The sequence below is a fragment of the Clostridium estertheticum genome, assembly GCF_018861295.1.
Lineage (GTDB): Bacteria > Bacillota > Clostridia > Clostridiales > Clostridiaceae > Clostridium_AD > Clostridium_AD estertheticum_D.
In genome coordinates, this window is record NZ_JAHLDM010000009.1 from 57,672 (window position 1) to 115,342 (window position 57,671).

The following is a 57,671-nucleotide window of genomic DNA, read 5'->3' on the forward strand; positions in this document are numbered from 1 at the left end:
TATAATTTCCTTTCCAAACTCTACTTCACCTTTTTGCACACTGCTTTTGGCAATATCAAGTTCTTCTTTTCGTAGACTAAGCTTTATGGCATCATCTTTAGTTTCTTTAGTTTCTTTTTTGATATCATCGTCGTGTTTTTCAAAAACCCCTTCAAGTACGCTCATATATATACCTCCATAAATTAATATTTTTATCCTTATTAAATTGCCCTACATGAGATATAATATCCTGTTTGAAAATCGGAAATATAAGAGAAAGTTATGGAAATAAATTAAAAGAATAATTTAATAAAGAGCAAATTTTAAATAAATATTTTTTTAATTATAATATAAACTTAACTTTATGGTGAATATATAAATATTCAAGAGCATTTTATTTTACGTAACAATTATAAAGAAAAATGAATTTTGCAAATATTTAAGTTCACTGGTGGAGGTATTAAAATGAAAAAGAAAAAAATATTGTTGATTTTTCCTGTTGTTGTCTTGATTGTTATAATCTACAGTTTTATTTTAATTAAAAATTTTACTACAACAAGTTATGGTAAGCTTGATACATTATTTGGAGTAATGTCAAAAATAGAAGAACATTTTAATCCTATTTCACTTAAAGGAAAATCAATATATGAAATGCGTGCAGCATTACATAAGTCAACAACAATATGGAAATCTAAACCTATACCCTTTTCGAACATAAAAAATATGGATATAAAAACAGCTTCAAATCAAGTGCCAGTGCGAATATACACGCCTGATGTCAATGGAAATAAATTACCTATCATAATTTATTCCCACGGCGGTAGTTGGATTAGTGGTAGTATTGATGACTATGACAATGTTTGCAGGAAGCTTTCAAAAAATTCAAAGGCTATAGTCGTATCTGTAAATTATCGTCTTGCGCCAGAAGATCCATTCCCAGCTGGTGTTAATGACATATATAATGTGCTCCAATGGGTTTATAAATATGCTAAAAGCATTAATGGGGACTCTAGCCGAATATGTATTGTAGGGGACAGTGCAGGTGCCAACCTTTCTGCTGTAGTTTCACAAATGGCACGTGATAAAGGTGGACCCCACATAATCTCTCAGGTACTAATATATCCATCAACAAATATTTATCAACTAAATACTAAATCTTGGTCGTATTTTGGTATGGATTATAATCTTACAAGGGAAAACTCTGAAAAATTTATATCCTTATACACTCCAAGTTTAGAAGAAAGAAAAAGTGGATATGCCTCGCCTTTATTATCTAAAAATTTTAAAGATTTACCTGACACACTCATAATCACAGCCGAATTTGATCCATTAAGGGATGAAGGTGAAGCTTACGGTAATAAATTAAAGCAAGCAGGTGTGGATGTGATTTCTACCAGATATAAAGGTGTTACACATGGCTTTATATCAATGGATAAGATTACGAATAAAGCAGATGATGCTTTAATTGAAATTTCAACATATCTAAAAGAGAAATTTAATAGAAAGCAAATTTAAAGCTTTTAAAGCCACTAATAATAAAATAAGTATTAGTGGCTTTAATAATTAAAGATCATTTTTTCTTAAATTCCTTATTATCTAAAATAATAACCCCTGACTTATCTTCCTTTGCTGCTTTCTTTGTGTGATTTACAAGTTTTATAACGTCATGGTACGATTGTTTTGCTCCCTTTACAAGCAATGGCACTCCTATAAAATCAATTTTTAGCCACCTAGAAAAGAATCCACCAAAGGTCATTGGTAATGGAACAGTTGGCGAAGTATTGGAAAATATAATTTTCTCGTTTAGTAGATTTTGTTTATGAAGCATAGAAGCTAAATTATATAATCCTGGAATTAAAACCTTTGAACGTCCCCTACCTACAACATAGATTTTATTTTCATCTTCATCACTTCCATAATAAAAAAGTTCTCCACGATTTCCATATACTAACTTATTAAAGTTAGGTAGTTTCAATATTTGATCCTTAGTCGGTTCGTGGTTTTCATCTAGCATTTTTAAGTGATAAGCCATTGCTAAAATAGATGAGTGGGTTCCTCCATAACAATTATATATGTATATCATTTAAATCACCTGATTCCTATTAATAGTAGTTTTTAATAATTGTAGTATATGCGATAAACATTGATATTAAACATTATTTGAACATGATTTCTATAATGAACCTAATCTCTTAATAATTTCATTGATCTATGTGCACTTCCATCAGCATTAACAATATCATCATCTGTAAGGCCTGCATTAACTGCAATATTATAAGCTTTACCAAAATACCCTACATCCTCAGATTTGTGTGCATCACTTCCCAATGAAAATTTAACACCCATCTTCTTTAAATTTTTTATTGTTTCAATATCCATATTCCTATGACTTCTGTTAATTTCCAAAGCAGTATTTCTTTGAGCGGCAACCCTTCCAATTTCGATAATATCTGGATTAACATGCTCTAAAGGATGATTTAATATTGTAATATCATATTTTTTAATAGCATTAATTGCGGCTTCTGTATAGTTCCTAAGTAAAAATGGATTTTGTACTGCTCCAGGATGATAACCCGCGCAAATTATGTCCAGGTAATCAATTATTTCATCTTTAATATCTATATCACCTTTTTTAGTAACAATATTACATTCTACGCCAAGAAGAATCTTAAAGTCATTCTTCTTCAATAATGAACTTCTATTAAGGTCATCAATTAATTTACGTAGTTTTTCGTATTGATTCAGTTTCATCCCGAAGGTAGTATGTTTATAACCATGATCTGTTATGGCAATTTCTTTTAATCCTTTTTTTATTCCAGCTTTAACATTTGATTCAATATTTCCTTTTGCATGTTCTCCGAAAATAATATTAAAGAAGGGAATATGTCCCTTTGCAATATTAGTATGAGTATGATAGTCTGCAATAATCTTAAAACTCATTTTATCCCCTCCATGGCTTAATATTTTTTATTTTGCCCATATTACTGGATAATACTTGCCTACTCTTCATATATTTTTAAAAAAATGAGCGGTTTGCCTTATACCTCATTTACTAATTTCAACCAATTAGCAGTAAAAAACAAAGCCCCAAGGGTATCCCTCGGAGCTTCATTAATTATTCTTGAAATCTCATTTCACCATGTTATCAGTCATTTATCCTAATACCCATGATGGAACATTGGTCTACGTCTTCTTCTACGTCTTCTTCTTCTTCTTCTTTCATGTAAATCTCTGATAAACAGTATTCTAGCTAAATCATGAATCGGAACTCTTCTATCTTGACGAAATGTGCCCCTCATATTCTCATCATCGCCATCTTTATAATATTTTTCGTAATTGTCACTTACTTCTTTACACATATTATCCATTTCATCCTTGCTAGGGCAATGCATTGTGCCATACGTGGATTCCATTATATCGCAATGTTTTTTTACCATAGGATATATTATGCTATAAATCTTGGGATAAATGTTTTTTAAATCTTCATCCTCCTCATCATCTTCATCTTCATCTTCATCATCATCATACATTGGCATCATCATCATGGGCATAATCATCATAGGCATGTTCAGCATAGACATATCCTTCATGGGCATATTCATCATGGACATATCCTTCTTATCCTTAATGGGTATTTCTTTAATGGGCATATCATTCATAGGCATACTTGCCATAGGCATATTCTGCCCAAGATTTTCATTGTCTTTACAGCGGTAGTCGTACATAAGTACCTCCAAAATAATATTCACCATATATAATATTCTGTTTTCGTTGTTTTGTTACAACGGCTGTAGTTTATTTGGCAGAATCTGAAATTGATATAAAAGAATTGCAATACTAGTTGGGCCATAAATCTGTAACAAACACATTATACGGGGGTGGTTTTAATAAAAAATTTAACATAATATTCCTATTTAATTCTGTTATAATAAAGACACAGATATAAAATATTGTGAGTAAATGATTACAATGGAAATTGCAAGTGAAGTTTACAAACTAAAGGAGTGATTAGGATGAGTGTAAAAGAAAGAATTGAACAATTAAGGAATGAGATGAGAGAAAGAGGAATAGATGCCTTCATTGTTCCTAGTTCGGATCCACATCAAAGTGAATATGTAGCAGATCACTATAGTGCTAGAACTTTTATAACAGGATTTACAGGTTCTGCGGGTACTGCAATTGTAACTTTAAAAGAGGCAGGTTTATGGACAGATGGAAGATATTTTATACAAGCAGAAAATCAACTAATAGATACAGGGGTAACACTATTTAGAATGGGCCTAGATGGTGTTCCAACTGTGGAAGAATTTTTGAAAGAAAAACTTAAGAAGGGAGCAAAAATTGCTTTTGATGGTAAGGTTATTTCAATAGAGTATTTTAAAGGACTAAAGAGTACTTTAGAAAGTAGTGGGTTTTCCTATGAAGTTAATGAAGATTTAGTAGATATAATTTGGAAAGATAGACCACAAAAACCTTGTAGTCAGGTAGTTTTGCATGATGTAGCGTATGCTGGAGAGTCAAGAGAATCAAAACTCACTAAGGTTGCACGTGAAATGGAAACTATGGGAGCAAACTACTATGTTATATCGGGACTTGATGACATAGCATGGATGTTAAACATTAGAGCGAGAGATGTAAAATGCAATCCACTAACTATAGCTTACACTGTTGTTTCAGAGAAAAAATATCATTTATTTATAGACGATAAGAAAATAAATTCAGAGGTTAGAGCGGAACTCAAAAAGGCTAATGTAGAAATAAAACCTTACGAAAGCATAGGAGAATTTTTAGGGAAAATCAAAGATGGAGCAATATTACTTGATCCAGCAAGAACTAGTACTTGGATTTATAGTTCCATAAACATTAAGATTTTAGAGGCTATGGATATTACTACAAGATTTAAGGCTATAAAGAATGACATTCAAATTAAAAATGTTAGAAAAGCTATGGTACGCGATGGTGTAGCTATGGTTAAATTTATAACATGGATGAAGAAAACTATAAAATCGCGTAGTATTACAGAAATAGAAGCATCAGATAAAATCGAGGAGTTAAGAAGTGCAGGAGAAAATTTCTATGATTTGAGCTTTGCATCAATTTCAGCTTATAAAGCAAATGCTTCTATGCCTCATTACTGCGCTACGGAGAAAAATCAAGCTACTATAAAGCCGAAGGGTCTTTATCTATTAGACTCTGGTGCTCAATATTTAGATGGAACAACAGATATTACAAGAACACTAGCTGTAGGTCCATTAACAAAGGAAGAAAAAACAGATTATACTTTAGTATTAAGAGGGATGATTAATTTAACATTGCAGAGATTTTTATATGGAACAACAGGTTCAAATTTAGATATCATAGCTAGAATTCCACTTTGGAATGCAGGTATGGATTATAAGCATGGAACAGGACATGGAGTAGGGTTCTTTCTAAATGTTCATGAAGGACCACACAGTATATCTGTGATTCCCAATAATATTGTGCTTAAAAAAGGAATGATAGTCTCCAATGAACCAGGAGTTTATAAAGCAGGAAAGCATGGTATAAGAATAGAAAACTTAGTTGTTGTTCAAGAAGATGAAAAGACTGAGTATGGCGGACAATTTATGAAGTTTGAGACTTTAACACTATGCCCTATAGACTTAGAGGCTATAGATGTGTCCTTATTAACAAATGATGAAAAAGTTTGGCTAAATAATTATCATAAAACTGTATTTGAGAAGCTTTCTACCTATTTACAGGGAGAAGAATTAGCATACTTGAAAGAAGCAACAGTGGCAATATAAATATAAATATTTAATTTTAGAAGGAAATAACTCTCAAATGTAGAATAGATATATGAAAGATTATTTTAAGGAGGTCAAATAATGCCAAAATTTGAAATTCCAAAAGATAAGGACGAAATAAAGCGACAAATCAAAGCCTTACAAAGTCTACTACCTATAGATGATAAGAAAAGTGATAGGAAAAGTAAGCAAGTACATCAAGATGAAATTAAAGCTCTAAAAAAAGCTTTAAGCGGCAAATAATAGATATTAACTATTACAGATACTTGTGAATTGTAAGAAAAGGATTAAGGCGCAAAATGCTTTAATCCTTTTCTTTTTATTCACGTATTCACGTACCCCTGGGGTGTTTTATGTATAATTTGCTAACTTATTAAACAGGAAAAAGGGGTATAATAAACGTGAACATGAAAAGTTTCAGACTTAAAATTTTTTTGACTAGGAGAGGATTGTTATGAAAAAACTGATTTTAGTAACATCACCACCAGCAAGTGGAAAAACTTATATCTCAAAAAAGCTTGCTGAGGCATTACGCCATGTTGTCTATCTTGATAAGGATACACTCATAAAATTATCAAAACAGATTTTTGTTGTAGCAGGTGAAGAATATAATAGAAGCTCAGATTTTTTTAATGAAAATATACGTGATTATGAATACGAAACAATAGTAGAACTCGCAATGGAAGCTCTGAATTATGATGATATTGTGTTAATTAATGCACCATTTACAAAAGAAATACGGGATTTAAACTATATAAAAAAGCTAAAGGTAGCATTAAAAGATAAGAACGCATCTTTAGTAGTTATTTGGGTAGAAAGTTCAATCGAAGTAACGCAGCAAAGAATGATTGAGAGAAATTCTGATAGGGATACATGGAAACTTGCGAATTGGAATGAATATATTGCAGGAATTAATTTTGATGTTCCTATTGCTTTGGATGATCCGTGTATAAAGGATGATTTACTTATCTTCAAGAACTCTTCAGATGAAGAATTCGAAGGGTCCTTAACAAAAACAATAGATATACTGGAAGAATCGTCGAGTAGAAAATAAATATAGTAATAAAGGCGTATGTTATATTGGTAAAAGAAGGGGAGGGTTAAATTGAAAAAAGTTGCAGTTTTTTTAGCAGAAGGATTTGAAGAGGGTGAAGCATTATTTGTAGTTGATGTTTTAAGAAGGGCAGAATTTCAGTGTAATTTGGTAAGTATCAATGAAGAAATGGTAAAAGGTGCTCATGGTATTATGGTACTGGCAGATAAAATTATAAGTGATGAAATAAAAGCGTATGATATGATTGTTTTACCTGGTGGATTACCTGGTGCAACAAATTTAAGAGATGATGAAAGGGTCATTGAATTAGTAAAATATTTTGATAAAGCACCTGAAAAATTTGTTGCTGCTATTTGCGCGGCACCGATTATTCTAGAAAAAGCAGGAATTATCAAGGGACGCAGAGTAACATCATATCCTGGAGAGGAATATACTACTTTGCTTAAAGATGCAAATTATGTTGAAGATATTGTTGTGGTAGATGATCACTTGATCACTAGCAGAGGACCAGCTTCTGTCCTACCATTTGCTTATACATTAGTAGATGTTTTAGGTGGCAATAGCAGTTTGTTAAAGGAAGGAATGCTTTATAATATGGTAAAAGAAAGTCAATTCTAATAGATAAAATGAAATGATTGAGCTTAATTCTAAAAAGAAATGGTCCAAACCATTGCTTTAAAAGTTAATGATTGATGATTTTAATGGGAAGTGATGAAAATTGAGAGAAAAAATATTAATAGTAGATGATGAAGAAGATATAATATCCTTTCTAAAAGATTCTTTAGAGGAAGAGGACTATGAAGTTTTTACTGCATATAGTGGAAAGGAAGCTATACAAAAGATAAAGCTTTATCCAGATTTAATATTACTTGATATTATGATGCCAGATAAAAATGGGTATGAGGTATGTAATGCTATAAGGGATATAGTGAGTTGTCCAATTATTTTTTTAACTGCTAAAGGGGAGGAACGGGATATAGTTAAAGGACTTGCCACTGGTGGAGATGATTATATTCAAAAACCCTTTAGTCTAAAGCAGTTGAAGGCACGAATAAATGCTCATCTAAGAAGAGAAAACAGAAATATAAATAGCCCTAATAAGGCTAATTTGTACTTTAAAAATTTGAGTATAAATTTAAGAAATAGAGAAGTTTATTGTAGTGGTCAAAAAGTTATTTTCACTAAAAAAGAATTTGATATACTTGAATTATTAGCAGTGAACTATGGACAAGTTTTTTCTAAGGAGCAAATATATGAAAAAATATGGGGGTATGATGCTGAAGGAGATTCATCTTCTATTGCAGAGCATGTAAAAAAAATAAGACACAAGCTTCAAAACTTCGATGTACAAGAAGAATATATTGCTACTGTATGGGGAGTTGGCTATAAGTGGGAAAAAGAGAGGTAAAAAGTTAAGTCGAAATTTCGACTTAACTTTTTTTGATGTAGAATTTATGAAGATTTCTTATGCTAAGCTTTCAAGCATCTTTCACAAACAATAAAAGTTGATAAAAAGTTGTTTTTTTTATGTTTAAATTAAAAGAGTGAAAGGCGGGATGAGATAAAAATGAATGAAAGAATAATAAAACTAGACAATGTTGATAAAATATTTGGTAAAAGGAAAGTTATTGAAAATGTTTCTTTTGAAATATTTGAGGGTGATATCTGTGGTTTTATTGGTCCCAATGGTGCAGGTAAAACTACAATTATAAAAATGATTACTGGATTGATAACACCAACAAAAGGTAAAGTCTTTATAAAGAGTATAAATGTTATAAAAGACAGGGAAAAAGCATTGACAAAAGTAGGAGCACTTGTTGAATCTCCAATATTTTTTAATTACATGACAGGAAGGAAAAATCTTCAAAATCTTGCTAGATTAAATTTTGAGATGAATAGAAAAAAGCAGCTTGAAAAGGTTGAAGAAGTATTAGAAATTGTAGGTTTGAAAACAAAAGATGAGGATAGAGGAGCGGATAAGGTAAAAACCTATTCTCTTGGAATGAAGCAGAGACTTGGAATAGCTCAAGCTTTACTTAATAATCCAAAGATTGTTATTCTAGATGAGCCTGCAAATGGACTTGATCCAATTGGAATGAAAGACTTAAGAGAACTGATATTAAAGCTTAAGGAGAAATATGGTATCACTTTTTTTATATCAAGTCATCTGCTTGATGAACTTCAAAAAATTTGCAATCGTTACTTAATTATTAAGGAAGGGAAAATAATTTGGAGCGGTAGTAGTGATATCTTACTTAAAACTTCAGGAAAAACTTTGGAAGAGACTTTTATAGATTTAATGGCTTAATAAATTGTTATGGAGGACTATATGTTTAAATCACTTTTAATTTATGAATTCGAAAAATTTTGGGCAAAGAAAATAAATATAGCTTGTTTTTTAGTGATACCGTTAATAGTTTTTATGGCACTTAAAGGTTGTATTGAATTAAATCCTGGATATGGAATAGCTAGTCCAGCGTTTGGAACCAGTATGAACTTTCATATAATAAGTCTTCAGGAAATGATCGTAAGTGCTTTTAATGGAATTACTATTATATTTTTTGCATTAAGCTTCAATGAAGAATATCAAAGTGGATGCTTGAGGATGGCATTTATAAGACCAATATCTATAAAGAAACTGTATTTAGCAAAAACGGTAATATTAATTGTTAATTTGTTTTTGATAATGCTTCTGCAGTTGTTAATTTCTTTAATTATAGCGCAAATATTTTTACCTACAGCTACGAAAACTCTTCTTTTCTTTAAGTCAGGTGTATATGGTGCAAAGGGAGTTATAATATATTCTTTTAAATTTTATTTATTAAGTTTCATTAATTTGCTTGTATTAGGAGCAGTTACAGAACTGTTTTCCACAAGATGTAAAACAGTTACAGGTGTTATTGGAGGAAGCTTAGGCTTTTTAGTTGGAAGTGCAGTATTTTTCTGTATTGTTATAGGGAGGTTTAAAGGCATTCCAGAAAGTAATTCTCGCTATTTTATGTATGCATCATTATCATTGATTTTTACAGAATTTAAAGGAAATGCATACTTCGCAGCAGGGGTATCCAATATTTGTTTATACTCTTTAATCATAATGCTTATTGTTTTCAAGGTTATTTCATTCTTTAGATTTACAAAAAAAGATTATTTAGAATAATTAACATAGAGATACTAGGATAAAATCTAACTTATAATCTATGGGGACAAGTTAAGTTGCTAGTATGAAAATTTATAAATGAAAGGAGCGATTTTTAATGATAAAATTGATAATTGCAGAATTAGAAAGAAGTGTAGAACGAAAAGGTACTAGGATTTTATTTATGGTAACTGCGGTTCTTCCTATAGTTATATATTATATAGTTCAATATCAAGTAAGATGTGGAGGTAATAATGGTATCGATGCATTGGACTGTTTAAATTATCCAGTATATTTTGTTGATGAATTTAATATTCTCTTGGTAGTTATAATAGGACCTTTATTTTTCAATGAATGTCTTACCTTGGAAGTTGATTCTGGTGCATATAAATTAATTGCAATAAGACCCTTTAAAAAGTGGAAGCTTATTGTATCTAAGTGGATTTCTAGTGCGTTACTATATTTATGTATGCTATTTAGTGTACTCTTAATTAAGACTATACTGGGATTTTTGTTTATGCCAAAAGTATCTTATACAAGCTATTTTAACATAAGTGGGAGATTTGATTTGTTTAATGCACTGCTCTATAATATAAAATATTACTTTATTATTTTTATGATTCATATAACAATCTTAGGAATAACTTCGCTTATAAGTGTAATTGTAAAAAAAACATTAGTAACATTTATGACAACGAGTGGAGTTATAATGGGAGCTTTCTATTTTTCTAAAGCATTTAGCAATATTATATTTAGAATTAGTTCATATATAAGTCATGTTTTAGGTGGTAATTACAATTTTAGCACAATTCTTTATATTATTACAATAGACTTTATACTGTTTGGAACATCTCTTTATATATGGGATAAAAATATTGGTTCAAGTGTTTAAAAGGGGGCGAAAAATGCAAGAGAAAATATTAATTGTAGATGACAATTATGAAATTATATTATTTATAAAGCCCGCTCTTGAAGCAGAGGGATTTTTTGTTGAATATGCAACAAGTGGCATTTCAGCTATGGAGAAAATAAAAGACGATTTAAGTCTTATTTTACTTGATGTTATGTTACCTGAATTCAATGGCTTTGATATATGTAGGAGAAAGAGAGAGAGCATTTCATGTCCTATCATCTTCCTAACAGCTAGGGGCCTTGAAGAAGAAAGAATCAAGGGTTTTTTAGTAGGCGGAGATGACTATATAGTGAAGCCCTTTTCATTAAAGGAATTGGTTTTAAGAATTAAAGCACATATACGACGATATAACAATGGAATAACAGAAAAGAAAAAAAATACATTGGAGTTTACAGATTTGGCAATTAACATTATGAAAAAAGTTGTAGAAGTAAATGGAAAAGAAGTACAATTTACTAAAAAGGAATATGAAATAATTGAACTTTTAGCTACGCATCCCAAACAGGTTTTTTCTAAAGAACAAATATTTGAAATGTTATGGGGATTAGATAGTGAGAGCACTATAAACACTATAACAGAGCATATCAGAAGAATAAGGGGTAAATTTTCATCAAGGCACTTTAAATTTGACTTTATAAAAACTGTGTGGGGGATTGGTTACAAATGGCAATGATTACCTATATAAAGAGAAATATGTCACTTAAAAAACAGTTTTTTATCTTTTGTATATTGAGTATAGTCCTATCATTTATTTTAACACTAGTATTCGTTTCTATTATTGGTATAACACTTGCCCCATTAAGATCTGTAGTTTCAATTGAGGAGTTTGCAGAAACAAATAAAGACAAGCTCCTAAAAAAGAGTTTTAAAGTTCAAATAGATAAAAAATTTAAAGATGAAATGCTCAAAAATGAGATTGGAAATAGTGTTAACTACTGGATTATTTTAAAAGATAAGACTATTTTATATTCTTATATAAATCAAGCTTTACCAAAAAACACAGAAATACAGCCTATACAATATTCAAAAAAATTATTTGATGAGAAAAACAGTGAAACTAATAGATTAATTCTAAAGCCATTAGTATTTAATGGAGAAGTAAAAGGTGCACTTGTATTAAAATGTGAAAATAGGTTTATATTTAATATTAAATTTATTAGTAAATTGATAGAAAGGAGCATGGCTGATTCTTTTGTTAATTTTTTAATATTACTTCCAGCAGTATTATTTTCTCCAATTATAATTATACTAGTTCTTTCATTACTATTTGCAAAAGGTATTAGTGAGCCTCTAAAACAGATTATTATCTGGAGTGAAAAAATAAAGAATAATGACTTGGATTTTAAGGTTGATGTTTCTTATAAGAATGAAATAGGTAGAGTTATGGAAGGTTTTGAAGATATGAGAGCAGCTTTGGAAAATTCTTTAAAAGAGCAATGGGTTATGGCAAAAGCGAGAAAAGATATGATACTTTCTTTGACTCATGATATAAAAACACCTATCACTGTAATATGTGGGCATTTAGAACTTATTACAGGTCCTTATCCTAATATAACTGAAGAATATAAAGAAAAATCTCTTACTATTATCACCAATAATGCAAATAGGGTTAAAACTTTAATTAATGAATTGAATGAAGTGTGGGACTTAGAAAAGCCGGATTTTTTGCTAAGTAGAAAAGATATTAACTTAGTAGAATTTTTAGGCGAAATTGAGGATGAATTCTTCTATATTTGTAATGAAAAAAGTATAAACTTTTCTATTAGACATTCCTTTAATGAAGAAGAGTGTTCTAATTTTGATGCTTTTAGGATTGAAGAGATACTTGAAAATCTTATATCTAATTCTTTGAGATTTACAAATGAGAAAGGATATATAAGCATTAAGTGTTTAAGAAAAGATGAGGGGTTGATTTTTCAAATATCTGACTCAGGTAGAGGCTTTGATGAAAAGTACATTAATACTATTTTTGAAAGGTTTTATAAAGGACAGAGTAGTGAAAATGAAAAAAATAACTGTGGATTGGGACTTTATATTTGTAAGCTTATTGTAGAAAAACATAATGGGTGGATAAAAGCTTATAATAATATAAGTTGTGGAGCTATAGTAGAATTTTTTATAAAGTGATTCCAAGGCTTAGTTTATTTTCCTGCAATGAATAGAAGGAATTATACTTCTAGAGCTACATCATATCTTAAGAAAAAATTAAAAATTCGTCAAACTGGGTAAAAACTTTATAAAAACTTTAAAATTGCCTCTTATAATTAATTAGTGCTAAGAAATCAGTAGCACCAATTAAAATTAGGAGGCATTAATTTATGTTAAATAAAAAAATTGAAGTTAAAAATGTGAGTAAAAAAATAGGCAAAAGAACGATATTAAGCCATGTTTCTTTTGATGTTTATGAAGGGGATATTTGTGGTTTTATTGGACCTAATGGTGCAGGAAAGACCACTATGATTCGGGTTATGACAAATTTAATTTCACCTACAGAAGGCGAAATTAATATAAATGGGGTTAACGTAGTAAAAGAAAGAAAAACTGCATTGTTAAAACTAGGGGCAATAGTGGAAGAGCCCATATTTTTTCCTTATATGTCTGGAAGGGAAAATCTTCGAAACTTAGCTATGTTAAATCCAGGTATGTCAAAGGCCGAGCAGAGAGAAAAGGTTGAAGAGGTTTTAAAGATAGTAGACCTTCAACCTAGAGCTGATGATAAGGTAAAAATTTATTCCTTAGGAATGAAGCAAAGACTGGGCATTGCACAAGCACTCCTAAATAATCCAGAAATAATTATTTTAGATGAACCTGCTAATGGACTTGACCCAATGGGTATGAGAGACCTAAGAGAACTTATATTTAAGCTTCAAAAGGAAAAGAAAATAACCTTTTTAATATCAAGTCACCTGTTAGATGAATTACAGCAACTTTGTAATAGGTTCGTAGTAGTAAATGAAGGAAAGCTTATATGGCAAGGAAGTAAGACTGAATTTGAGTGCATAGGTGAAAGTGGAAGATTGGAAGAGGCATTTATAAAACTAGTAAGTGGATGTTAGGAGGCAATAAATTATGAAACAATTATTTCTTAGTGAATGGCAAAGGTTGTGGAGCAGAAAATCTACCTGGATTTCATTTATGCTAATACCAGTAGTGCTTATAGTTTCAATAAAGCATTATATTAAAGTAGATGCTTTAATTACAGCTAATAATCTTAAATATGTTTCCTCTTTAAATTTTCCCAGTGCAGTGTTAGCAAGCGAGAGTATATGGATTTTTGATGTTATAGTAATTGTACTCATTATCATGGCTGTAACCAGTGAATATAGGGAAGGGCAGTTAAGAATGGTGATGATAAGGAGCTTTTCCTTCAGTGAAATTTTTAAAGCGAAGTATTTAGTTGTATTAAGTACAGTGTTTTTACTTCTATTTACTAATTTTATTTTAGGCACTTTTTTAGGCTATTTAACGTTACCAAAGCAAGCGGTTCAATTTCCTTACTATTCAAGAAAATTTACAGCAAATGAAAGTATATTTTACAATATAAAATATTATATTATTGCATTTGTAATTTTAGCTGCTATTATATCAGTGATTATGTGTATATCAATAATATGTAAAACCACTATAGGTGCATTAACATCTAGTTTGATATTTATAATTCTATCTATACTTATACCAGATTTGTGTTCTGTTTTCACAGGTAATGTTTCACAAATATATAAATTTTTTAATTATTCCTTTCTCATAAGAATTCAGTATGGTGGAATTGACATTTTACTTTCAGAAAGACCTCAAGAAGTAGGTATAATATTAACTTCTATTGTTTTTCATATAATAGTGTTTTATTTAATAGCATTTAATTTATTTAGTGATCAAGATTGTTATATTTAGGAGGTATGGTGAATATGAAAAGATTAATAACTTCAGAATTTCAAAGAATATGGGGAAATAGAAAGACTCAATTATTATTAGTATTTTATGTAGTAGTGATAATATCAAGCTGTGTATTTAGACTTATGAGTCCATATGGTGCTTATGATGGAGTAAAATATAATGTGGATTTGAATAGGCTTAATTTTTCACCTTTTGTGTTTTATGAAATAAGATTTGAACTATTATATATAATTTTGCCTATTTTATTTATGAATTCCATTAACTATGAACAGTCTATAGGAGCTTTTAGAATGTATGTAATAAGACCATACAAAAAGCAGGAATTTATAATAAGTAAGTGGATCGCATTAGCTTTAACAACATTTATATTCATATTTACAGCCTTTATAATAAGTACTGTTTTTGGATATTTGTTTATGCCTAAAGCATCATATGTTACGTTTTATAATATACAGCAGGATTTTTCAATGGCACAGGCTTTTTCATATACTATAAAATTTTTTAGTATACAATTTGTTATATCCTTATGCATTTTAGCTTTAGCAAGTGTTATTGGAATAATAATAAATAATTCTGTAATTTCAATTTTATCTGTTATAGCTATATCAGTAGGGTTAGGCTTTTTTACAAAAGCTTTTGAATTCTTAAATTACACTACTAAATATGGTTTTTATGTTTTAGCTAATACAGCACCTATAAGCTTTTACATGACTTTAATAGCCATTTTAGTTGTAGGACTATTTGTAAGTATGTTTTTATGGCAAAAGAAAGATCATCTTTATTAATAGGAGTTGATTCCGTTGAAGAAAATTATAATTATAGTAGTTTGTGCATTTATGTTTATATTAGCAGGATTTACATTTAATAAGCAGTATAATAAATACAAAGCAAATAAAGCTATTAATGCTTTTAAAAGCAAAGCAATAAATATAAAAACTGTAAAATACAATAGTGGTTTTGAAGATTTAATGGCTTTAAAATCCACATTAAAGGATAAAAGAATTATTGCTATGGGGGAAGCTACTCATGGAACAAAAGAATTTTTTCAAATGAAACATAGAATACTTCAATTCCTTGTGGAAGAAATGGGCTATACTGTTTTTGGTATAGAAGCCTCTATGCCCGATTGTATGGCAATAAATGACTATATTTTATATGGTAATGGAGATGCAAAACAGGTTGTAAAGGGAATGGGATTTTGGACCTGGGACACTAAGGAAGTTTTAGATATGGTAGAGTGGATGAGAGAATATAATGAAACCCATACAAAAAAGATTAAATTTTATGGCTTTGATATGCAGTCTTCACATACAGCGACTAAAAATGTTATAGAATATTTAAAAAGAGTTGATACCCATTATGAAGCTAATGTACATGATGCACTTTCAAAATTTAATGACAATAATATAGACATTCATAAGGTTAAAGAAATAATAAATACCTTTGAGAAAAACAAAGATGAATATATAAAAAAATCTTCAAAAGAGCAATATGAACTTTGCATGCAAAATTTAAAGGTTATATGTGAGTTATATGATATGCTCGGTACTAAGCAAAGTGATTTTCAAATGGAAACTAAAAGAGATAAGTATATGGCTGAGAACGTAAAATGGATTTTAGATTATGAAGGAGAAGGTAGTAAAATCATGATATGGGCACATAATGTACATGTTTCAAAGGGAATAGATAATTTTAATGACTCAAATCCAGAATATTCAGAGGGAAATGTAAAAAGAATGGGTTCCAATTTATATGATATGTATAAAGATAAAATGTATGTTATTGGTTTCGAATTTAATAAAGGTGATTTTAGAGCCAACTTTACAAATAAAAAAAATGGTCAAACAGTTAATGGAAAATGCACTCTACAGGCAGCAAAAGAAGAGTCTGCAGCATATATTTTTTCTAAAGTTAACCCTCTTTTTTTCATAGATTTTAAGACTTGTGCGGATGATAAATATGCAAAAAGTATTTTATCCACATCACAAAGTTGTCATGAAATAGGTGCTGGTTTTTCAGGAGAAGCTATGAGCTTTAAATCAGAAATTTTAAATATTCGATACGATGGATTAATATTTGTAAATACCACAAACAGTACTAAACCTAACTAATTTTGTAGGAGTAGAATATAAATGGGAAAATTAAGGACAATGAAAAACGCAACTTTTAAAAGACAATTTATGATTTCAATAATTCTAGTTCTTGTATTAAGTCTTTCTTTTACTGTAGGTGGTTTAGTATTAGAACTTTGGCTAATTAACAAGGAGATAATATTAAGAGCAAATTATTATAGTTCAGAGGTTCCTAAAATCGAAGAGTATATAAATAAAAATAAGGATAAAATTTTAAATGAAAATTTTAAGAAGGAACTTGAAAACAAAATACCTACTGCTGGTATTGAGTATGAAGTTGTGGATTCAAAGGGTACTCTTTCTTATGGTTATTTTAAAAAGCCAATTGTATCAAAAATATCAATGACTAAAGAGAAAGTCACTAAAACCAATGGATGGATAAACACAAAGGTAATAAAATACATTCCTGTCTTAGATAACAATGAATTAAAAGGAATGGTCATATTAAAATATTATATAGGAAATAGTGTTAAAAACCCTAATTATAATTGGCTTGTTGCCTATTCAGATTTATACGTATTCCTAGCTCCATTTGTATACATTATATTATTCAGTGTATTTTTTGCTGGTAGATTTAATAAAAAAATAAATATTCCTCTAAAACAGTTAATGGAGGGTGCTGAAAAGATACGAGTCCGAGATTTAGAATTTAACATAACTTATGAAAGTAATAATGAACTAGGAAAGCTTTGTAAATCCTTTGAAGATATGAGGATAGACCTTAAAAAATCTTTAGAAAGTCAGTGGAGATTGGAAGAGGAAAGAAGAGAAATGGTAGGTGCGGTTGCTCATGATTTAAAAACGCCTATTACTATAATAAAAGGACATGTGGAAGGTCTTTTAGAAAGTAAAGAATTGGATAGTTATAAGTTATATAAATACTTAAATTTAATAAATAAAAATACAGATAGAATGACTAAGCTAGTTGGAAGAATAAATTTACTAACTAAAATTGAAAATGTAGATTTTAAGCTTAATGCTAAAGAATGTGATTTAGTAGATCACATAAAGGAATTAAGCATGGACTATAATATTTTAGTTCAGGATAAAAAAATAAACTTTACATGTAAAATTGAAGACTTCAGAAATTCTAATAGCTTGATTAGAATAGATACCTATGCATTGTCAGAAATCCTAGATAATCTGATGTCTAATAGTGTGAGATTTACCCCGGAGGGAGGAAATATAACTCTAAGTTTAAAGTTATATTTAGATAAAATGATTTTTTCAATTTCTGATACAGGTTGTGGATTTTCTAAAAAGGATACGGTGAATATTTTTAAAAAGTTTTATCAAGGGGATGAATCTAGGTCAATGGAAAAAAATCATGCTGGGTTAGGGCTTTACATTGTTAAAACTTTGGTAAGCAAATTTAATGGCTTTGTCAAAGCTAAAAATAATGTTGAAGGTGGCGGAGAAGTTATAATTTTTATACCCTATTAAACCCCAGAGCTGAAGTATAATTTAATAAAGTTTTTTTGTATTTATTGCCATTTTAATGGAGTTAATGAAAATGCAATTCATTAAAAGGGTTTTTATATAATTGCAAGATGGCATGGAGTAAAATGTAAGGTGAATCGATGGTAGAATATTTTTCAAAACATTATACTGACTATATCAATAAGAAAGAGGTGACAGATATGCCAGTATTAAAAGTAGAAAATTTGAAAAAGACTTATTCATCAAAGAATGGTGGAAACAGATCAAAAGCATTAAATGGCATTAGTTTTGAAGTAGAAAAAGGAGAATTTGTTGGAATCATGGGACCTTCAGGATCAGGAAAATCAACACTGCTAAATGTGATAGCAACAATTGATGAAGCAACTTCAGGAAGCGTGATAATTGGAAAACAGAATATTAACATGATGAATAGTGAAGAACTAGCAATTTTTCGAAGAGAAAAGCTAGGATTTATTTTTCAGGATTATAATTTGCTAGATACCATGACTCTTCGTGAGAATATAGCATTACCACTTGTACTTGCAAAAGAAAATCCAAAAATCATTGCTCAAAGAGTAGAAGTGATAGCAAGTGCATTAGGCATTGAAGAACTATTAGGAAAATATCCCTATGAGGTATCGGGAGGTCAGCGTCAGAGAGCGTCTGCAGCAAGAGCAATGATTAGTAATCCAGAATTGATATTAGCAGATGAACCAACAGGAGCATTAGATTCCAAATCATCTACAGAACTACTTCAATGTTTGACTGACATGAATGAGAGAAATGCAGTAACAATTCTTTTAGTTACACATGATGCGTTTACGGCAAGTTATTGTAAACGAATTTTATTTATAAAGGATGGAACTATTTTTACCGAAATAGATCGTGGTGGAAGCCGAAAAGAATTTTTTGATCAGATATTAAAAGTGCTTGCAATACTAGGAGGTGACAATCGTGAACTTCTTTAGTATGGCAGTTAAAAATATTCAAAGAAAATTAGATACTTATCTTACGTATTTTTTGAGTGCCGCTTTTGCTGTAACTATTTTCTTTATCTTTTGTTCCATTTATTATAATCCGGAATTTGCTGATTTTCATACGGGAGTAAGTAAAATAGGAATTATATTTAAAATTTCATCAGTAGTTGTTCTCTTATTTTCTGGTGTGTTTGTTTATTATGCAAATTCACTGTTTATCAAGTCTAGAAAAAAGGAAATTGCCATATATTCCTTGTTAGGTATGAGGAAAAAAGAAATTGGGCAGCTTTTGTTTTTAGAAACCTTACTAGTTGGAGTAGGTTCTATTATAAGTGGAATTTTACTAGGAAGTCTTTTTACAAGATTTTTTTCTATGATACTAAAAAAACTAATGCTAGGTGGAGCACCTGGAAATGATATTGCCTTTCATCTTACCTGGCAGCCAGTTGTTGTTAGTATTGTTGTTTTTTTGATACTCTTTATTTTAAATGCACTATACTCACTTAAAACCGTTTTTGGGAGTAAATTAATAGATTTGTTATCAGCAGAAAAGGAAGGAGAAACAGCACCTAAGTTTTCGGTTGTATTATCTGTATTATCAATATTAATGATTTTTGTTTCCTATTTAGTTTTTCTTAATTTTAATGGTGACGATGGAGCAATGAAATTAATTGGTCCAGCTATTTTTGCCTGTGTATTACTTGCAACTGGAACCTATCTATTATTTCAAAATATAGTAATATGGTTACTGTCAAAATGTAAAAAGAATATAAGGTTCTATTATAAAACAGGAAATTTCATTAGCACATCGCAGAATGTATATCGAATAAAAGCAAATTCAAATATTTTTTGTGTAATAGCTCTGTTAAGTGCATTTACTGTTACAGTTATGAGTGCAGCAATTTCGTTTTATTTAACACTGGGAAATTCTATGCCAATTTATGCACCATATTCATATTTATGTGAAAATCTAAATGAGGTGGCAACAAAGCAGGTACTGCAAACTGTTTCAGAAGATGATACGGTAAAATTACATGCAGTAACCGATCTGAATGTTCTTTCAACATCTGCATCACTAGAAGGTTATAAAGTAGATACCAATAATGCTTATGAGAAAACAACAACGCAGGTAGGGGAAAATCTTACAATCGATATTATTAAGTTCAGTGATTATCAAAAGGTGGTACAAGACACTGAAGCAATAGAATCAAAAGGCAATAAAGGAGCCATTTTTGTATCTGAATTAACTAAAGGTGAATGTCTTTTCTTAGATGGGAACTATGGACATGATTATAGTGAGCATATAACAGGTAAGAATATTCAGGTTAAGACAGATGGTGGTATTACCGCTTTTAAAATTGTAGATGTATCTTTATTTAAATATATTGGAGCAGCACATGCGAGAACAACACTGGTTCTTGAGGATTCTGATTATGAGCGGCACTTTGCATTAAAGGATTCATATAAAATTTGCCATTATATTGGACTAAAGTTTGATAATCCATTGGAAGTAAGTACTCTCTTTGATAAATTGAATACCATTGTAGCTACTAAAAATCACGATAAGTCTTATTTAGAATATCACCAGATATTTTTCAATATGTATGGTGCATATATCTTTATCGGTATGTTTTTGGGCATTTTGTTTTTGATGGCTGCAGGCAGTATTATATTTTACAAACAGCTTATGGAAGCACGAGATGATATGGGAAGATATGAGATTTTGAGAAAAATTGGAATGACAGAAAAAGAGGTATTAAGATCTGTACGAAGACAGATCGCAATTGTATTTTTGCTTCCATTTATGGTGGCTATGATGCATACAGTGGTTATATTAAAGACATATCAGAATATGGTGTATACATTAACCACAGATTCACCTATACTTGTATATGCACTTTTGGTTGTAGCGATATATTTTATAATATATGGTCTGTTTTACTTATTTTCAGTAAAAGGATATATGAAAACGGTATGGAATAAGAGCACTGTTTCGTAATGGGGGAATGATGGATGTATAAAATCATGGTAGTGGAGGATGATTCTAATATTAGTAAAATAATATGTGAAAATCTTGAAAAACAAGGATTTCAGTGTCTTAGAATTGTTCAATTTGAAAATATAGTAGAAGAATTCATAAAGTTTAAACCGGAACTTATTCTGATGGATATTAATTTGCCAGGAAATGATGGGTTTTATTGGTGTGAGAAAATAAGGGCGCTTTCAAAAGCACCCCTTATTTTTATATCTGCCAGAAATTCAGATATGGATATTGTTGTAGCAACTAATATGGGTGGAGATGATTATCTTGTGAAACCATTTTCATTAGAAGTATTAGTGGCTAAGGTCAAAGGAATGCTTAGAAGAACATATTCTTATAATGAAGGTGATACCAATATTCTGTCATTTGGAGAATTGATTTTTAATGCTGATAATGGAATGATTGCGTGTAAAGAGAAGATAGAGGAACTTACTCATAATGAAATGGGAATTCTTAAAATACTACTTAGAAATCAGGGGAAAATAGTAAGCAGAGAGAGAATCATGCGAACACTATGGAAGGACGAGAGATTTATTGATGACAATACATTAACGGTGAATATTACAAGACTTCGCAAGAAATTAAGTGCTATAGGATATGAAAATATAATAAAGACAATCCGAAATGAGGGATACATCATATGAAAGTCATAGATTATATAAAAGAAAAAAAGGAACTTTTTATTTTAGGTATCCTATTTGCTATATTTCCAGGAATGATAATGGGACTTTCAGAAGAGAGCGCATTTTTATCAACGAATGGTCTCTATTGTATTGTAGTAATGATATTTATTTTTGTTATATACATAATTGTGGATTATTTAAGGTTAAATAGATATTGCAAACGACTTTCGCAGTTGAGTGGTAATGATGGTTTAGATTTTATTGTTTCATTACCAAATCCAATATCCTATGAACAAAAATTGTATACGAAGCTGATGATACAGTTAAAAAGAAATGCTGAAAAGATGATGGAAGCATTTGAAGACAACAAGCTGGAAGATATTGAATTTATCGAAACCTGGGTTCATGAGATTAAGACGCCAATTGCTGCAACTAAATTGATCATTGAGAATAGCCTAGATAATCCAACAGAAAAGGTATTGTATATTATTTCAGATGAAATTATAAAAATTGAAGATATGGTCCAGAAAACAATTTGTTATAGTCAGTTGAATGATTTTTCAAGGGATTGCCAGATTAGTAATGTGAATTTACAGAGGGTTGTAAATAAGTGCTTACAAAATGAATATTCGAATATCAATAATAAGTATCTTGAACTGGATATTAGAACTCTGGATTTTGAAGTGAATAGTGATGAAAAATGGCTTTATTTTATTATAAAACAGATTTTAGATAATGCAGTGAAATACTCTAAGGAAAAAGGAATTATTCAGATTTATGGAATAAACGATTTACACAACCAAAAATTGCTTATTGAAGATTCGGGTATTGGTATTCGAGAAGAAGATATTAGACGTATTTTTCAAAAAGGATACACTGGGTTAAATGGACGAAAAAAAACAGTATCTACAGGAGTGGGTCTATATTTGAGTTATAAACTGGCAAGAAAGTTAGGACATGATATTCATGTTTCATCGGTTCTAAAACAAGGGACAAAGGTGGAACTTATATTACAAGAATAGCAGAAATGTGTATATATTGAAAAGTATATTTTAAATATATTTGGGTAGAAACTTCAATATAAGTAACACAGCGGAGAATGATTGAGAGAAGATCTGATAGGGATACATGGAAACTTGTGCATTAGAATGAATATATTGCAGGAATGTATGTTGAAGATATGATTGAACTTAATCTTAAAAAGTGTTATGCTATCAATGATAAACTAAGTAGAATATCTCTACTAGATAAAATTCAAGTATAAAATTACAATTGAGAAGAAAATATATTAAAGAGCTTATTTTATAGGCTCTTTTTTAGTGATAAAGAGAGGTAATAATATGATAAAAGTTGATAATTTGTCCTACTCGTTTCCGCAAAAGGATCTATATAAGAACATTTCATTTACATTAGAAGATGGTCAACATTGTGCTTTTATAGGAACAAATGGTTGCGGGAAAAGTACACTTATAGATATAATTATGGATCCAGAAAAATATATGTTCGATGGAAAGCTTGAGATAGACTCAGATTGTAGAATAGGCTATGTAAGTCAATTCTCACAACTTGGCGAAACAAAAGAAATTACAGTTTTCGAATATATTGGGGAAAAATTTATTAAACTGCAAAATGAAATAACATCTATTTGCAGTGAAATGGAAACATCTTCAGATATTGAACCTTTACTAGAAAAGTATCAACAAACTTTAGATGCATTTGGTGCAATTAATGGGGATGATTTCGAAAACAATATTAACAAAAACCTAAATCTTGCAAACTTAAGCAAGTATAAAGATCTAATGATATCTGAACTTAGTGGTGGAGAATTTAAGCTTATTCAAGTAATTAAGGAAATGCTAAATAGTCCAGAATTAATGATTATGGATGAACCCGATGTGTTTTTAGACTTTGGAAACCTTAATTCGCTTAAAGATCTAATTAATTCACATAAAGGAACAATGTTAATTATTACGCACAACAGATATCTATTGAATCATTGTTTTAACAAAATTCTGCATCTTGAAAACATGGAGCTCCAAGAGTTTGATGGAAGCTATATTGAGTATAACTTCTCTTTACTCCAAACGAAAATTGAACTGCAAGAACTAGCTACTTCTGATGAGGAAGAATTTTGGAGAAACGAGATGTTGATAAAAAAACTAAGATATCTCGCAACTGAGCATACTGAAGCTGCTAGAGGAAAATCTCTAAATGCTAGAGTTAAAATCCAAGAAAGATTAGAAAAACGTAGAATTAAAGCGCCATTTGTAGATATTAAAGAGCCAAGTATCAGCTTTGTTACAGATAATGAAATGGAAGAAACCATTGCTTTAAAAGTTAATGATTACACTGCTCGCTTTGATGATATACTTTTAGAAAATGTTAACTTTGAGATTAAATCTACTGATAAAGTAGCTCTTGTCGGATTAAATGGCACCGGTAAAACGACTTTAGTTCAAGAAATCTTTAAAAATAATAATGATTCTATTGAGATAAACCAGCAGGTTGAAGTGGCTTATTTATCTCAACTTCAAGGCAAAACATTAAATGAGTCTAATACTATACTTGAAGAGTTTTTCGATGCTGGGTTTAAAACTTATGAAGAGATTAAGTCATATATTTCTGGTTATGGTTTTGAGGAAGAAATCATTAATCAAAAGATAGAGTCTTTATCTGGTGGAGAAAAAAACATGCTTCAACTGGCTAAAATTTCTGCTAGTAATGCAAATATGTTGATTCTTGATGAACCGACAAGTCATTTAGACACCTATTCACAAATAGCACTAGAAAAAGCCATAGAAGACTATAAAGGTGCGATTTTAATGATTTCTCATGATTTTTATACTATAGTAAATTGTATGGATTTTGTTTTAATCATTGAAGATAAGACAATTAGAAAAATGAGTATGCGAAAGTTTAGAAAGATGATTTATGCTAGTTATTTTGACAAGGACTATTTAGAAATTGAACAAAAGAAAAAATTAGTTGAAACAAAAATAGCATTAGCTTTAAAAGGGACTGATATTGAGCTTGCAAAAGTTTTATCTGATGAGTTAGAAGGGCTGATTAAGTTACTCTAAATTTAGTGAGTAGTTAAGAGTACTAGTTTATGGATAGAGAAGATAATGGGAGTGATTGTCGGATAAAAGTATTGACATAATCATATTTAGTGATTAAAATTTAGATAAGTTAATTTAATATTGATAACAATCTTGTTCTTATCAAGAGAGGTGGAGGGACTGGCCCTATGAAACCCAACAACCGGCATTCTTATTCGAATGTAACGGTGTTAATTCCTGCAGAAATGAAATATATTTCTGGAAGATAAGAAAAGACGCAGATTTTATTTGTGCGCTGCTTTTCTTTTGAAAAGTGGCTTTTGTTTTTTATGGAAAATAACAGGGGGTGGCGGTTTTGAAAACAGACTGTAATAACTTGGAGACAATAATTGTTCACGGAAGTGGTGAATGGGAAGATCAAACAGGTTGTATAAGTGTTCCAATATATCAAAGTGCAACTTTTAAACATAAGGGATTAAACCAAAGTACTGGTTATGATTATTCAAGGCTTCAAAATCCTACGCGAGAAGAACTTGAAAAAACTATAGCGAAACTTGAAGGTGGAAAGGAAGGTTTAGCATTCTCAACTGGGATGGCAGCAATAGACTGTGTTGCAAGGCTATTAAAACCAGGAGAACATATAATAATATCAGATGATTTGTATGGTGGAACTTATAGGCTTTTCGAAGATGTATATAAAGCTTATGGTATTGAATCAACATATGTAGATACAACAGACCTAGAAAAAATCACAATGGAATTAAAGGATAATACAAAAGCTATTTACATGGAAACGCCTTCCAATCCAATGATGAAAGTCAGTGATATAGGGAAAATATCAGCTTTAGCAAAAGAAAAAGGTTTGATTACAATAGTAGATAATACTTTTCTTACACCTTATTTTCAAAGACCAATGGATTTTGGTGCAGATATAGTAGTTCATAGTGGAACAAAATTTTTAGGTGGACACAACGATACTCTGGCAGGCCTTTTGGTAGCTAGTAGAGATGATTTAATTGAAAAATTAAGGTTTACTCAAGTTTCCATTGGAGCTACTCTTTCACCTTTTGATAGTTGGCTCATACTCAGAGGTATAAAAACTCTTGCAATAAGGCTTGAAAAACAGCAAGAAAATGCAAAACACATAGCTTTGTGGCTTAAAAACTGCGATGCTGTTGAAAAAGTATATTATCCGGGATTTAAGGAGCATGAAGGTTATGAAGTTTCATTAAAGCAGACAAGTGGATTTGGATCAATAATTTCATTTACGGTTAAGGAAAAGAAAGATATAGGCAAAGTACTTGAAAAAGTTGAAATTGTAACTTTTGCTGAAAGTCTTGGTGGAGTAGAGAGTCTTATAACTTATCCATATCTTCAAACACATGCGTCTATTCCTGAAGAAATAAGAAATAGAATGGGTGTTACTGATAAGCTTTTAAGGCTTTCAGTAGGCATAGAAAATGTAAATGATATTATAAATGATCTCAGCAAAAGCTTAAATTATTTCTCTTAGGCGATTTCATTATCTCTTCTAGATAGGATCATTGATATACTCTAAAATTAGAGTTATAGTTATAGTGTTAATATTGTGATAAAGAACTATAAACCATATTAGCAATCTTTATACCTTAAAGTTAATTAAGGTAGGGAGGCTTTTTCTTATATTATATCCAACATAAGCCATTATGCTAGTTGTTTATCATGTCAATTTGAATGCTTTAGAAAACATGGTGTTATATATTAGGAGGGATTTTATGTACAAGCAAGCGGAAAATAAAATAGGAACGATTACAAAAATAATTGAAACAGAGGTTGTAGTATGTGGAGGTGGTACTGCTGGTATTATTACAGCACTAACAGCTGCAGAAAATGGTGCTAAAGTTATTTTGCTTGAAAAGGGAAATAATTGTTATCCACCACGTACTTTTATTGGAGCAATAGGTTCGAAAGTACAGAAGGAAAATGGAGTAGAAATAGATAGAAATGAAATTGTAAATGAATTATGTCGTCATGCCTGTTATAGGGTAGATCAAAGACTAATTAATCTTTGGGCAGATGAAAGTGGAGAGATGCTAGATTGGTTGGGAAGCATAATGATAGATAATGGTATGAAAGTTACTCTTGAAACTGATATCAATAAGAATATGGATATAAAAGAGTGGTCAACCTGTCATTGTTTTTATAATGATAATACGGAAAATAAAAAAAGGCCTGTAAAAATACTTGAAGAAAGGATGAAAGCACACGGGGTTAATATAATGACAAGAACTCCAATGATTCAGTTGATAAGGGATGATGATAAAGTATTGGGTGTTATTGCTAAAAATTCAGATGGAGAATATATTCAAATAAATGCAAGTAAGGGAGTTGTTCTTGCAACAGGTGGCTATTCTAATAATATGGAAATGTTAAAGGAATTAAATCCAATTGCTGCATTTAATATAAGTTCACTTCCATTAACACCAGGTGTAACAGGTGATGGAATTAAAGCTGCTAAAAAAATAGGAGCTGAAATGGATCTTATTTCGACGGCAATGATTTTTGATCGTGGAGCAGTTAAGCCGGGAAAAGTAGCGGGAGAACCATTTGAAGATAAATTGTTTTGGTTAGGCAGTCAGCCATTCCTTAAGGTAAATAAACTAGGTGAGCGTTATACAAATGAATCAGTTCCATATGATTTTTGTATACATGCGGCTAGTATGCAGCCAGGTAAAGTGTGGTGTTCTATATTTGATTCAAATTGGATGGAAGATGTACTGAAATTTCACACAATTGGTTGTTCACGAGTTGTACTTCCAGAAGATATTGAAAAATATCCATGCAATTTTAATGTGAAAATTATAGAAGGAATGAATGAACAATTATTAAAAGCTGGTTATATGCAACAGGCGAATACAATTGAAGAACTTGCTGAAAAATTAATGCTTCCTCCCAAAACATTAGAAGCAAATATATACCATTATAATGAATTATGTGAAAAAGGTGAAGATGAGGATTTCGGAAAGACATCTTTTCGTATGAGACCTATTGTTAAGGCCCCATTTTATGGCATAACAGTAGGTGGAAATTTATTATGTACATTAGATGGTTTGAGAATTAATACAGATATGCAAGTATTAGATACAAATATGGAGCCAATTAAAGGGCTATTTGCAGTTGGAAACGATAGTGGTGGCTTCTTTGCATATTCGTATCCAGAACTAGCTCCTGGAGTTGCAGCAGGAAGATCTATGACATTTGGTCGCCATGTAGGTAAATATCTAGCAGATTTATAGTTATATTTATTGAAATTTTTTAAAGAAGGGGTCTCGTCAACATTTCTCTGAATCACAGCAACAAGAAATATTGACGAGTTATCCTATTATATATTAAGCTTTCTTAAATTATATTTCTCAAACGGTACAGTGATATCAAAAGAATATTCATCAGAAAACCAATAAATGTATAAATGATTATTAACTTAATTTAATATAATCAACTTCTTTAAAGCTATTTATCACTAAATCTGCCATGGAAATGTCTTGACTTCCTGCAGCACCGCTATTAATTCCGATACATTTCATACCTGCTTTTTTAGCAGCACGAACCCCATTATGAGAATCCTCAATAACTATACAATTTTCAGGGCTTACCCCAAGCTTCTCTGAAGCAAAAATAAATATATCTGGTTCAGGTTTACTTCTCTGTACATAGTCACCGGTAACAAAAACTTCAAAGTATTCTTCTATTTGAAATTTCGTTGCAATAGCCATAATCACATTTAGTGGAGATGATGATGCAACGGCTAGCTTTATTCCATTCTCATGAAAGTCTTTAATTAGCTCCTTCACCCCATCAATAAGAGTTATTTCGCATTCATCTGAATTAAGGTATTTAAAATATTTACTTCGATCATATTCAATTAACTCATCAAGTGTTTGATTAAGCTTATATTTATTTTTTAGAGCTTCCCACATATAATGAGAAGTTGCTCCTACGAAAGAGTGATGCTCATCGTCTGTAACCTATATGCCTAATTTTTTATAAGTCTCATTTTCCAGCTTCATATGTGCTGGTTCACTATCAATAATTACTCCATCCATATCAAATATAACGGCGTTTAGTATAAAATCACCCTGAATTTTATCCAAGCTTATCATCTCCCTATAACTATAGCGTTTGAAATAATATATATTCTATCCAATTTAAACGTATCCTACTCAAGTACAAGGATAAATACATTATTCAATGTTAAGGGAGGAATAATAATGGCTAAGTTCAGACAGATTTATACTGGGTTTGCCGTAGTTGCTGACGAAGTTAGAAAATTAGCTGAGGCGTCAGAGGCTACAGTTAAAAAGATTCAGGAGGTAACTGAAAAAGTTGAAAATGCATTCAAAAATCTTACCAGCAACGCTCAGGATATATTAAGCTTTATTGATACTAAGGTTAAACCTGATTATGATCTATTTGTAGATACAAGTAAGCAATACGGCTCGGATGCCGTAAAAACCAATATGATATCTGCGGATATTGGAGCTTCAATGAATATAGTAAATGAAACTATATCAGAGATTAGAAATGCAATTGAAAATATATCGGCTACAGCTGAGGAATCGGTTGCTAGCTCCGAGGAAATATCAGCAACTGTTAATGAATCTGTTATGGCAGTCCAAAAAATATCAAAATCTTCTCAAAATCAAGCCATATTAGCAGATAAGCTAAATAATATAGTTCAAAAATTTAGGTTATGAAATAAATATTACAAACCTGTCCAGAAGTAAGTGTTATTGGGTATCTTAATAACTATAAGATTGACTAACATAAAAGGCTGTACTCATTAGGAGTACAGCCTTTTATGTATTAGGGTTGTTCAAGAATTAAAGTCATATCAAAGGGGGCACCTTTAATATAATGATTATATCAATTCAATGTTAATATTTCATACCAAAACAAATAACAAATTGTAAACATTTTGTATTTAAATAAACACTAAGGGTTCATATATATAAGAGGCGCCTTTATATATACATTACAACAAATTTTTATCCTGTAACAGCTGGGGCTTTGGGAACAACTCAAGTTGCCTCAAGTATTTAACTTGAATTTAGAAAAAAGTTCCAACAGCTTAAATCACCGTATTTTGTTAATTCATTATATTTAGATATAACAGAGCGTAGATGAACTGACGTGTCTTATATTAATATTGTTAGCTCTTACAGTCATTCTTCTTACAAAATTACCTTTACTAGCTGTTTTGGTGTATCATTTTTAATTGTATAATTTGAAGTATGACTCACTTTAATTTAAATAATATACATATTTGATTTATTTTTCTAAGCTTGTATTTCATAGCAGTTATACTTGTATTAGGCTTTTTACAAAATGAATAAGCTCGTATTCTTATAAAAAAATATATTACAATAATGGTACAAACATGTTATAATGTAATTAATTTCAAATGAGATAACGTTTGCACAGATATGTGTTAATGTTAAAGAAAGTGTGATTTATTCTTATTGTAAAAGATTTAAAAAATATATCTGGGGGGGACTTCTAATGAAATGAAATGAGATTAAAACTATTACCTAAAAAATAGTATCACTAATGCTTTGTTAATATATTATTTGTTAGTACAAAATTACAAGGATTATTAACAATGAAAACTTTTAAAGGGAAAGGATGGTAAAAATAAGATGGTTAATAGTAAAAGACATACATGTTTTAAAAAAATAATGTATTTGTTTATGGTTATCACCTTAGTATTTAGTAATTTTACGTTTATTTCTAATGTAAAAGTAAATGCGGCAGTAGGTGGAGGGATTACAGTAAAAGGTGATACAATTACAATTCCAAATGGTTCAGATCAATATATTATTCAAATATGTGAACCTCAGATTCTTAAAGTTGATTATAGACCTAATGGAGCATCAAGTGATGAAACTCAAGTAATTGACCCGAATAAGAGCTGGAGTACGGGAAATACAGAATCTATTGATATTAAATCGGATCCCATGGTTATCACTACAAGTAAAATGATAGTAAAGATAAACAAATCAGATTTAAGTGTTTCTGTATATGATTCTTCAAATGGTCTGCTTATCAAACAAACAGCTCTTCCTAGTAATGGAGTAACATTTAGCCATAATTCTGGAGATAATTTTTATGGTATAAGTGGTTATAATAATGGAGAAAATTCTTCAGCGGGGATGTTAAGAACTGGTACTATAAATGTCCAAGCTGGTACACAAGGTCATTGTGGAGCACCATTTGTATGGAGTAATAATGGATATGGTATATTGGTAGATTCAGATGGAGGAAAGATTTCTCTTGGAGAGAAAACCCTTGGTTATAGTGCAATTTCAAAGAAAAATACACAATATTATATTATGGTAGGAAGTCCTACAGATATTTTATCCTCTGAGTCTGATATTACAGGAAAATCGCCTATGTCACCTAAATGGGCTACAGGGTTTACTAATACTCAATGGGGTTGGCCAGATGCAACAAAGACAGATGAACAACAACTTACAGATGTAATAAATACTTATAGGTCAAAACAAATACCTATAGATAACTTTTGTTTGGATTTTGACTGGAAAAAGTGGGGGTCAGATAACTATGGTGAATTTAAGTGGAATACAACTAACTTTCCAGGTGCAGAATCAGGACAACTAAAAAAAGCTATGAGTTCTGCAGGTATTAAGTTAACAGGAATTATGAAACCGAGAGTATTAGTACCCTCAGTTCAGGCAACAGATGTTAAAGCAATGAATGGATGGCTTCCAGGAAGTAGTCCTAAAAATGATTATTGTGCAAATGTACCAATGCAGAGTTTAAATTATGGGAATCCTAGTGTAAGAACATGGCTTTGGAATCATACACAAGATGCTTTTGACAAGGGAATAGTAGGATTTTGGAATGATGAATGTGATGGCGATAATGGGTTTGGTAACTTTGACAATATGAATATGCAAAAATCATTCTATGATGGTCAAACGGCGTATACTAATCAAAGAGTTTGGTCCCTTAATAGAACTTATTATGCTGGGGCACAACGATATGGTTATGGTATGTGGTCTGGTGATATAGGCTCTGGGTTTGACAGTATGGCAAATCAGCGTGAAAGAATGCTTTCAGCAGTAAACCTTGGAGAAGCTAAATGGGGAATGGATACTGGTGGCTTTAATGGTCAACCTAATCCTGAAAATTACGCAAGATGGCTTGAATTTAGTGCTTTTACACCAATATTTAGAGTTCATGGTACAAAAGTTACAGATTCAAGTATGGCACGTTATCCTTGGAATTATGGTACTACAGCAGAAGCAGCAGCAAAGAAGATTATGCAATTAAGATACACCTTAATACCATATATTTATAAATACGATCAACAAGCTTCGGATACAGGTATAGGTTTAATAAAATCCTTAATGATGGCATACCCTAATGATCCTAATGCTGCGAATGATAAAGAATCTTGGATGTTTGGAGATTCGTTACTAGTATCACCAGTTGTAACACAAGGACAAACTTCAAAAAGTATTTATTTGCCAGAAGGAAACTGGATAGATTACTTTAAAGGAACAACTTATACTGGTGGTAAGACTATAAATTATCCAATAGATTCATCAAGTTGGCAGGATGTACCATTATTTATCAAGAGTGGTGCGATTATTCCTTCACAGGATTATGAAAACTATGTTGGCGAAAAGAAAATGACAAATATATATGTAGATGCTTTTCCTACTGTTCAACCAACAAGCTTTAATTATTATGACGATGATGGTGATACTTACAACTATAAAAGTGGAAATTGCTTTGAACAAAAATTAACAGTACAAAGAAGTAATGATTGTAAGTCAGTTCAGTTTGATACAGCGCAACAAAAGGGAAGTTATACGCCAGATGTAAAAAATTATATAGTGAAATTACATGTAAAATCAACTGGAGCAGTAACAGTTGGTGGAGAAGCTGTTCCACAATGCAGTAATTTAGATGCGTTAAAAAATGCAACGGGAGACGGTTATGTAGTAGGAACTGATGTTTATGGGGCTGTTGTTTATGTTAAAGTAGCAGCAGGACAGATAAAGAACATAGTGGCACCTTGTACTTTTAACCCAGAAGCAGCAAAAAAGACTACAGTATATGTAAAAGATTCAGCAAGTAGTGCAAATTTACAATACAGTCTGGATAATGGGAATACTTGGAGTTCATCACAAGCAATGACCAAATCAGATAAAATAGGATATTTTCAAACAGATTTAAACTATACTTTAACAAGTTCTTACCCAGTAAAAGTACGTTATTCAGACGGTTCTTTAAACAAACCAACTGATGCAGGAGTTGCTTTGCCTGTTACAGGTGACATTTGCACCATTGCAAATGATGGAAAAGTTACTGCGGGAGCGCCTAAAACTAACACAACAAATTTATATATTGGAACTACAACAAATAATCAAGTAAAGCTTCAATATTTAGATGACAATGGGAAATGGAGTAGCGATATTCTAATGATTAAATATGGGGTGAATAATGGACAATTTATGAGTCAATTAGCATTTCCTACAGATGTAAAAACACCAGTAGTTAGATACTCAGAAGATAGTGGATTAACTTGGAAACCGTCTTCGCTAGGTCAAGCTGTAGGTGCAGGCGACTATTATAATGATAGTACCGGTGCTATTATTGCTGGAAATCCTAATTGGTCTAATGGAGTAACTATTTATTATAAAAAAGGTTATACAACTCCATATACACATTGGAGACCTAGCACAGGAACATGGACAACTTCACCGGGTACTAAAATGCAGGATTCTGAGATAGCTGGCTATTCCAAAGCCACTCTTAATATTGGAACAGCTACATCGGCAGAAGTATGTTTTAATGATGGCAATGGGATATGGGATAATAATGGAGGCAAGAATTATATTTTTAATGCAGGAATATCAACCTTTAATGCAGGGATAATAAAATCAGGTGCACCATCTGGTACATCACAGTTGACAGTAGCAGTTGATATTAAAGGAGGAACTTACGCTTTAGCACAAACAGTAAAATTAACAGCATCTTCTACAGCAAGTATATATTACACTACAGATGGAACAACACCTACAATAGCCAGCACCAAATATATTGGAACAATTAAAATTAGTGCAAATACAACATTAAAGGCTATTGCAGTGGATTCACAAGGTAATCAATCTTCAGTGGATACAGAACAATACATTATAAATATATCAACAGTTTCCACAACTGTACACTATAAAAATCCAAGTAGCTGGGGAGCGCCTAACCTTTATTATTATGATGCTTCAAAAGTATTAACTTCATCAACATGGCCAGGAATAAAGATGAATAGTGACGGTAACAGTTGGTATTCTTATACTATTCAAAATTGTTCTACGGCGAAGGTGATTTTCAATGACGGTAAACATCAAAATCCAGGTATGAATCAACCGGGCTTTGATGTTACCGGGGAAAAGTGGTATGAAGACGGTAAATGGTATACGTCAAATCCTGATGTACTAGTGGTAAGTCCAAAAATTAAGAAGTTAACTTACACTACTGCGCAGAGTGTACCATTGACTTCATCTAATATGGTAATTACTTACTATAATAAAAATGGAATTGTACTACCGATTTTAAGTCCACAATCTATAGGCACATTTAGAAACAATAATATTACAACACTTAAATATAATGGACCACAATATTTAGAAGTAAGTATTGCCTCATAAATAAAAAAATGAGCCCCATCATACGTGATGTGACTCATTTTTTTTATATGTAAGTTGTCTGTTCCTGTTATACGTATAGCATAGGTAAATTCTATATTTATATGCTAATCTTTATTTATGAAAATGACATTATGAGAGGTCGTCTTATGATAAATAATTATTTTATTATCTTACTTATCTATTAAAAATGCAAGAATTTGGTATCTCGTCCCAACATTTATTACAAGAAATACATTTAGGTTTATAATCTTTGTTATCCCTCCATTTATTAATTAAATCTGGCTCACAAAGTAAAGTCCTAGATAATGAGAAATATTGAATTTGTGTAGTATTTAAAAGTTCATTCATTAAATCCATATTTTTATTTCCTCCAACTAGGATTACCTTGGCATTTACAACACTTGCAATATTCATTACAGCTTCTTTAAAATATGATTGTTTATCTACAGTATTAATTCCTTTCAAAAATGGAACTTTACCTTCTCCAGAAGACAGGTTAACTGCACTAGGTTCAATCATATCTATTCCTAGTTTATCAATTCTTTTAAAAACTTCTATAGATTCTTCTTTGCTAAGGCCTTGATTTTTATCCATAAGGTCATCAAAATTAATTTTTATCATAAGTGGGTAAGAACTGCCAACTCTTTTTCTTATTTCTGCTATTACTTCATAAATTATTCTTGCTCTATTATGTATATCACCACCATATTCATCAGTTCTTCTATTATAATAAGGTGTTAAAAATTGACTTAATAAATATCCATGGGCTGCATGAATTTCTACAGCATCAAAACCAGCTTTTTTTACTCTCACAGCCGCATCAGCAAATTTGGAGACAATCACTTTTATATCTGCTTTTGTAGCTTCCTTTGGTGTAATTCCACTTACTATATTTTTTATAGCTGAAGGTCCGTATATGTCCATTTCACTGGCATTTGCATGCTCGTTTTGGGAGCCCCCATATACTATCTGCATTGCAATCTTAGTTTCATATTTATGTACTTTATCTACTAAAATTTTATATTCTTCAATAAAAGAATCATCATAAATTCCAGACATACCAGGATTAGGTTTCTCATCCTTTGATATAAATGCATATCCGGTTAGTATTAATCCAACACCTCCCTTTGCTAAATTCTCATATCGATGAATAAATGCGTTATTTATATGACCATCATCTTCTGCCATTTCATCCCAAGTAGCCGCTCTAATAAATCTGTTTTTAACCTGCATATTATTAACGGTTGTTTTCTCAAATAAATTTTTCATATTGATCCTCCTTATTTACTACATTAAACTGTATCATAGGTTCCTAATAATTATTTTACTTTGCAAAGCAGATTCAAATATAGTATATAATCAGTAGGACATTAATGATAGTATGCACTTTAATGTAAGGTACTAACTAAAAGGAGACTAATGATATGGAGTTATATTTTTCTAAGTCACGTGCATTCAATTCAATTTTTTTAATTTAGGAGTCGATTCAAGTCTTTTTCTCCATTTGATTTTAGAGCATGTCATTTTGACTAAACTTTTAACAACATCAAACTTAATTTTAATTTTTTATTTTTTTGTAATTAGAGGATTTTACACTATTTTGTAGAATTATCACTAAAAGGAAGCGATAATTATGTCAAAACTTAAACCTGGCAATCCTGCTCCTACTGGTGGAACATATCATGTAATAGGTCCAAGAGGCGGAAATACTGGCAATACAGTTCATGTTCACCCTGGCAAACCTATGCCGCCTACTCAGAAACCAAAAGAAACTTTTAAAAAATAGTTTTCTTGTATAAATTTGTAACTTACATTTAGGGATGCAGTATAAATTCTGAATACCTAAATGTAATTAAGTTAAAGTTATTTTAAACACTATCATTTTATAAAATATTATTACATTTTACATATTAAAGGGGGATGTCAATGAAAAATATATTTAAACACACACCGGGGTTTAGAACAAATACAAAATGGAAGAAGATAGTTGCATCAATATATTATTTGTTTTGTATAATCTCATTATTTTCTGGAATTAGTGCATTTTTAATAATAACATCTTTACCATTTATAGTATTCGGACTTGTAGATTTAATAAAACATAGAAACAAAGCAGTAATACTAACACTTATAGGAAGTATATTAATATTTAGTATTGGAATGAAACTAGATAATACATATTCTACAAACACAAGTACAAATACAACTGTAGCTGCATCAAAAAAAGCTGCGGTCGATAAAATATTACCAGTCAAACATGTAAAAACTGTGATAGAGTTAACCGCAGATGCAAAAGCTAAAAAAATATCAGATGCTAAGATTGTGTCTATTGCCAAGGCTAAACAGGCTGCAAAGCTTGCACAAGACAACAAAATTGTAGCTGACGCTAGAATTGCGGCTAATATTAAAGCTAAGCAGGTTGCTCAAGAAAATAAAATTGTGGCTGAAGCTAAGAGTGCAGAAACTGCTAAAGCTGCACAAGTACAACAAGTTGTACAGTCACAATCTAATACAGTTACTCAACAATCATCAAGTGAAAATAACAGTCAAATGGTTTATATAACTAAAACCGGAAAAAAATATCATAGTTCAGGATGTAGATACTTACGTAGAAGTGAGATCTCTATTAAAAAATCCGAAGCAATAAATGAAGGTTATACCGCATGTAGTGTATGTAATCCATAGAAAAGCTGAACTCTTTAGCAAGACTATAGGTTGGTTCACTATCAATAATTACTCAATCCATGTAAAATATAACTGTTTTTAGCATAAAATCACACAGGTTTTTATCCAAACCTGTTCATTTAACATTTTTTCTATAATGATATTAAGTAAAAAGTCTGATATGATAGGTATACACATTAGTGATTTAATGGATGAATGGAAGGCCAAAATGTAAAAAATAACTTAAAATAATGATTGATAGGGGAAAACATGAAGATATTTCAAAAGATTAAGAAGTTAAAGAAGATTAAAAAGTTACATGCAGTAGAGAAAATAGATCCGGTTAATGCAGATGTCGCAAATAATGATTCTGAGAATACTAAACCTTTTAAACTTGATCGACAAATACTAGTAGACTATATGGACAAAAATAATCAAAAATAATAAATATTCAGTATAATGAACGTCGTTAATAGAAAAAGGGCTCCAATGATCGGTTTGTTAATTTACTTCTTCCTATTAGGAGTCGTGGTAATTATTGAAGAAAAAAATATTATCCTTTCCGGTGAAAGATTTTTATTATTTAACCTGTTACCGGAAAGGTGAGCAAATCAATATCTGAAAAAATAATGTTTTATTTTTCTGGTTTAGTTGCCGTAATAAATTCCTTATAGTTTTCTAAACGTTGTTTATAATCATCTGATTTCTTTAATCCCATGCTTATAGCAACAGTATTTTTGATATCCTCTACATGAATAAGTTTTCCGGATAAAGTATCATGAGCGTGTTCTAATTGCTCCTTTGGGAATTCAAATCTTACTTTACCATCTATAATTTTAACATCACCTTCAATACCACACATACAGCAAATTGCATGTGTAGATTCTCTATCTAAATAGAAGTTTCTACTATGACAATGTGGACAAACTCCTTCCTCTCCTTTATAAGAAGCATTTGCAATATCTTTTGCAGCTTTTGCAAGATTCATACCTATTTCATGTACTCGTGTAACTTTATCATTATCTATAATAATACCTGTAGACCAAGGAAATACTTCGTTATCTATAACTTTCCACATAGGAGTTAATGCTTGTATTGCACAGTCACATTGAAATCTTGTAACCCAGTCTGAACCACCAAATCCTATATAAGAAATCACTTTATCTTTTAATATTCTTGGATCTGGTGCTTTACCTCCTGTTGCTTTTGCAATTTTAGTTGCTATAACATTATTACCTCTATCCATCCTTGGTCCAAAACGGTCTCTAATTGTAAGGAATAAACTTGGAGTCCCTTTACAGAAAATTGGATTTGTAAAAATTAATCCATCTGCATCTAACATCTTATTTAGTAACCAATCAAAATCATCTTTTAATACACACATATTTCCTTTTCCTGTCATAAGTGAGCCAACACATGCTGTGCACCCAATACAATATTTTATATCCAAATCTAATAAATGAATAAATTCAACCTCTGCACCCATTTCCTTTGCAGCCATCAAAGCTTCCTTACACATAGCATCATTATTACCATCTTTTCTTCCGCCTGAAATACCTAAAACTTTCATTTTTTATCCTCCTCATTATATATGATATTTAAATTAAAGACCGCTCACTTTTTCGTTTTCTAAGCTTAAATCAGAGGTTGAACAAGAATTCTTATTTCCAAATCTTAAAGCAAAGGATAAACAAAGTCCTACTAAAACAAATATGACTGCGACTGTTGCGCTTGACTGAAAGCCAGTAGCTACTGCAACTTGTTCTGTAGCTGAATTATTTAAGGCTTTTAGCTGGGAAGCTGACATAATACCAATAAATAATGAGGAACCAATTGCTGCGGATATTTGTTGAAGGGTATTCATAACCGCTATTCCATGTGGATAAGCTTCTTTGGGTAATTGGTTAAGGGCACTCGTTTGACTTGGTGACATTGTAATACCAACCCCAATGCAGACTACTATATATGAAACCATAATATTAATAAGAGATGTATTACTATTTGAACGTGATAAAACGAATAATGCCACAAGGATTATAGTAAAACCTACGGGTATTAGTACTTTCACTCCAAATTTATCATAAATTTTCCCGCCTATTGGAGTTACAATTCCACAAGCAAGTGATGCTGGAAGTAATACCATAGCGGCTACAAAGGTTGTTGTTTTAAGGGCTCCTTGAAGGAACATAGGTAACATTACGTTCATAGTGAACATTGTCATCATTGTTAACATAACAAGTACTACCCCTACTGAAAATAAAGGATATTTAAATATACGCATTTCTAACATTGGTTCTTTTAAAGATAATTGACGTTTAACAAATATAATTAATGATATTATTCCAACAATAAATATTAAACTAATAATCTTCATATTTCCATCACCACTAAAACTACTTATACCATATATAACTCCACCAATTCCGACGCTTGATAATATGATTGATATAAAATCGATTTTAGGCTTTGTTAGAGTTGACACATTAACTAAATAAATTGAACCTAAAATCATAGCTATTAGTATAAGTGGTATTAACATTATAAATAATGCATGCCAGCTAAAAAATTGTAATAAGATTCCTGAAACTGTTGGTCCAAGTGCTGGTCCAATTGAAATTACACAACCGCAAATTCCCATAGCCGCTCCATGCTTTTCGGGTGGGGTTACCAATAATACTGTATTCATTAGAAGTGGAATCATCATTCCAGTTCCCGAGGCTTGTAACATTCTTGAAATAAGTAACATTGCAAAAGAGCTTGAACAAGCTGCACATATTGTTCCAACTAGAAGTAATGTCATTGCACCTAAAAATAAATGCTTTGTTTCAAATGTTTGAATTAGAAAAGCGGTAATAGGTACCATAACTGATACAACTATCATGTATGCAGTAATTATCCATTGCACTGTTCCTGCGGTAACATTCATTTCCGTCATAAGAGGAGATAATGCGACATTTAATATAGTTTCATTAAATACAGCTAAAAATGCGCTGAAGGCTAAAACTCCTATAATTGCGTTTGAATTGAATTTTTTTGTAGGTTTCGTTGTTTCCATAAATTTCGTTCCTCCTAATATTAGACCAGTCTGTATAATGGGCTCCTAAAAAAACACCTACTTATAAAATAGGCATTAATTAATCATTTGAATTTTGTATTCCATTACTATATGTTTATTAAATTAGGTATTTGTTTAGCTAGGATTCTAAGTGAATCACCACTTTTTTTCGTAAGTGATAAAGTAATTCCACCTTCTATCATTGCAGCAATTACACAACCTAATTCATAGGCTTTATCTTTGCTAATTCCAGAGTTGATTAATTTTTCTGCATATATATTTTCGAGTGAAGTAAATATCTCGTCGCAAGCTTTCCTTAAAATTTCACTTGTTATATATGTCTCTAAAGCTATTAAACTTATAGAAATATCTGGAGTACTTTTCTCATTATCAATTAGTATTGCAATGTTTTCTATATTAAATTTAATAGCTTCAATTGGATCTTCGATACTGTCTAATGCATTAATTATTTTAGTTATTATTTTTTGACCTGCTAAGTTTACAGACTCTAATGCAAGTTGCTCTTTTCCTTTAGGAAAATGATAATATAACGATCCTTTTGGCGCTCCACTTTTTGCTAAAATCTCATTTAGCCCAGTTGCGTTATATCCCTTAATTTGAAAAAGTCTTGATGCAGTTTCTATAAATTTTTCTTTTACATTTACCTTATTATTCATATCAGTATACCTCTCTAACAGGTTATAGCTCTCTAACAAGTTATAGCTCTCTAATAAATTATAGTGACTGGTCTATATTTTTTATTATACTTTAGGTTATAACAAATGTCAATAATTAAATCATCTCCTGCGGAGCTATCGTTAAATATGAAAGGTAGGTGGTCTAAAGAAAAAATATTAATAGGGCAACTCTACTGGCAATAATATTACAATCTGTCCACCGCCTGTATATATATCATTCTGTATACGAAGCGTACCATTATGAACCTTAATTACCTTATCAGCAAAAGCTAATCCGATACCGTAATGTCCTGTTTGACTTCGGCTTTTATTATTTGTATAAAACATTTCTGTAGCTTTTTTTAAGGCTTCAGAAGAAAACCCTTTTCCAGAGTCAGTAATAACAAAAGAAGCTAAATTATCTTTCAAAGAAACCTCTAAATTTAATGATGTTTCATTCGGAGTATATTCAAGTGCGTTTATAATAATGTTCATAAATGTCCGTTTCATTGAAGAATAATCAATGCTCCATCTTACGTCTTTGGGCATGTGGTTATCCAGCCCAAAACGAATATCTCGATTTCCAATAGAAGCAAGTGTATCCTTTTGAATTATATTTAGAAATTCATTTATATTGTTTGTTTCTTTATGCATGGTGGAAATTTGATCATTTTGAGAAGTATCAATCAACAGTTGTGTGTATTCTTCGATTTCACTTGTCGCTCCCATAATTTCATTTGCGTAGTCTAATGTTTTTTCATCTTTTTGTGTAAGACTCAACAGTTCTGCATTTCCTTTAATAATGGTAATAGGTATCTTAATGTCATGTGCCAATGAACTAATCTGTTCCTGCTTGTTTTTTTCTTGTTCAAATTGGTAAATTAAGGACTTTTTAAGATTATGACGCAAACTGTCCAAGGAATCCATAACCTTTTGATGTTCTACAAAACAGGTAGGCTGAACTTTAAAATCCAGATCCTGCTGCTGAATCTTTTCAGTGATCAAACTAAATTTGTTTAATTCTTTTTTTATTTTGTTTGAAAACTGCAAAGAAAGAGCATATAGTGCAATTAATAAAATAATAATAGAAAGTGCAACGATAGTTATCTCAGGATAAGGTATTAGCCTTCGAAATATTGGATTCGCAAATTGGACAATCAATTGGTAATGAATGACACAGTATGATTCTGGACGCTCAATTACCTCATAAACATTAGTCCCTAGTTGATGATTTTTAACATTAATTTTTGCTTTTTCGGTTTCGGATTTATTCATAGTACCATTAATAGTCTTTAAAGTTTGTTTATCTAAAATCACATATTTTAAGTTTTCGGGTATTAATTCCGGAGTTACTTGTTTAGCATTTTTTATATTTGTTTTAGCCTTATCTATCAATTGCTGTGAATGGTTGGCTGATAGAAGAATGCCGGAATTTGCCATATAACTGAAAATAAGAAAAATAACAAATAAAAACATTATAGAAGAAAGTCCTATTTTAAAAATAAATTTAATAATATATCCTTGCAAGGATATTTTTTTTATTTCCACATGTATCCAACTCCCCAAACCGTTTCAATAGGGAAACAATTATATTCTTTGAATTTATTGCGGATTAATCGGATATATTCAGTAATCACTGAAAATTGGGTATCGCTACTAAAATCATAAATCGCTTCAAAAATTCCCTGCTTTGTAAATACTTTACCTCTGTTCAATGCTAAAAACTCACAAATGTTGTATTCATTTTTCGTATACGCAATAAGATTGTTACAAACCCTAATCTCCTTTTTATCAAAGTCAATTGTAATATTGTCATACACTAACTTTTTCGTGGGCTTTCCACGGGTTTCTCGCCGTAGGTATGCATCAACACGGGCGTTGAGTTCCATTACTCCAAAGGGTTTTTTTATATAATCGTCACCTCCAAGCATTAGAGCTCTAACAATTGCTGATTCTTCTGTTTTTGCTGTTAAGAAAATAATTGGACAGTCTACTGTATGGCGTATTTTCTCACAAAGTTTAAATCCGTCTATTCCTGGCATCATTATATCAAGTAAAATCAAATCATATCCACAAAAGGTTTCTATAGGAGTATTTTCTGCATTTTGTAATGTAACCACATTATGTTGGTTGATTTCTAAAGTGTTTTTTATCAATTTTAAAATTCGCTTATCATCGTCCACAGCTAAAATTTTCGCCATATTTTCACCTCCATTATTTACATAATACTTTTTCTGATTATTTTTGTCTACCTTCCCAAAAATGAAATGAAAAAATATAAACAGCAACACAGAAAATTGTCATTACTCCCATGCACATCAATCCTATATCCATCCCACCTTGAGGGTAAGAAATATACTTCAGTGGTATTTTACTTAAATCATTAAATCGAAGTGCAACTATAAAGTCGATAAATCGTACAGACCAGACCCAAGGTAAAAACATCCAAATACTATCTCCCTGACTCGTAGAAGCTAAAGCTACAATGATAACTCCAGAAAATCCACCCATAGTGCAGACTCCTGTATTGAAATGATAAGCTAAAATTAAATATAAACTATAAAGGAAGATAACGCTTAAAAATATCAATCCTCCTGTTTTAAAAAATAAAAGATAATTGATGTTATTTACATGTAATATCCATTTCATTGATATCATAAATAACAGGATAGCTAAAAATATAGCACCTAAACACATTGTTAGTAACATGCACAATTGGCTTATAAAAGTAGTTGTTTTATGTGGAAGTTTACCAATCATCATTTGATAATCTCCAGCCTGTTTCTCTTGACTTGCAATTAACCCACAAAGTGCTGCAGCAAGCAGTGGAAAGGCAAAACCGATCATTTTAAAAAAAATCACAAACAAACCTAAACTACTCAACTTGCCAAAGCGACTAAAAGTCATAATGGCAACTAAAAGAAAAGGCATTATAACATGTGTCCAAAGAAAAACACTGTGTTTGTTTTTAAAAAATTCTGCTTTATAACTATGCCAAAATACACTCATATTAATGCACCTCACTTCTTTTAAATGAAAAGCTTGTGAGAAAAGTTAGAATTAAAAATAGAAAAACACCTAATAATATACCTATTGGAATAACTTCACTGTTTAATAAAGCACTGTTTGATTCTAATGGAAGACAATTTGGATGAAGGTGTAATAGAGGACATTGTAACCGCAAAGGCCAAGTCCATGGATTCATCCACCACAAAGAAGAAACGGCTTTTCCTGCGCCAAGTTCTAAATTAGCTGCACAAGTTATAAATAGTAAAACAAAAAAGTTTATTTTTTTACTTAACCATAAGCATAAAGGAATCTGCCAAAGTGATACCAACCAACTTATGATAATGGCTATAAAGTAATTGTAAAATGGGACAATACTCAAATGTTGTCCCATTATTAAGATCCCATTTGTTGACGCCTTAATAATGGTAAAGTTTAATATAAGAATAAGTATACCTAAAAAAATAGAGGATACTAAAGTAAATAATGATAAAAGTATAATTTTAGATATCCAACTTTTTCTTAAATTAATAGGAAAAGAAAAAATTGTTTTGTAACCTGTACTATTTTGTTCAAGTTTATGAAACATACCTGTAAGTAGAACAATTAAAGCTGGCAACCATAATAATGACCAATGATTAATCGAAGTAATATCAGCGCTATTGATATCGCCGCCTAAAGAACCAAAAATAGAGGCAAGGACCACAGATAATATTGGTATAAAAATTGTTAATTTACGGAGCATAGTTCTCTTGGTTTTTAATGTTTCCGATATTAAATATTTTTTCATCTGGCAATGCTCCTTTTTTCATTATTTTTATCTGCAACATTCATAAACAAAGTTTCCAAATCTTCATTCTCGTTAATTTCACCCTGATAACCTAAGATGCCACCGCTCATAATCCCAACATAGTCTATAACCTGTTCTACTTCGGATAAAACGTGACTGGATAAAATTACAGTGATTCCTTGCTCAGGAAAAGATTTTATTAATTTTCGTAAGTCACGAATACCAATGGGATCTAACCCATTAGTAGGCTCATCTAAAATCAATAATTTAGGATGATTCAGAAGTGCAGTAGCAATTCCTAAACGCTGTTTCATTCCCATAGAAAAATGTTTGGCTTGCTTTTTTTCTGTATTTGTCAAATCTACAATTTTTAATACTTCGGAAATACGGTGATCTGGTAATCCTAAAAGAGTGGTATGAACTTTTAGATTTTCATGTGCAGTTAAATTCCCATAGATAGGTGGCTGCTCAATCAAGGCACCAATGTTTTTTAAATCATTACGGCTCCATGGATGTCCATCAAAATTAATTTCACCTGAAGTTGGTTTTAAGAGTCCTGTTATCATTTTTAATGTGGTAGATTTTCCTGCACCATTAGCCCCTAGTAATCCATAAATGTGATTTTTCGGAACTGATATGGAAAGAGCATCTACTGCATATTCCTTTTTAAATATTTTCGTTAATTCTTGGGTTACTAATAAATAGTCTTTTTGCATAATTAACACTTCCTTTTTTATTTATAAAAGAAGCATATCAAATAAAAACCAAGATTTTAACAAAAACCAAATTGTATACCCCTGGGGTTTAATAAGGCTATATAATCATTACAAATCCAGTATTACCATCCACCCTGATTTTTTGTCCTGTCTTAATTTTTTTTGTAGCATCGGAAACACCAACAACGGCTGGTATTCCATACTCTCTGGCAACTACTGTTCCATGAGTTAAAAGGCCGCCAATTTCCATTACGAGTCCTGCTGCATTTATAAAGAGGGGAGTCCATCCAGGATCTGTAAACGGTGCTACAAGAATTTCACCTTTATTTATAGAATCCTTTGAAGGATCTGTAATTACTCTTGCGATTCCTTCTATGACCCCGGAGGACACAGGGATACCCAGTAATGCTCCCTCTGGCATGTTTTCTTTTTTATAGCCTGCTTTAATTTCTTCTCCATCACTTGTAAGTACACGTGGAGGGCTGAGTTTTCTGTAATGATCATACTCCTCTTTCCTTTGCCTCGCGAGATCTATTAGACTTTCATTGTTTTGTACTGCTGAATACAATTCCCAAAAATTTATATAGAATATATCCTTTTCGTTAGCCAGGTATCCTTTTTCCACCAATACTTTTGCCTCCTCGAGAAAGGCTTTTTTGAAAATTAGGATCATTTTCATAATTAAATATTTAGGGTGCTCCCTTGCAGGTAGAACATTTCTTAAAATTCGTATAAACCTTCTTACTATTTTTCCTTTCACTTTTCCGTGTTTAGCTTCTACTTCTTTTATAAACTCTTCTGATGCTTTTTTCGCTTTTTCAATTGTATCCTTATATTCCTTCCTATGGATACCTTCCTGTGAAGTTTTTATAATAGCTAGTATTGATTTTGCTAGCGGCTCAGGGTTTTCTATCCATCGGTCCTTTGCCATGTCTATTTCTCCTGCGGCTCTCATATCATATTTGTCCATGAAAGTATTAAACAGTCGCTTAAATTCATCATTCCCTTTGAGTTTATCTATTCTATAAAATAAGGTACTGTAGTCCTCATTTTCAAATTCAATCACTAAATCTGGTGATTTTCTTATTATATCCGCTAAATCTCCAATCAATAATCCCATTTCAGTAGTTATATTACCCTCTAATCCTTTAGCTATAGTATTTACATACTTATTGGTTCCAAGGAGCTTTTGTTCTAGGCTTTCAAGAGCCTTAAAGCTTATCATTCCAGGCCCCATTTTGGGAATTAGTTTTTGGAAATCTCTGTCGTAACTACTAGCCTTATAGATTGCCTCCAGTTTATCTATACCTTGTTTGGCATTATCAATGGCCTCTATTGTTTTCTTTATACGAGTTTCTACATAGCGGTTCATGAATTCAATAGTGTCTTCTGGTTTTTTGTAAGTGATGTTCTTTATCCCATTTATCAGTATAGGGCTCATGTATTTAAGTAATGCTACGTCTGTGCGCTTTCTTTTCCTGGTTCTAGTTTTAAAGTCTGGTCTATTAATAAGTTCTATTAAAGATTCTGCTAGTAGGGCATCTACATTTTTAAAAAATGAAGGCAATCCTTTCCTTATTTTTTTATATTGTAAAAGTTCGCTTAGATCAATATATATCCTGCCTGCTGCGCAGGTAAGAAATTTATATCCTGATTCACTTCTCACTCCTTTATCAAAAGGTAAGATAATTCTAAGTATACCTATTCCAAGAGGAGAAATTGGGTCTGTCATAACCTGACAATGATTAAAGGAAAAATAGGCATGCAACGCATCATCTTGAGGTAATGGCGCAGGTAGTGGAAATAAGGATGTAATAGCACGGCTCTGGACTATATATAATTCACTCTTTTCTAGGCACCATTCAATATCCTGAGGACATCCATAATGTTTTTCTATTTTCATACCAAGTTGTGCAAGTTTTTTTATACAAGAGTCTATCATTACTTGGCTTTTAGACTTTTCATCGGTTATTTCTACTTTTTTAGTGCCACCGCCCTCAATTGGCAGAATTGCCAACTTCTTATCTCCTATAATCTTATTGTCTATTTGCATGTTACTCTTCCTAACTTTATATATATCTGGAGATACAAGACCTGACACAAGAGCTTCCCCAAGTCCATAACTGGCATCTATGGAAATAATCCCTCTATGTCCTGATAGTGGGTCCGCGGTAAACATGATACCTGCTACTTCTGGCATTACCATTTTTTGAACTACCGCAGACATATAAACATTTTCATGATCTATTTTGTTCTGTATTCTGTATAGAATTGCTCTATCTGTAAATAAGGAGGCCCAGCAGTCTCTAACTGATAATAGTACTGGGTTTTCTCCCTTTATATTGAGATAAGTGTCTTGTTGGCCTGCAAAAGAAGCAAACGCTAGATCCTCTGCTGTAGCGCTTGATCTTACTGCATAGTAGCTATTTGTTCCAGTCTTATTAATTGCACTCAGAATCTCTTTAACTACTTCTTCGGGTATCACTGACTGTCCTATCTTTTCTCTTATTTTCTCTCCTATCTCGCTTATATTGTCAATGTTAGCATCCTTAATAACCTCAGTTATGAAGTTTAAAAGATCATTATATTGTAGAAACTCTCTATAGGCCTGTGTTGTGACGCAAAACCCATATGGAACATGGAACCCTGCCTTAGTCATTTCTCCTAAGTTTGCACCTTTTCCACCTACTAGTGATATGTCCTTCTTATCTATTTCATCGAAAAATAGGATGTAATTATTTTTCATAATATTTCCTCCTTGTAATTATTATAACTTTGATCCATTTACAAATAGGTCGATTAGTTGATTTTTTAGAATATCTATTTCAAAAAACTCTTTGCCATAGATACTTGAAACAAAAAAATTCATATATAAAAACATAAAATTCCTTGATATTATTGCGAGTGGTATATCACACCTTATTTCATTATTATCTTGTGATTCTTTCATAATTTTCAAAACAAGACTCTCTAACCCACTCCTCTGAGTATTTTCAATAATATTGCTGTTAAATAGAGTTTGCACCCTGTATCTAAAATAGATTGATGCTAATTCTATGTCATTACGAAATATATGATTGATAAAGTCCAATAGTTCATTTAACCGTGATTTCATATCTTTGTTTTCTATGAAACTCTCATTAATTTTTTCACTATGATTAGAAATAAGAAGTTGAAAGTATGCAACAAGAATAGATTCTTTGTCCTTGAAATAATTATATAATGTACCCTTGGACACATCTGATTTTTCCGCAATTTCCTCCATAGATGTTTCATGAAAGCCTTTTAATCTAAAAAATTCTATTGCACAGTTTATAATACTATCTTTTGTTTTTTCCTTTTTACGCTCTCTTCTATTCATGTTTGTTGATACTCCTTATTAATCCAACATATTTATATGTTGCTTATTTTTGAACTTGGTTTATTTTTGTACTGAGTACAATATTAGACTTGATTTATATTTATAATAACCCTAATAAACTAAAAGGTCAATAATATTTACAATGATTTTTATCTGAATTTAACCATAGTATTCTAAATTAAAAAAATATAAAAATAGGGGATAATATGTATACTTTAGAGTATGTAAATGATTCAACGAATCCGAGGCTGATTAGTAATACACAAGTTGCGTCAACTACATCTCAATTTGAGTTTGAAACAAAAGGATTAACGAAGACTAGTGGTACTACTCATGTAATATTGATCAAGTTAAAGTTACAATTTAAAGTTTAGTGATAAAGAAATATATGAGACTTTTTTTAATTTATCATATAGTCAATTAAAGGTTTTATTTAGGAATGCAAAGAGTAAACAAGAGCAAGATTTTTATATGATGTTATCTAATATGGTTTTACAAAGAGAACAAGAAAGGGGGGGGAATAAATGTCCTAAGCCTTAATATTAAAAATGTATCGAGTAGTACTCAGTACTATTATGATGGAGTATTGTTTAAAACGTTTACAAACAGCGACTAAATAATAAATTATGTAGTGCTGATCTCGTTAATATCATTGGTGATTGATTACAATTCAATTTTTTTAATTTAGGAGTCGTTTCAAGTCTTTTTCTCCATTTGATTTTAGAGCGTGTCATTTTGACTAAACTTTTAATAGCATCAGATTTAATTTTGATTTTATATGTTACTAATATTTTAATCACCTCACTTATTATAGATATTAGTATTTTAAATTTTAGAAATTTAAAATACTATCCAGTTAATATATATTTTTATTATAACATTTAAAGCATTATATAACAATTAACTCGTTTATATCGGATGGTTTTAAAATTACTCAATTAGTGATTTATAATACATTCAATGTAATAAGTTCTCAATTGTGTTACATTCACAATATCAATATACACAAATCTAATTTAATAACGAGAGAGGAAGGTAATTTTATGAAAAAATTTGAAAATATAAAATTATGTGTTTTTGATGCATATGGCACATTATTTGATATTAATTCAGTAACCCAAAAACACTGTGAAGAATTAGGGGACATAACAGAATCTTTTTCAAATCTTTGGAGAGCTAAACAATTAGAATACTCTTGGTTACGCAGTCTTATGAATAAATATGAAGATTTTTGGTGTGTAACTGGAGAGGCTTTAGAGTATACTCTGGATTATTTTAATATTAAAGATGAGTTTTTAAAATCAAAGCTTTTGAAAGCATATGAGAATGTTAATTGCTACGAGGAAGTTTCTAAAGTTTTATCTATATTAAAAGAGAAAAAAATACTCACTGCAATATTATCAAATGCTTCACCAAATATGTTAAATAAGGCAGTTGAAAATTCTAAAATAGATAAATATATTGATCACACTTTTTCTGCGGATAGCCTAAAAATATATAAGCCATATCCTAGTGTTTATAATTTGGTTTCTGAGAAATATAACCTTGCAAAGGATGAAATATTATTTATTTCCTGTAATACTTGGGATGTAGCCGGTGCGAAAAGTTTTGGATTTAATGTATTTTGGATAAATCGTTTAAATGGTAAAAAGGAAGCCTTACCATTTAAACCAGATATGGAATCAAAATCATTAAATGGAGTTTCAAAATTGTTTGAGTCAAGGCAAAAATAGTTAAGAAAAAGAAGGTATAATATGATACTAGTGAGGATCTTTTCTTTTAGAAATTAACATTCAAGCAAGGAGCCAAAAGCAAAACTCCTTGTCACAATAAAGGAATGAAACCAGTGATTTGCTTATATAAATAAAAGTGAAATACCTAACAAAGTTATAACTGCTCCAAATATTTCTCTTGGAGCAATTCTTTCCTTAAATACAATAATTGAAATAGGTATTAGTAGTATTGGAGTTATTGATGTTATTGTTGAAACTACTCCAGTTGATGCATGTTGAACAGCTAGTAAAGAGAGGGATACTCCTACAAATGGACCAAATAGTGAACCAATAGAAATGTATTTCATTGCCCTCATATCTTTAATCGCAACAACTAGCTCACCCCACTTCTTTAATACAGAAATGACAATTGAAAACCCAATAATCGCTGCTATAATTCTAATTTGAGTTGCAGCAAACGGATCATATGATCCCATTCCAAACTTACTAAAAACAAGACCAAAAGCTTGTCCTAAGGCGCCTATAAAAGCATATACTAATCCCTTAATTGGATGGGATAACCTTACCTTTTTATTACCTGGATTTTTAGTTAGGATTACAAGAGCGATACCAACAATAGTTATTATCATGCCCAAAAGCCCGAGCACCGTGATTTTCTCACCCATAAGAAGGAATCCTGTAATCGCTGTTATTGGTGGTACTGTTGACATAATTAACATTGATATACGCGCGCCAACTTCAACATATGCCTGAAACAAAAATAGATCCCCTATAACAAAACCAATTATTCCTGAAAAAGTTAACCATAACCAGGCGGAATTGGAAGCATCTATTGGCAAGAGCATTCCTCTAGAAAATAAATTATAAATTGATATTAATATAAATGCGATAACAAGTCTTATTAAATTTACTGATATAGACCCGACTTTTTTTCCTGCGGCTTCAAATGATACAGCAGTAATTGTCCAACATAATGCAGTTGCAAGTGCAGCCATTTCGCCTAAGTGTGATTGAAACATCTAATATTACTCCATTCCCCTTGTTCTTCAAGGATTAGTTTAGCTTATTATCTTTCTATAAATTCCTTGTATATATCTAATGTATCTTCTGGTTTCTTTCGGGTGTACCATCTATAGGCAAAAATTAAAATTGTAATCCCCACAAGGAAAAATATACTACGAATTATCATGGAATATTTTCCACTTAATAATTGGAAGGACCCTGAAGTTGTAATTGCCACAGAATTATTTATAAAGTGTGCAAATATACATAAATATATTGAATTCGAGCTTAAGTATATAGCTCCAATAATTAATCCTAATAAAAATGCGTTTATGCCCTGGGGAATATTCATATGAACTAATGCAAAGATTAAGGCGGATATTACAATTGCTAAGTCTGGATCCATTTTATTTGCCATACCCTTTAGCAATATCCCCCTAAAAATGACTTCCTCATATATAGGTGCTATAACAGCAATTGAAAGTATCAGAATAATAGGTGAAATAGACATTTCTCCAAAGGCTTGACTTATAAAAGTGGGCATAGGTATCTTATCAACCAAGTAAATTAAGCTATTATCGTACGCTAAACGAAAACCTATAATAATTACAGCAACACGAATAAATTTTTTCTTATCTAAACCTTGTTTGCCGGGCATGTCATAGGACATTTTACTATACAATTTTAATAAAAGAGTAATAACAAAAAATTTAATTATTACATCTGCTACAAGGTCTATATATGGTAATGCAGTTGAATATTTTTTAGAAAGTATATTGATAATAACTATAGGTATTTGTCCTAATGATTCTAACAAAACTGTTAGAATCATTATAAAAAACGCTTTTTTTATTGTTATTTTTTTAATGTTTATAGTTCCTTTTTCTATGTTTCTTAAAAAATTCATAATAATCACACTCTCAAACTTATTGTATTCTTTAACTTTATTTAAATTAATACTATTTAGATTATACTATATGTTTATTAAAATGTCGTTAATAATACAATTCCACTTTAATAACCTAATTAAAGCTGGTGGGTAGAAATTTTAAAGGATAATTGAGTATGTTTGTTGAAATGTAGCAGAGTTATATTTTTATAATCGATACCTACTATGATATTGCCATAAGCAAATACTTATTTTTAAAATATATTAGAACGAAATATTATGATGGAAATTGGAGGGTAAACGTTGGTTAGTGCATATAATAATTATGTTAATAAATTGAGGACTTACAAAGATTTAATTGAAGAACAAAATAAGTCAATAAAGATTTTAGTTTATTTTAGATTTTTTACCTTCGTAATTGATTTTAGTGTTACAGTATATACTTTTATCATTAAAAGTTATTTGGTAAGTATAAGTATTTTTATTGTTTCACTGGCTATTTTTATTTATTTAATTATAGAGAAGAGTAAAGCAATCAATAAAAGAAATTACTCAATGGCATTGAAAGAAATTAATGAAAAAGCATTAAAAAGATTAAATGGAGAATGGAAAGATTTCGAGGATGACGGAAGTGAATTTAAGGATAAACAACATAGTTATTCGGATGATTTGGATATGTTTGGTGAATGTTCATTATTTCAGTGGATAAATAGTAGTAAAACATTTATGGGGAGAGAAAAATTAAAAAATAGACTTATTCACCCATTAAGCACTTCTGTTGAAATAAATACAATACAGCAATCATTGCATGAATTAGCTATAAACTTAGAATGGAGACAGCAATTTGAGGCCGAGGGTATGGTCATACCTAATCAAAATATTAATCCAAAAGAGTTATATAAATGGGGAAAGGATAAAAATGAATTATATACTAAGTCATGGCTTATTTTATTTGTTAGACTTTTGCCATGTTTAACATTGTTATTAATTACATTAACTTATTTTACTTCTTTAATAGATTTTAAGTTACCTTGTTTTACGATATTTCTCCAGACAATAATTTTATTTATTGGTGCAAAAAAGAGAAGTTACACGTTTAATAATATTTATAAATACAAAGGTATTATAGTTGTATATCTTAGATTGTTAAGTTCAATTGCAGATAAAGATTTTAAAAGTGATTATTTAAGACAATTAAAAAGTAATTTAGTGACCTATGAAGGTGAAGATGCAGTAACAGCAATAAAAAAATTGGCTACTATATATGACAAAATATCTGATAGACAGAACTCATTTTTTATGATATTTAATATATCAATCTTATGGGATTATCAATGTATGATAGAGTTTGAAAAATGGAGAATTAATTCAGGTAACAGCTTGAAAAAGTGGTTTGATGTTATAGGTCAATTTGAGGCACTAAGTAGTATTTCAAATATTATTTATGACAATCCACAATGGACTGTACCTTTAATTACAGATTGCCACTTCATAGTAAAAGCTAATGGATTAGGTCATCCACTTTTAGGTGAAAAAAAAGTATGTAACAATATTACAATTAACAATGAAAAAAATATTTTACTAATAACAGGCTCGAATATGTCTGGTAAGAGTACATTTCTAAGAACCATAGGTATAAATTTAGTATTAAGTTATATTGGCGCCACCGTATGTGCAGAAAAATTTGAATGCTCACTTATGAAAATTATTACTTGTATGAGAACAAGTGATGACTTAGAAAATAACATATCTTCTTTTTATGCAGAAATATTAAGGATAAAAATGATTGTTGAAGAGACAAGAAAGAATAAAAAAGTATTTTTCTTATTAGATGAATTATTTAAGGGAACTAATTCTATTGATAGACATGATGGAGCTAAAGCATTAATAAAACAATTAGGTGAAAAAGGTGCGTCAGGAGTTATTTCTACTCACGACTTGGAATTGTGTGATTTACAATATGAGTATTTCAAAATTAAGAATTATAACTTCCAAGAGTATTATGTAAATAATGAGATAAAATTTGACTATAAAATTCGAGACGGAGTATCAACTACTAAGAATGCTTTATATTTAATTAAGTTGGCGGGTATAGATTTAGAATAGTTGTATTATAGATGCTAAGGGAGATGATAAACTATCAGTAATTGCTAATCTATCTTATATTCACTGCTTATATCAACATTATCTTTTACCATATTCCAAATAGGACATGAACATTCTTCCATATTTTTTATAACCTTCTCAATATCATATGCATGTACATCATTAGATGTAAGTTCAAATTTTAAGTGTATACTTTTGAAATACTTCGGTAATGTTTCTTTTCTTTCACCTGAAGCACTTACATTTAATCCAGATACATTCTTATTCATCTTCCTTAGTAATAAAACCAAAGTCATTCCACTACAAGTTGCTAGACTCATAAGAAATAATTCAAGTGGAGTATAACCATCTGCCTCACCTAAAGGTTGTATAGCATTTATAAATACATTATTGTTATCACGAGATATAGCTGAGAATTTTACCTCGTCATTTATTAAATCTGCTGTTACTGTTAAATTGTTAATCATAATAAAACCTCCTTGTATTCATTTTTATTTAACTCTTCAAACTCGCATTTAAGAAAGGCTATAAGCAATTCCATCAAAGCATTTACTTTATTATCCATCTCCTATGTAATCATTATCTAATGATATCATAATATTATAAATAGTTAAACTTTAATACCATTAGGGGATACAATATAATGGGATGTTATAAAAAATTTAATTTTAATTTAAATTAAATGAACCATTTAGCAGATATATCTATCTAATTAGTGTAAAGCAAAAAGAGGTAGCGCTACAGTTTGCAAAGAAAGGTAGGAAGTCAATTGAACAAGGCTATATTTACAGATAAAGTTCTTGAGATTCAATCTATTTTATATCATGTGTCTAAATCAATTTTGATTCATGAGCAAGATTGTGAGGATGCAGTTCAGGGGGCAATTTTAAAAGCCTATAACAAATTAGATACACTAAAGAAAGAACAATATTTTAAAACATGGTTAGTTAGGATACTAATAAATGAATGTTATAGTTTGAAAAGTAAAGAACATTCACAAGTACCTTATGAAGAATACTTTGAGTCTGCAAAGGTTGATGATAAAAATGATTATAGTGAATTATATATGGCCATTCAGAATTTACCTGAGCGTATTCGTATTACAATTGTTCTTTATTATGTAGATGGATATTCAGTAAAAGAAATTAAACAGATTTTAGGAATACCCACTGGAACTGTAAAAAGCAGGTTATCAAAAGGACGAAAATCAATAAAAATAAAATTAGAGAATATGGAGGCGAATTATGGATTCCTATAATTGGAATAATATCTTTCCAGATATGCCTAAAAGTTTTAAAAGTAAGGTAAATGAAACATTAAGCAGTTTACCGGAAAAAAAGGAGAATGATGAAATGGAAAATACAAAACTATGTAAAAAAGGATCAATAAGGAAAAAAATTATTATTACATTAGCAGCTACTATGATAATGGGAACAACTGTATTTGCCACAGGAAAAATACAGTCTATATATGGAAGTTCAAGTACTATACCAAAATATACTACTATACCTACAGTAGAACAAGTGAAAAATGATTTTAAATTTAAGCCTAAACTAGTAGATAAATTTGACAACGGATATACCTTTGTAGATGGATATACCGTTAATAATAAAGGCGTTGATGAGAAAGGCAACACTGTAAAAAAATCAAAATCCCTTGATTTTACGTATACAAAAGGTAATGACAAATTAGATCTTTCTATGGAAAACGGAATGCTCGAGGAAAGATCAAATAAAGAGACTGTTTTTGATACTTGTAACGGTATAGATTTATATTATAGTTCATCTGTTTATAAGACTGTACCAGCAAATTATAAATTGACAGAGCAGGATAAGCAGGATAAATTGTCCGGTAAATATGTGTTCAGCTATGGAAGTGACAAGATAGAAATCTCTCAGTTTAAATATTTAGATTGGATGCAGGATGGAATTCATTATTCTTTATCATCAATGAATTCTCATATATCGAAAGATGAATTAGTTAAAATGGCACCTCAAGTTATCTCTACCAAATAAAACTAATGATTTAATAAAAAATTACTAACTTTCAAGAGTTAGTAATTTTTTTTGATTAAATCATCCCCTGGGTCGCTGCAACAGCTTCGAAGAAGATGCATTGATGACTTCAGAAGGAGATTTACCCCTTTGTAATTCTCTGGAGTAGATAATAATTCTCAATTGTTATCCCACCACTGAAGGTTTCTACAAATCGGTAATAACTTCTAGAGACTACAAGGAAGCTAGCAAGAACGTCTATAACTCCGGTTACTGTACTGACGATGATATTGAATATCTGCAGAAATGCGTATACTCTCATTGGAGTTTTAACTTATGTTATATGGATACTAATGTAAAGATTACAAAATATCGTTTTATGTCATAAAACAGACGTTTCATGTTTTTGTGGTTATATTATAGGCGGTAATGTAATATCATGTTAACTGAGTGATGAAGATCTTTCAAATTGTATTATTTAAATAAATATAGTAAGGAGAATATAAATGAAAATATATAATAATAAAGGATTTATATTGGGAGTACTATCTTTACTTTTCGCAATTGCTGAGGTTGTTATGTTTTTTGTGGATTCAAGTAAATCAAGTATAATACTTTTGATTATTTTAACGGTAACAGGAATAGAAGAAATAATAAGAAGTTTAAACAAAAAAAGTAGTATTGAGGATAAAGATTCTGAAGACCTTGTGAAGTAAATCTTCAAAACCAATAGATATGCCAATAAATTATCAGTTAATATCTATATACCTTTTTTCAGTTTCATATATATCAATAGGGAGGATTTAAAAAATTGATTAATATATAAATCCTTTATTTTTTGTAAAAGAAATACTATAATTAATAACGATAATATATTAATTATAACTACAAAAAAAATATTAAAGACAAACCATTACAATTATAAATT

General features: G+C 30.6%; 53 protein-coding genes, 1 pseudogene and 1 riboswitch (1 of these 55 only partly in view). Of the genes and pseudogenes, 34 read left to right on the forward strand and 20 right to left on the reverse strand.

The annotated features are described in order from the left end of the window. A protein-coding gene (locus KPL54_RS10775) for a YsnF/AvaK domain-containing protein (protein WP_216106586.1) crosses the window boundary here: on the reverse strand, positions 1-165 show its 5' end (the start). Its footprint begins 297 nt before the window's first position; only the first 165 of its 462 coding nucleotides appear in the window; the start codon lies at positions 163-165; its stop codon lies off the left edge, out of view. 279 nt (positions 166-444) lie between these two features. Between KPL54_RS10775 and KPL54_RS10780 the strand changes: the two genes are divergently transcribed. After that, complete coding sequence (locus tag KPL54_RS10780; RefSeq protein WP_216106587.1) at positions 445-1,494, forward strand: alpha/beta hydrolase; 1,050 nt, start codon at positions 445-447, stop codon at positions 1,492-1,494. A 55-nt stretch (positions 1,495-1,549) separates the two neighbouring features. Here the strand turns inward: KPL54_RS10780 and KPL54_RS10785 are convergent, their stop codons facing one another. The 3 genes from KPL54_RS10785 to KPL54_RS10795 all read right to left on the reverse strand — a co-directional run bounded on the left by KPL54_RS10785 (position 1,550) and on the right by KPL54_RS10795 (position 3,704). After that, the gene (locus tag KPL54_RS10785; protein WP_216106588.1) at positions 1,550-2,062 is read right to left on the reverse strand and encodes a DUF3189 family protein; all 513 of its coding nucleotides are present in this window, start codon (positions 2,060-2,062) and stop codon (positions 1,550-1,552) included. Between the two features lie 101 nt (positions 2,063-2,163). Further along, positions 2,164-2,919, reverse strand: coding sequence for a PHP domain-containing protein (locus KPL54_RS10790; protein WP_216106589.1), 756 nt, complete (start codon positions 2,917-2,919; stop codon positions 2,164-2,166). Positions 2,920-3,137: 218 nt separating this feature from the next. Continuing rightward, positions 3,138-3,704: a hypothetical protein gene (locus tag KPL54_RS10795; protein WP_216106590.1), complete on the reverse strand. Its 567-nt coding sequence runs from the start codon at positions 3,702-3,704 to the stop codon at positions 3,138-3,140. Positions 3,705-3,992: 288 nt separating this feature from the next. Between KPL54_RS10795 and KPL54_RS10800 the strand changes: the two genes are divergently transcribed. The 22 genes from KPL54_RS10800 to KPL54_RS10905 all read left to right on the forward strand — a co-directional run bounded on the left by KPL54_RS10800 (position 3,993) and on the right by KPL54_RS10905 (position 28,309). Continuing rightward, positions 3,993-5,765 carry an aminopeptidase P family protein gene (locus tag KPL54_RS10800; protein ID WP_216106591.1) on the forward strand — a complete coding sequence of 591 codons (1,773 nt, stop codon included), beginning with the start codon at positions 3,993-3,995 and terminating at the stop codon, positions 5,763-5,765. Positions 5,766-5,846: 81 nt separating this feature from the next. After that, the gene (locus KPL54_RS10805; protein WP_216106592.1) at positions 5,847-6,008 is read left to right on the forward strand and encodes a hypothetical protein; all 162 of its coding nucleotides are present in this window, start codon (positions 5,847-5,849) and stop codon (positions 6,006-6,008) included. Between the two features lie 211 nt (positions 6,009-6,219). Next, the gene (locus KPL54_RS10810) at positions 6,220-6,819 is read left to right on the forward strand and encodes an AAA family ATPase (protein ID WP_216106593.1); all 600 of its coding nucleotides are present in this window, start codon (positions 6,220-6,222) and stop codon (positions 6,817-6,819) included. Positions 6,820-6,870: 51 nt separating this feature from the next. Beyond that, complete coding sequence (locus tag KPL54_RS10815) at positions 6,871-7,437, forward strand: DJ-1 family glyoxalase III (protein WP_216106594.1); 567 nt, start codon at positions 6,871-6,873, stop codon at positions 7,435-7,437. Positions 7,438-7,537: 100 nt separating this feature from the next. Continuing rightward, the gene (locus KPL54_RS10820; RefSeq protein ID WP_216106595.1) at positions 7,538-8,227 is read left to right on the forward strand and encodes a response regulator transcription factor; all 690 of its coding nucleotides are present in this window, start codon (positions 7,538-7,540) and stop codon (positions 8,225-8,227) included. Between the two features lie 159 nt (positions 8,228-8,386). After that, positions 8,387-9,127, forward strand: a complete 741-nt coding sequence (locus KPL54_RS10825) for an ABC transporter ATP-binding protein (protein ID WP_216106596.1) — start codon at positions 8,387-8,389, stop codon at positions 9,125-9,127. A gap of 21 nt (positions 9,128-9,148) precedes the next feature. Then, positions 9,149-9,976 carry an ABC transporter permease gene (locus KPL54_RS10830; protein ID WP_216106597.1) on the forward strand — a complete coding sequence of 276 codons (828 nt, stop codon included), beginning with the start codon at positions 9,149-9,151 and terminating at the stop codon, positions 9,974-9,976. Between the two features lie 97 nt (positions 9,977-10,073). Further along, positions 10,074-10,847 carry a hypothetical protein gene (locus tag KPL54_RS10835; protein ID WP_216106598.1) on the forward strand — a complete coding sequence of 258 codons (774 nt, stop codon included), beginning with the start codon at positions 10,074-10,076 and terminating at the stop codon, positions 10,845-10,847. Between the two features lie 13 nt (positions 10,848-10,860). Further along, complete coding sequence (locus KPL54_RS10840) at positions 10,861-11,541, forward strand: response regulator transcription factor (RefSeq protein WP_216106599.1); 681 nt, start codon at positions 10,861-10,863, stop codon at positions 11,539-11,541. Next, positions 11,532-12,995 (forward strand): sensor histidine kinase, encoded by a 1,464-nt coding sequence (locus KPL54_RS10845; RefSeq protein WP_216106600.1) that lies wholly within the window; start codon positions 11,532-11,534, stop codon positions 12,993-12,995. The genes KPL54_RS10840 and KPL54_RS10845 overlap by 10 nt, the downstream gene beginning before the upstream one ends. Before the next feature lie 191 nt (positions 12,996-13,186). Beyond that, positions 13,187-13,924 carry an ABC transporter ATP-binding protein gene (locus KPL54_RS10850; protein ID WP_216106601.1) on the forward strand — a complete coding sequence of 246 codons (738 nt, stop codon included), beginning with the start codon at positions 13,187-13,189 and terminating at the stop codon, positions 13,922-13,924. A gap of 13 nt (positions 13,925-13,937) precedes the next feature. Beyond that, positions 13,938-14,759: an ABC transporter permease gene (locus KPL54_RS10855; RefSeq protein WP_216106602.1), complete on the forward strand. Its 822-nt coding sequence runs from the start codon at positions 13,938-13,940 to the stop codon at positions 14,757-14,759. 14 nt (positions 14,760-14,773) lie between these two features. Next, positions 14,774-15,547 carry an ABC transporter permease gene (locus KPL54_RS10860; RefSeq protein WP_216106603.1) on the forward strand — a complete coding sequence of 258 codons (774 nt, stop codon included), beginning with the start codon at positions 14,774-14,776 and terminating at the stop codon, positions 15,545-15,547. A gap of 15 nt (positions 15,548-15,562) precedes the next feature. Beyond that, the gene (locus tag KPL54_RS10865; protein WP_216106604.1) at positions 15,563-16,873 is read left to right on the forward strand and encodes an erythromycin esterase family protein; all 1,311 of its coding nucleotides are present in this window, start codon (positions 15,563-15,565) and stop codon (positions 16,871-16,873) included. A gap of 21 nt (positions 16,874-16,894) precedes the next feature. Then, complete coding sequence (locus KPL54_RS10870) at positions 16,895-18,337, forward strand: HAMP domain-containing sensor histidine kinase (protein WP_253203432.1); 1,443 nt, start codon at positions 16,895-16,897, stop codon at positions 18,335-18,337. A 197-nt stretch (positions 18,338-18,534) separates the two neighbouring features. Continuing rightward, positions 18,535-19,302, forward strand: coding sequence for an ABC transporter ATP-binding protein (locus KPL54_RS10875; protein ID WP_216106605.1), 768 nt, complete (start codon positions 18,535-18,537; stop codon positions 19,300-19,302). Beyond that, positions 19,289-21,310 carry an FtsX-like permease family protein gene (locus KPL54_RS10880; protein WP_216106606.1) on the forward strand — a complete coding sequence of 674 codons (2,022 nt, stop codon included), beginning with the start codon at positions 19,289-19,291 and terminating at the stop codon, positions 21,308-21,310. Before KPL54_RS10875 ends, KPL54_RS10880 begins: the two co-directional genes overlap by 14 nt. A gap of 14 nt (positions 21,311-21,324) precedes the next feature. Beyond that, on the forward strand, positions 21,325-21,996 hold the full coding sequence (locus KPL54_RS10885; protein ID WP_216106607.1) for a response regulator transcription factor: 672 nt from the start codon (positions 21,325-21,327) through the stop codon (positions 21,994-21,996). Continuing rightward, entirely contained in the window at positions 21,993-22,997 is a 1,005-nt protein-coding gene (locus KPL54_RS10890) for a sensor histidine kinase (protein WP_216106608.1), read from the forward strand. The genes KPL54_RS10885 and KPL54_RS10890 overlap by 4 nt, the downstream gene beginning before the upstream one ends. 318 nt (positions 22,998-23,315) lie before the next feature. Further along, positions 23,316-25,055, forward strand: coding sequence for an ABC-F family ATP-binding cassette domain-containing protein (locus tag KPL54_RS10895; protein WP_216106609.1), 1,740 nt, complete (start codon positions 23,316-23,318; stop codon positions 25,053-25,055). Positions 25,056-25,190: 135 nt separating this feature from the next. Beyond that, a riboswitch (SAM riboswitch) is annotated at positions 25,191-25,306 on the forward strand. 83 nt (positions 25,307-25,389) lie between these two features. Further along, positions 25,390-26,547 (forward strand): trans-sulfuration enzyme family protein, encoded by a 1,158-nt coding sequence (locus KPL54_RS10900; protein WP_216106610.1) that lies wholly within the window; start codon positions 25,390-25,392, stop codon positions 26,545-26,547. 241 nt (positions 26,548-26,788) lie between these two features. Then, complete coding sequence (locus KPL54_RS10905) at positions 26,789-28,309, forward strand: FAD-dependent oxidoreductase (protein ID WP_216106611.1); 1,521 nt, start codon at positions 26,789-26,791, stop codon at positions 28,307-28,309. Between the two features lie 180 nt (positions 28,310-28,489). Here KPL54_RS10905 and KPL54_RS10910 read toward each other — a convergent pair. Both KPL54_RS10910 and KPL54_RS26500 read right to left on the reverse strand, forming a co-directional pair. Further along, positions 28,490-29,023: pseudogene (locus tag KPL54_RS10910) on the reverse strand (HAD family hydrolase); the annotation flags it as partial. A 15-nt stretch (positions 29,024-29,038) separates the two neighbouring features. Continuing rightward, on the reverse strand, positions 29,039-29,164 hold the full coding sequence (locus KPL54_RS26500) for a hypothetical protein (protein ID WP_268038315.1): 126 nt from the start codon (positions 29,162-29,164) through the stop codon (positions 29,039-29,041). A 117-nt stretch (positions 29,165-29,281) separates the two neighbouring features. On the opposite strand from KPL54_RS26500, the gene KPL54_RS10915 reads away from it, so the two are divergent. Together KPL54_RS10915 and KPL54_RS10920 are read left to right on the forward strand one after the other, a co-directional pair. Next, on the forward strand, positions 29,282-29,767 hold the full coding sequence (locus KPL54_RS10915) for a methyl-accepting chemotaxis protein (protein WP_216106612.1): 486 nt from the start codon (positions 29,282-29,284) through the stop codon (positions 29,765-29,767). A 942-nt stretch (positions 29,768-30,709) separates the two neighbouring features. After that, complete coding sequence (locus tag KPL54_RS10920) at positions 30,710-34,750, forward strand: TIM-barrel domain-containing protein (RefSeq protein WP_216106613.1); 4,041 nt, start codon at positions 30,710-30,712, stop codon at positions 34,748-34,750. 174 nt (positions 34,751-34,924) lie between these two features. On the opposite strand, the gene KPL54_RS10925 is transcribed toward KPL54_RS10920, so the two are convergent. Next, positions 34,925-36,019: an NADH:flavin oxidoreductase gene (locus KPL54_RS10925; RefSeq protein ID WP_216106614.1), complete on the reverse strand. Its 1,095-nt coding sequence runs from the start codon at positions 36,017-36,019 to the stop codon at positions 34,925-34,927. Between the two features lie 364 nt (positions 36,020-36,383). Here KPL54_RS10925 and KPL54_RS10930 point away from each other — a divergent pair, with 364 nt between their 5' ends. The 3 genes from KPL54_RS10930 (at position 36,384) to KPL54_RS10940 (ending at position 37,858) form a co-directional block, all read left to right on the forward strand. Further along, a complete protein-coding gene (locus tag KPL54_RS10930) occupies positions 36,384-36,536 on the forward strand; it encodes a hypothetical protein (RefSeq protein ID WP_216106615.1) in 153 nt (50 codons plus the stop codon). 140 nt (positions 36,537-36,676) lie between these two features. Next, the gene (locus KPL54_RS10935; protein ID WP_216106616.1) at positions 36,677-37,435 is read left to right on the forward strand and encodes a hypothetical protein; all 759 of its coding nucleotides are present in this window, start codon (positions 36,677-36,679) and stop codon (positions 37,433-37,435) included. Positions 37,436-37,684: 249 nt separating this feature from the next. Continuing rightward, on the forward strand, positions 37,685-37,858 hold the full coding sequence (locus KPL54_RS10940) for a hypothetical protein (RefSeq protein ID WP_216106617.1): 174 nt from the start codon (positions 37,685-37,687) through the stop codon (positions 37,856-37,858). Between the two features lie 190 nt (positions 37,859-38,048). Here the strand turns inward: KPL54_RS10940 and KPL54_RS10945 are convergent, their stop codons facing one another. From KPL54_RS10945 to KPL54_RS10990, 10 genes are all read right to left on the reverse strand, one after another. Continuing rightward, entirely contained in the window at positions 38,049-38,984 is a 936-nt protein-coding gene (locus tag KPL54_RS10945; RefSeq protein ID WP_216106618.1) for a flavodoxin family protein, read from the reverse strand. 33 nt (positions 38,985-39,017) lie between these two features. After that, positions 39,018-40,469 (reverse strand): MDR family MFS transporter, encoded by a 1,452-nt coding sequence (locus KPL54_RS10950; RefSeq protein ID WP_216106619.1) that lies wholly within the window; start codon positions 40,467-40,469, stop codon positions 39,018-39,020. A gap of 107 nt (positions 40,470-40,576) precedes the next feature. Then, the gene (locus tag KPL54_RS10955; protein WP_216106620.1) at positions 40,577-41,146 is read right to left on the reverse strand and encodes a TetR/AcrR family transcriptional regulator; all 570 of its coding nucleotides are present in this window, start codon (positions 41,144-41,146) and stop codon (positions 40,577-40,579) included. Positions 41,147-41,323: 177 nt separating this feature from the next. Further along, a complete protein-coding gene (locus KPL54_RS10960) occupies positions 41,324-42,694 on the reverse strand; it encodes a sensor histidine kinase (RefSeq protein WP_216106621.1) in 1,371 nt (456 codons plus the stop codon). Next, positions 42,685-43,347, reverse strand: coding sequence for a response regulator transcription factor (locus KPL54_RS10965; protein WP_216106622.1), 663 nt, complete (start codon positions 43,345-43,347; stop codon positions 42,685-42,687). The genes KPL54_RS10960 and KPL54_RS10965 overlap by 10 nt, the downstream gene beginning before the upstream one ends. Positions 43,348-43,384: 37 nt before the next feature. Further along, a complete protein-coding gene (locus tag KPL54_RS10970; RefSeq protein WP_216106623.1) occupies positions 43,385-44,155 on the reverse strand; it encodes a lantibiotic immunity ABC transporter MutG family permease subunit in 771 nt (256 codons plus the stop codon). Between the two features lies 1 nt (position 44,156). Then, positions 44,157-44,942: a lantibiotic immunity ABC transporter MutE/EpiE family permease subunit gene (locus tag KPL54_RS10975; RefSeq protein ID WP_216106624.1), complete on the reverse strand. Its 786-nt coding sequence runs from the start codon at positions 44,940-44,942 to the stop codon at positions 44,157-44,159. Next, positions 44,939-45,658: a lantibiotic protection ABC transporter ATP-binding protein gene (locus KPL54_RS10980; protein WP_216106625.1), complete on the reverse strand. Its 720-nt coding sequence runs from the start codon at positions 45,656-45,658 to the stop codon at positions 44,939-44,941. Before KPL54_RS10980 ends, KPL54_RS10975 begins: the two co-directional genes overlap by 4 nt. Before the next feature lie 97 nt (positions 45,659-45,755). Beyond that, positions 45,756-48,404, reverse strand: a complete 2,649-nt coding sequence (locus tag KPL54_RS10985) for a phosphoenolpyruvate synthase (RefSeq protein ID WP_216106626.1) — start codon at positions 48,402-48,404, stop codon at positions 45,756-45,758. 21 nt (positions 48,405-48,425) lie between these two features. Further along, a complete protein-coding gene (locus KPL54_RS10990) occupies positions 48,426-49,019 on the reverse strand; it encodes a TetR/AcrR family transcriptional regulator (RefSeq protein WP_216106627.1) in 594 nt (197 codons plus the stop codon). A 206-nt stretch (positions 49,020-49,225) separates the two neighbouring features. Between KPL54_RS10990 and KPL54_RS10995 the strand changes: the two genes are divergently transcribed. Next, a complete protein-coding gene (locus KPL54_RS10995) occupies positions 49,226-49,393 on the forward strand; it encodes a hypothetical protein (protein ID WP_216106628.1) in 168 nt (55 codons plus the stop codon). Between the two features lie 669 nt (positions 49,394-50,062). Beyond that, entirely contained in the window at positions 50,063-50,752 is a 690-nt protein-coding gene (locus KPL54_RS11000) for a haloacid dehalogenase type II (RefSeq protein ID WP_216106629.1), read from the forward strand. Positions 50,753-50,874: 122 nt separating this feature from the next. Here the strand turns inward: KPL54_RS11000 and KPL54_RS11005 are convergent, their stop codons facing one another. Together KPL54_RS11005 and KPL54_RS11010 are read right to left on the reverse strand one after the other, a co-directional pair. Next, the gene (locus KPL54_RS11005) at positions 50,875-51,771 is read right to left on the reverse strand and encodes a DMT family transporter (RefSeq protein WP_216106630.1); all 897 of its coding nucleotides are present in this window, start codon (positions 51,769-51,771) and stop codon (positions 50,875-50,877) included. 47 nt (positions 51,772-51,818) lie between these two features. Beyond that, positions 51,819-52,661 (reverse strand): CPBP family intramembrane glutamic endopeptidase, encoded by an 843-nt coding sequence (locus tag KPL54_RS11010; protein WP_216106631.1) that lies wholly within the window; start codon positions 52,659-52,661, stop codon positions 51,819-51,821. Positions 52,662-52,946: 285 nt separating this feature from the next. On the opposite strand from KPL54_RS11010, the gene KPL54_RS11015 reads away from it, so the two are divergent. Continuing rightward, positions 52,947-54,749, forward strand: coding sequence for a MutS family DNA mismatch repair protein (locus KPL54_RS11015; protein WP_216106632.1), 1,803 nt, complete (start codon positions 52,947-52,949; stop codon positions 54,747-54,749). A gap of 44 nt (positions 54,750-54,793) precedes the next feature. Here the strand turns inward: KPL54_RS11015 and KPL54_RS11020 are convergent, their stop codons facing one another. Next, a complete protein-coding gene (locus KPL54_RS11020; protein ID WP_216106633.1) occupies positions 54,794-55,216 on the reverse strand; it encodes an OsmC family protein in 423 nt (140 codons plus the stop codon). A gap of 302 nt (positions 55,217-55,518) precedes the next feature. On the opposite strand from KPL54_RS11020, the gene KPL54_RS11025 reads away from it, so the two are divergent. The 3 genes from KPL54_RS11025 to KPL54_RS11035 all read left to right on the forward strand — a co-directional run bounded on the left by KPL54_RS11025 (position 55,519) and on the right by KPL54_RS11035 (position 57,459). Then, positions 55,519-56,007, forward strand: a complete 489-nt coding sequence (locus KPL54_RS11025) for an RNA polymerase sigma factor (protein WP_171295937.1) — start codon at positions 55,519-55,521, stop codon at positions 56,005-56,007. Next, a complete protein-coding gene (locus KPL54_RS11030) occupies positions 55,994-56,764 on the forward strand; it encodes a hypothetical protein (RefSeq protein ID WP_216106634.1) in 771 nt (256 codons plus the stop codon). Before KPL54_RS11025 ends, KPL54_RS11030 begins: the two co-directional genes overlap by 14 nt. A 485-nt stretch (positions 56,765-57,249) precedes the next feature. After that, positions 57,250-57,459: a hypothetical protein gene (locus KPL54_RS11035; protein WP_216106635.1), complete on the forward strand. Its 210-nt coding sequence runs from the start codon at positions 57,250-57,252 to the stop codon at positions 57,457-57,459. Positions 57,460-57,671 lie beyond the last annotated feature (212 nt).

Excerpts from the sequence above, each read along its gene's own strand:
- KPL54_RS11030 (WP_216106634.1), top strand. The coding sequence starts at position 55,994 with ATGGATTCCTATAATTGGAATAATATCTTTCCAGATATGCCTAAAAGT.
- KPL54_RS10810 (WP_216106593.1), top strand. The coding sequence starts at position 6,220 with ATGAAAAAACTGATTTTAGTAACATCACCACCAGCAAGTGGAAAAACT.
- KPL54_RS11010 (WP_216106631.1), bottom strand. The coding sequence starts at position 52,661 with ATGAATTTTTTAAGAAACATAGAAAAAGGAACTATAAACATTAAAAAA.
- KPL54_RS10860 (WP_216106603.1), top strand. The coding sequence starts at position 14,774 with ATGAAAAGATTAATAACTTCAGAATTTCAAAGAATATGGGGAAATAGA.
- KPL54_RS10805 (WP_216106592.1), top strand. The coding sequence starts at position 5,847 with ATGCCAAAATTTGAAATTCCAAAAGATAAGGACGAAATAAAGCGACAA.
- KPL54_RS10925 (WP_216106614.1), bottom strand. The coding sequence starts at position 36,019 with ATGAAAAATTTATTTGAGAAAACAACCGTTAATAATATGCAGGTTAAA.
- KPL54_RS11000 (WP_216106629.1), top strand. The coding sequence starts at position 50,063 with ATGAAAAAATTTGAAAATATAAAATTATGTGTTTTTGATGCATATGGC.
- KPL54_RS10795 (WP_216106590.1), bottom strand. The coding sequence starts at position 3,704 with ATGTACGACTACCGCTGTAAAGACAATGAAAATCTTGGGCAGAATATG.
- KPL54_RS10955 (WP_216106620.1), bottom strand. The coding sequence starts at position 41,146 with ATGAATAATAAGGTAAATGTAAAAGAAAAATTTATAGAAACTGCATCA.
- KPL54_RS10965 (WP_216106622.1), bottom strand. The coding sequence starts at position 43,347 with ATGGCGAAAATTTTAGCTGTGGACGATGATAAGCGAATTTTAAAATTG.
- KPL54_RS10975 (WP_216106624.1), bottom strand. The coding sequence starts at position 44,942 with ATGAAAAAATATTTAATATCGGAAACATTAAAAACCAAGAGAACTATG.
- KPL54_RS10790 (WP_216106589.1), bottom strand. The coding sequence starts at position 2,919 with ATGAGTTTTAAGATTATTGCAGACTATCATACTCATACTAATATTGCA.
- KPL54_RS10985 (WP_216106626.1), bottom strand. The coding sequence starts at position 48,404 with ATGAAAAATAATTACATCCTATTTTTCGATGAAATAGATAAGAAGGAC.
- KPL54_RS10920 (WP_216106613.1), top strand. The coding sequence starts at position 30,710 with ATGGTTAATAGTAAAAGACATACATGTTTTAAAAAAATAATGTATTTG.
- KPL54_RS10825 (WP_216106596.1), top strand. The coding sequence starts at position 8,387 with ATGAATGAAAGAATAATAAAACTAGACAATGTTGATAAAATATTTGGT.
- KPL54_RS11035 (WP_216106635.1), top strand. The coding sequence starts at position 57,250 with ATGAAAATATATAATAATAAAGGATTTATATTGGGAGTACTATCTTTA.
- KPL54_RS10950 (WP_216106619.1), bottom strand. The coding sequence starts at position 40,469 with ATGGAAACAACGAAACCTACAAAAAAATTCAATTCAAACGCAATTATA.
- KPL54_RS10995 (WP_216106628.1), top strand. The coding sequence starts at position 49,226 with ATGTATACTTTAGAGTATGTAAATGATTCAACGAATCCGAGGCTGATT.
- KPL54_RS10780 (WP_216106587.1), top strand. The coding sequence starts at position 445 with ATGAAAAAGAAAAAAATATTGTTGATTTTTCCTGTTGTTGTCTTGATT.
- KPL54_RS10875 (WP_216106605.1), top strand. The coding sequence starts at position 18,535 with ATGCCAGTATTAAAAGTAGAAAATTTGAAAAAGACTTATTCATCAAAG.
- KPL54_RS10935 (WP_216106616.1), top strand. The coding sequence starts at position 36,677 with ATGAAAAATATATTTAAACACACACCGGGGTTTAGAACAAATACAAAA.
- KPL54_RS10930 (WP_216106615.1), top strand. The coding sequence starts at position 36,384 with ATGTCAAAACTTAAACCTGGCAATCCTGCTCCTACTGGTGGAACATAT.
- KPL54_RS10885 (WP_216106607.1), top strand. The coding sequence starts at position 21,325 with ATGTATAAAATCATGGTAGTGGAGGATGATTCTAATATTAGTAAAATA.
- KPL54_RS10870 (WP_253203432.1), top strand. The coding sequence starts at position 16,895 with ATGGGAAAATTAAGGACAATGAAAAACGCAACTTTTAAAAGACAATTT.
- KPL54_RS10800 (WP_216106591.1), top strand. The coding sequence starts at position 3,993 with ATGAGTGTAAAAGAAAGAATTGAACAATTAAGGAATGAGATGAGAGAA.
- KPL54_RS10970 (WP_216106623.1), bottom strand. The coding sequence starts at position 44,155 with ATGAGTGTATTTTGGCATAGTTATAAAGCAGAATTTTTTAAAAACAAA.
- KPL54_RS10840 (WP_216106599.1), top strand. The coding sequence starts at position 10,861 with ATGCAAGAGAAAATATTAATTGTAGATGACAATTATGAAATTATATTA.
- KPL54_RS10980 (WP_216106625.1), bottom strand. The coding sequence starts at position 45,658 with ATGCAAAAAGACTATTTATTAGTAACCCAAGAATTAACGAAAATATTT.
- KPL54_RS10990 (WP_216106627.1), bottom strand. The coding sequence starts at position 49,019 with ATGAATAGAAGAGAGCGTAAAAAGGAAAAAACAAAAGATAGTATTATA.
- KPL54_RS10850 (WP_216106601.1), top strand. The coding sequence starts at position 13,187 with ATGTTAAATAAAAAAATTGAAGTTAAAAATGTGAGTAAAAAAATAGGC.
- KPL54_RS10835 (WP_216106598.1), top strand. The coding sequence starts at position 10,074 with ATGATAAAATTGATAATTGCAGAATTAGAAAGAAGTGTAGAACGAAAA.
- KPL54_RS10945 (WP_216106618.1), bottom strand. The coding sequence starts at position 38,984 with ATGAAAGTTTTAGGTATTTCAGGCGGAAGAAAAGATGGTAATAATGAT.
- KPL54_RS11020 (WP_216106633.1), bottom strand. The coding sequence starts at position 55,216 with ATGATTAACAATTTAACAGTAACAGCAGATTTAATAAATGACGAGGTA.
- KPL54_RS10905 (WP_216106611.1), top strand. The coding sequence starts at position 26,789 with ATGTACAAGCAAGCGGAAAATAAAATAGGAACGATTACAAAAATAATT.
- KPL54_RS10915 (WP_216106612.1), top strand. The coding sequence starts at position 29,282 with ATGGCTAAGTTCAGACAGATTTATACTGGGTTTGCCGTAGTTGCTGAC.
- KPL54_RS10890 (WP_216106608.1), top strand. The coding sequence starts at position 21,993 with ATGAAAGTCATAGATTATATAAAAGAAAAAAAGGAACTTTTTATTTTA.
- KPL54_RS10785 (WP_216106588.1), bottom strand. The coding sequence starts at position 2,062 with ATGATATACATATATAATTGTTATGGAGGAACCCACTCATCTATTTTA.
- KPL54_RS10895 (WP_216106609.1), top strand. The coding sequence starts at position 23,316 with ATGATAAAAGTTGATAATTTGTCCTACTCGTTTCCGCAAAAGGATCTA.
- KPL54_RS10845 (WP_216106600.1), top strand. The coding sequence starts at position 11,532 with ATGGCAATGATTACCTATATAAAGAGAAATATGTCACTTAAAAAACAG.
- KPL54_RS10830 (WP_216106597.1), top strand. The coding sequence starts at position 9,149 with ATGTTTAAATCACTTTTAATTTATGAATTCGAAAAATTTTGGGCAAAG.
- KPL54_RS10855 (WP_216106602.1), top strand. The coding sequence starts at position 13,938 with ATGAAACAATTATTTCTTAGTGAATGGCAAAGGTTGTGGAGCAGAAAA.
- KPL54_RS10940 (WP_216106617.1), top strand. The coding sequence starts at position 37,685 with ATGAAGATATTTCAAAAGATTAAGAAGTTAAAGAAGATTAAAAAGTTA.
- KPL54_RS11005 (WP_216106630.1), bottom strand. The coding sequence starts at position 51,771 with ATGTTTCAATCACACTTAGGCGAAATGGCTGCACTTGCAACTGCATTA.